50 protein-coding genes and 1 pseudogene (1 of these 51 cut by a window edge) are annotated in these 56,044 nt (G+C 70.3%); 19 read left to right on the plus strand and 32 right to left on the minus strand.

The features are described from left to right. A pseudogene (locus tag V5F61_RS15675) lies at window positions 1–1,212 on the minus strand (hypothetical protein); the annotation flags it as partial. Window positions 1,213–1,570: 358 nt separating this feature from the next. Here V5F61_RS15675 and V5F61_RS15680 point away from each other — a divergent pair. Beyond that, window positions 1,571–2,812 (plus strand): BaiN/RdsA family NAD(P)/FAD-dependent oxidoreductase, encoded by a 1,242-nt coding sequence (locus V5F61_RS15680; protein WP_393989410.1) that lies wholly within the window; start codon window positions 1,571–1,573, stop codon window positions 2,810–2,812. Between the two features lie 294 nt (window positions 2,813–3,106). Here V5F61_RS15680 and V5F61_RS15685 read toward each other — a convergent pair whose 3' ends face one another. From V5F61_RS15685 to V5F61_RS15700, 4 genes are all read right to left on the minus strand, one after another. Further along, window positions 3,107–3,658, minus strand: a complete 552-nt coding sequence (locus V5F61_RS15685) for a DUF924 family protein (protein ID WP_393989517.1) — start codon at window positions 3,656–3,658, stop codon at window positions 3,107–3,109. Window positions 3,659–3,669: 11 nt separating this feature from the next. Then, window positions 3,670–4,809 (minus strand): CobW family GTP-binding protein, encoded by a 1,140-nt coding sequence (locus V5F61_RS15690; protein WP_393989411.1) that lies wholly within the window; start codon window positions 4,807–4,809, stop codon window positions 3,670–3,672. Between the two features lie 369 nt (window positions 4,810–5,178). Continuing rightward, window positions 5,179–6,621, minus strand: coding sequence for a D-alanyl-D-alanine carboxypeptidase family protein (locus V5F61_RS15695; RefSeq protein ID WP_393989412.1), 1,443 nt, complete (start codon window positions 6,619–6,621; stop codon window positions 5,179–5,181). A gap of 195 nt (window positions 6,622–6,816) precedes the next feature. Continuing rightward, window positions 6,817–8,601, minus strand: a complete 1,785-nt coding sequence (locus V5F61_RS15700; RefSeq protein WP_393989413.1) for a glucan ABC transporter ATP-binding protein/ permease — start codon at window positions 8,599–8,601, stop codon at window positions 6,817–6,819. A 298-nt stretch (window positions 8,602–8,899) separates the two neighbouring features. Between V5F61_RS15700 and rpmH the strand changes: the two genes are divergently transcribed. Genes rpmH through yidC form a run of 3 tightly spaced genes read left to right on the plus strand, consistent with a single transcriptional unit; the run spans window position 8,900 to window position 11,525 of the window. Continuing rightward, a complete protein-coding gene (gene rpmH / locus V5F61_RS15705) occupies window positions 8,900–9,034 on the plus strand; it encodes a 50S ribosomal protein L34 (RefSeq protein ID WP_393989414.1) in 135 nt (44 codons plus the stop codon). 29 nt (window positions 9,035–9,063) lie between these two features. Next, window positions 9,064–9,687, plus strand: a complete 624-nt coding sequence (rnpA, locus tag V5F61_RS15710; protein ID WP_393989415.1) for a ribonuclease P protein component — start codon at window positions 9,064–9,066, stop codon at window positions 9,685–9,687. Then, complete coding sequence (gene yidC, locus V5F61_RS15715; RefSeq protein ID WP_393989416.1) at window positions 9,684–11,525, plus strand: membrane protein insertase YidC; 1,842 nt, start codon at window positions 9,684–9,686, stop codon at window positions 11,523–11,525. Before rnpA ends, yidC begins: the two co-directional genes overlap by 4 nt. Window positions 11,526–11,713: 188 nt before the next feature. On the opposite strand, the gene V5F61_RS15720 is transcribed toward yidC, so the two are convergent. The 3 genes from V5F61_RS15720 to V5F61_RS15730 all read right to left on the minus strand — a co-directional run bounded on the left by V5F61_RS15720 (window position 11,714) and on the right by V5F61_RS15730 (window position 14,119). Then, window positions 11,714–12,493 carry an HAD family hydrolase gene (locus tag V5F61_RS15720; RefSeq protein WP_393989417.1) on the minus strand — a complete coding sequence of 260 codons (780 nt, stop codon included), beginning with the start codon at window positions 12,491–12,493 and terminating at the stop codon, window positions 11,714–11,716. A gap of 94 nt (window positions 12,494–12,587) precedes the next feature. Next, window positions 12,588–13,871 carry a 5-aminolevulinate synthase gene (gene hemA, locus V5F61_RS15725; protein WP_393989418.1) on the minus strand — a complete coding sequence of 428 codons (1,284 nt, stop codon included), beginning with the start codon at window positions 13,869–13,871 and terminating at the stop codon, window positions 12,588–12,590. After that, the gene (locus tag V5F61_RS15730; RefSeq protein WP_393989419.1) at window positions 13,868–14,119 is read right to left on the minus strand and encodes a hypothetical protein; all 252 of its coding nucleotides are present in this window, start codon (window positions 14,117–14,119) and stop codon (window positions 13,868–13,870) included. Before V5F61_RS15730 ends, hemA begins: the two co-directional genes overlap by 4 nt. A 508-nt stretch (window positions 14,120–14,627) precedes the next feature. On the opposite strand from V5F61_RS15730, the gene V5F61_RS15735 reads away from it, so the two are divergent. Together V5F61_RS15735 and V5F61_RS15740 are read left to right on the plus strand one after the other, a co-directional pair. Further along, window positions 14,628–15,758, plus strand: coding sequence for a type III PLP-dependent enzyme (locus tag V5F61_RS15735; RefSeq protein WP_393989420.1), 1,131 nt, complete (start codon window positions 14,628–14,630; stop codon window positions 15,756–15,758). Between the two features lie 273 nt (window positions 15,759–16,031). Beyond that, window positions 16,032–16,586: a GNAT family N-acetyltransferase gene (locus V5F61_RS15740; protein WP_393989421.1), complete on the plus strand. Its 555-nt coding sequence runs from the start codon at window positions 16,032–16,034 to the stop codon at window positions 16,584–16,586. 390 nt (window positions 16,587–16,976) lie between these two features. On the opposite strand, the gene V5F61_RS15745 is transcribed toward V5F61_RS15740, so the two are convergent. The 3 genes from V5F61_RS15745 to V5F61_RS15755 all read right to left on the minus strand — a co-directional run bounded on the left by V5F61_RS15745 (window position 16,977) and on the right by V5F61_RS15755 (window position 21,370). Further along, on the minus strand, window positions 16,977–18,407 hold the full coding sequence (locus V5F61_RS15745; RefSeq protein WP_393989422.1) for a homospermidine synthase: 1,431 nt from the start codon (window positions 18,405–18,407) through the stop codon (window positions 16,977–16,979). A gap of 392 nt (window positions 18,408–18,799) precedes the next feature. Further along, a complete protein-coding gene (locus V5F61_RS15750) occupies window positions 18,800–20,047 on the minus strand; it encodes an MFS transporter (protein ID WP_393989423.1) in 1,248 nt (415 codons plus the stop codon). Between the two features lie 105 nt (window positions 20,048–20,152). After that, on the minus strand, window positions 20,153–21,370 hold the full coding sequence (locus tag V5F61_RS15755; protein WP_393989424.1) for a polyhydroxyalkanoate depolymerase: 1,218 nt from the start codon (window positions 21,368–21,370) through the stop codon (window positions 20,153–20,155). A 347-nt stretch (window positions 21,371–21,717) separates the two neighbouring features. Here V5F61_RS15755 and V5F61_RS15760 point away from each other — a divergent pair, with 347 nt between their 5' ends. The 9 genes from V5F61_RS15760 (at window position 21,718) to murI (ending at window position 29,438) form a co-directional block, all read left to right on the plus strand. Next, window positions 21,718–22,368 (plus strand): glutathione S-transferase family protein, encoded by a 651-nt coding sequence (locus V5F61_RS15760; protein WP_393989425.1) that lies wholly within the window; start codon window positions 21,718–21,720, stop codon window positions 22,366–22,368. A 296-nt stretch (window positions 22,369–22,664) separates the two neighbouring features. Next, window positions 22,665–23,300: an invasion associated locus B family protein gene (locus V5F61_RS15765; RefSeq protein ID WP_393989426.1), complete on the plus strand. Its 636-nt coding sequence runs from the start codon at window positions 22,665–22,667 to the stop codon at window positions 23,298–23,300. A 235-nt stretch (window positions 23,301–23,535) separates the two neighbouring features. After that, window positions 23,536–23,805, plus strand: coding sequence for a glycine zipper domain-containing protein (locus tag V5F61_RS15770; RefSeq protein ID WP_393989427.1), 270 nt, complete (start codon window positions 23,536–23,538; stop codon window positions 23,803–23,805). Between the two features lie 194 nt (window positions 23,806–23,999). Then, window positions 24,000–24,287 (plus strand): hypothetical protein, encoded by a 288-nt coding sequence (locus V5F61_RS15775; protein ID WP_393989428.1) that lies wholly within the window; start codon window positions 24,000–24,002, stop codon window positions 24,285–24,287. 244 nt (window positions 24,288–24,531) lie between these two features. Then, window positions 24,532–24,813 (plus strand): hypothetical protein, encoded by a 282-nt coding sequence (locus V5F61_RS15780; RefSeq protein WP_393989429.1) that lies wholly within the window; start codon window positions 24,532–24,534, stop codon window positions 24,811–24,813. Between the two features lie 85 nt (window positions 24,814–24,898). After that, window positions 24,899–25,981, plus strand: a complete 1,083-nt coding sequence (locus tag V5F61_RS15785; protein ID WP_393989430.1) for an extensin-like domain-containing protein — start codon at window positions 24,899–24,901, stop codon at window positions 25,979–25,981. A 166-nt stretch (window positions 25,982–26,147) separates the two neighbouring features. Further along, window positions 26,148–26,858, plus strand: a complete 711-nt coding sequence (locus V5F61_RS15790) for a DUF429 domain-containing protein (RefSeq protein ID WP_393989518.1) — start codon at window positions 26,148–26,150, stop codon at window positions 26,856–26,858. A 96-nt stretch (window positions 26,859–26,954) separates the two neighbouring features. Then, window positions 26,955–28,481 (plus strand): acetyl-CoA hydrolase/transferase family protein, encoded by a 1,527-nt coding sequence (locus tag V5F61_RS15795; protein WP_393989431.1) that lies wholly within the window; start codon window positions 26,955–26,957, stop codon window positions 28,479–28,481. Window positions 28,482–28,589: 108 nt separating this feature from the next. Continuing rightward, window positions 28,590–29,438, plus strand: a complete 849-nt coding sequence (gene murI / locus V5F61_RS15800) for a glutamate racemase (protein WP_393989432.1) — start codon at window positions 28,590–28,592, stop codon at window positions 29,436–29,438. A 232-nt stretch (window positions 29,439–29,670) separates the two neighbouring features. On the opposite strand, the gene rpe is transcribed toward murI, so the two are convergent. From rpe to V5F61_RS15840, 8 genes are all read right to left on the minus strand, one after another. After that, the gene (rpe, locus tag V5F61_RS15805; RefSeq protein ID WP_393989433.1) at window positions 29,671–30,363 is read right to left on the minus strand and encodes a ribulose-phosphate 3-epimerase; all 693 of its coding nucleotides are present in this window, start codon (window positions 30,361–30,363) and stop codon (window positions 29,671–29,673) included. A 258-nt stretch (window positions 30,364–30,621) separates the two neighbouring features. After that, entirely contained in the window at window positions 30,622–31,686 is a 1,065-nt protein-coding gene (fba, locus tag V5F61_RS15810; RefSeq protein ID WP_393989434.1) for a class II fructose-bisphosphate aldolase, read from the minus strand. Between the two features lie 68 nt (window positions 31,687–31,754). Next, complete coding sequence (tkt, locus tag V5F61_RS15815) at window positions 31,755–33,803, minus strand: transketolase (protein WP_393989435.1); 2,049 nt, start codon at window positions 33,801–33,803, stop codon at window positions 31,755–31,757. 357 nt (window positions 33,804–34,160) lie between these two features. Then, window positions 34,161–35,036: a phosphoribulokinase gene (locus tag V5F61_RS15820; protein ID WP_393989436.1), complete on the minus strand. Its 876-nt coding sequence runs from the start codon at window positions 35,034–35,036 to the stop codon at window positions 34,161–34,163. A gap of 19 nt (window positions 35,037–35,055) precedes the next feature. Continuing rightward, window positions 35,056–36,135: a class 1 fructose-bisphosphatase gene (locus tag V5F61_RS15825; protein WP_393989437.1), complete on the minus strand. Its 1,080-nt coding sequence runs from the start codon at window positions 36,133–36,135 to the stop codon at window positions 35,056–35,058. Between the two features lie 81 nt (window positions 36,136–36,216). Next, window positions 36,217–37,167: a CbbX protein gene (gene cbbX / locus V5F61_RS15830; RefSeq protein ID WP_393989438.1), complete on the minus strand. Its 951-nt coding sequence runs from the start codon at window positions 37,165–37,167 to the stop codon at window positions 36,217–36,219. A 194-nt stretch (window positions 37,168–37,361) separates the two neighbouring features. Further along, on the minus strand, window positions 37,362–37,766 hold the full coding sequence (locus tag V5F61_RS15835) for a ribulose bisphosphate carboxylase small subunit (protein WP_393989439.1): 405 nt from the start codon (window positions 37,764–37,766) through the stop codon (window positions 37,362–37,364). Window positions 37,767–37,777: 11 nt separating this feature from the next. Then, window positions 37,778–39,244, minus strand: a complete 1,467-nt coding sequence (locus V5F61_RS15840; protein ID WP_393989440.1) for a form I ribulose bisphosphate carboxylase large subunit — start codon at window positions 39,242–39,244, stop codon at window positions 37,778–37,780. A gap of 96 nt (window positions 39,245–39,340) precedes the next feature. Between V5F61_RS15840 and V5F61_RS15845 the strand changes: the two genes are divergently transcribed. Beyond that, window positions 39,341–40,270 (plus strand): LysR family transcriptional regulator, encoded by a 930-nt coding sequence (locus V5F61_RS15845; protein ID WP_393989441.1) that lies wholly within the window; start codon window positions 39,341–39,343, stop codon window positions 40,268–40,270. 327 nt (window positions 40,271–40,597) lie between these two features. Here V5F61_RS15845 and V5F61_RS15850 read toward each other — a convergent pair whose 3' ends face one another. Beyond that, window positions 40,598–41,272 carry a hypothetical protein gene (locus V5F61_RS15850; RefSeq protein ID WP_393989442.1) on the minus strand — a complete coding sequence of 225 codons (675 nt, stop codon included), beginning with the start codon at window positions 41,270–41,272 and terminating at the stop codon, window positions 40,598–40,600. A 254-nt stretch (window positions 41,273–41,526) separates the two neighbouring features. On the opposite strand from V5F61_RS15850, the gene V5F61_RS15855 reads away from it, so the two are divergent. Together V5F61_RS15855 and V5F61_RS15860 are read left to right on the plus strand one after the other, a co-directional pair. Continuing rightward, window positions 41,527–42,255, plus strand: coding sequence for a response regulator (locus V5F61_RS15855; RefSeq protein WP_393989443.1), 729 nt, complete (start codon window positions 41,527–41,529; stop codon window positions 42,253–42,255). Continuing rightward, window positions 42,252–43,637 carry an ATP-binding protein gene (locus V5F61_RS15860; RefSeq protein WP_393989444.1) on the plus strand — a complete coding sequence of 462 codons (1,386 nt, stop codon included), beginning with the start codon at window positions 42,252–42,254 and terminating at the stop codon, window positions 43,635–43,637. The genes V5F61_RS15855 and V5F61_RS15860 overlap by 4 nt, the downstream gene beginning before the upstream one ends. 470 nt (window positions 43,638–44,107) lie before the next feature. Here the strand turns inward: V5F61_RS15860 and V5F61_RS15865 are convergent, their stop codons facing one another. The 8 genes from V5F61_RS15865 to V5F61_RS15900 form a co-directional block, all read right to left on the minus strand. Further along, a complete protein-coding gene (locus V5F61_RS15865) occupies window positions 44,108–44,989 on the minus strand; it encodes a 3-hydroxybutyryl-CoA dehydrogenase (RefSeq protein ID WP_393989445.1) in 882 nt (293 codons plus the stop codon). 205 nt (window positions 44,990–45,194) lie between these two features. Continuing rightward, the gene (locus V5F61_RS15870; RefSeq protein WP_393989446.1) at window positions 45,195–46,139 is read right to left on the minus strand and encodes an electron transfer flavoprotein subunit alpha/FixB family protein; all 945 of its coding nucleotides are present in this window, start codon (window positions 46,137–46,139) and stop codon (window positions 45,195–45,197) included. Beyond that, on the minus strand, window positions 46,139–46,888 hold the full coding sequence (locus V5F61_RS15875) for an electron transfer flavoprotein subunit beta/FixA family protein (protein WP_393989447.1): 750 nt from the start codon (window positions 46,886–46,888) through the stop codon (window positions 46,139–46,141). Before V5F61_RS15875 ends, V5F61_RS15870 begins: the two co-directional genes overlap by 1 nt. Before the next feature lie 135 nt (window positions 46,889–47,023). Continuing rightward, a complete protein-coding gene (locus V5F61_RS15880) occupies window positions 47,024–47,770 on the minus strand; it encodes a rhomboid family intramembrane serine protease (RefSeq protein WP_393989448.1) in 747 nt (248 codons plus the stop codon). A gap of 81 nt (window positions 47,771–47,851) precedes the next feature. Further along, window positions 47,852–48,430 carry a cob(I)yrinic acid a,c-diamide adenosyltransferase gene (locus tag V5F61_RS15885; protein ID WP_393989449.1) on the minus strand — a complete coding sequence of 193 codons (579 nt, stop codon included), beginning with the start codon at window positions 48,428–48,430 and terminating at the stop codon, window positions 47,852–47,854. Window positions 48,431–48,488: 58 nt separating this feature from the next. Next, window positions 48,489–48,683 carry a twin transmembrane helix small protein gene (locus tag V5F61_RS15890; RefSeq protein WP_393989450.1) on the minus strand — a complete coding sequence of 65 codons (195 nt, stop codon included), beginning with the start codon at window positions 48,681–48,683 and terminating at the stop codon, window positions 48,489–48,491. A 32-nt stretch (window positions 48,684–48,715) separates the two neighbouring features. After that, window positions 48,716–49,288: a TspO/MBR family protein gene (locus V5F61_RS15895; protein ID WP_393989451.1), complete on the minus strand. Its 573-nt coding sequence runs from the start codon at window positions 49,286–49,288 to the stop codon at window positions 48,716–48,718. A gap of 140 nt (window positions 49,289–49,428) precedes the next feature. Beyond that, window positions 49,429–49,887 (minus strand): host attachment protein, encoded by a 459-nt coding sequence (locus tag V5F61_RS15900; RefSeq protein ID WP_393989452.1) that lies wholly within the window; start codon window positions 49,885–49,887, stop codon window positions 49,429–49,431. A 241-nt stretch (window positions 49,888–50,128) separates the two neighbouring features. Here V5F61_RS15900 and V5F61_RS15905 point away from each other — a divergent pair, with 241 nt between their 5' ends. Then, on the plus strand, window positions 50,129–50,425 hold the full coding sequence (locus V5F61_RS15905) for a hypothetical protein (RefSeq protein WP_393989453.1): 297 nt from the start codon (window positions 50,129–50,131) through the stop codon (window positions 50,423–50,425). 607 nt (window positions 50,426–51,032) lie between these two features. Here the strand turns inward: V5F61_RS15905 and V5F61_RS15910 are convergent. From V5F61_RS15910 to V5F61_RS15925, 4 genes are all read right to left on the minus strand, one after another. Beyond that, window positions 51,033–53,420 carry a Tex family protein gene (locus V5F61_RS15910; RefSeq protein ID WP_393989454.1) on the minus strand — a complete coding sequence of 796 codons (2,388 nt, stop codon included), beginning with the start codon at window positions 53,418–53,420 and terminating at the stop codon, window positions 51,033–51,035. 108 nt (window positions 53,421–53,528) lie between these two features. After that, window positions 53,529–54,866, minus strand: coding sequence for an aspartate aminotransferase family protein (locus V5F61_RS15915; RefSeq protein ID WP_393989455.1), 1,338 nt, complete (start codon window positions 54,864–54,866; stop codon window positions 53,529–53,531). Between the two features lie 119 nt (window positions 54,867–54,985). Continuing rightward, a complete protein-coding gene (locus V5F61_RS15920) occupies window positions 54,986–55,972 on the minus strand; it encodes a phosphotransferase enzyme family protein (protein ID WP_393989456.1) in 987 nt (328 codons plus the stop codon). Continuing rightward, window positions 55,948–56,044, minus strand: partial view of a cysteine hydrolase family protein gene (locus V5F61_RS15925; RefSeq protein WP_393989457.1) — the end only. It continues 656 nt past the right edge of the window; 97 of the gene's 753 nt are visible here — the last part of the coding sequence; the start codon falls outside the window, past its right edge — the gene reads right to left on this strand; the stop codon is at window positions 55,948–55,950. Before V5F61_RS15925 ends, V5F61_RS15920 begins: the two co-directional genes overlap by 25 nt.

A 56,044-nucleotide genomic window follows, 5' to 3' on the forward strand; every position in this document is an offset into this window, starting at 1 on the left:
TGCGTCAGCCGCGGGCGCGGCATCGGCGGAGAAGGTCGTGGCAACGAATTCCGGTGCGGCCGGAAGAGATTCCGCCCAGCCCTGCGCGGGGGGCGCCGCATCGGGGGTGAAGCCTGTGGCCATGACGTCTGGCGCAGCCGGAAGGGCTTCCGTCTCGTACGGCATGGCGGGACCGCCGACAAAGCCGGCGTCGGGCGCGGTTTCGGAGATGACGTACGCGGCTTCGAACGTCGGCGCCGCCTGGAAGAAGGTGTTCTCGCCTTGCGTGATGAGGTCGGACTCCAGGGGCGCGGCGAAGCCAGTGTCATCGGCCGGCGCGGCATCGGGGGGAAGGTCTGCCATGGGGGCGGGCTCTGCCGGCGCCCAGCCGGCCGCCTCCGCCCCGGTGGGCGTAGCCTCGACCGCGAGCGGATCGCCGCCGAAAGGCGCGGCCTCGGCGGGAGCCAGGGCGATCCACGGGGCCGGCGCCGCAGCGTCAGAGTCCGCGGGCGACGGGGCCGGCAGGGGCTGAGCTTCGTCCATGAAGGTAGGTGCGGACGAGGCTTCGTTGTACGCGGGCGCCATTCCGGCGGCCGGGAACGCGCCGTCCATCCATGCGCCCATGGCGCCGGCGGGCTGGACGGGCATCGGTTCGAAATGGCCGGCGCCGGCGGGCGCGGCCGGGGCCTCGATCTCCACGGGCGTGAAGGCGGACGGCGGGGAAGCCATGGGCTCGGGTTCCGCGACAGGCTCGGGCAGGGGCGCGAAAGCGGTGTCAGCGCTATCTGCCGGGAAGCCCGGCGCCTCGGCGTGCGGAGCGTCGAGGGCGGGTTCCTGGATATCGTGCCACGAGAGCACGGTTTCCACCCCGTTCTCGTCCACGCTCCAGCCTTCCGCGTGATGGGCGGTGAGCGGCATACCTGCCGCGCCGTCGCCCTGGGCGCTCTCGCGCGCGGCGCGCAGGGCCGGAAGGTCGGCGAACGCCTGCTCCAGCGCCGCGAGGTCCGCCCTCACGCTCGGCAGCGCGGGTGCGTCGTCCTGGACGTCGAGCGGCATCTCCAGGAAATGCCAGGATGCCCCCGCCGTGCCGTAGCTGGGCAGGGCCTGATCGTCGCTGGTGGCCTGGTCGCCAGCCTGGGGCTGCGGCTCTTCCCGCGGCCGCAGCAGATGGTCCGGGGTCCGGGTGAAGCGGGTGTTCTGGTCGAGCGTGAAGGGCCGCAGCCAGCTCGGCACGAAATCGGCGTTGATCCAGCTATGGACCGTGGAGGCACCGGGAGAATCGAAGGCGGCCTCCTCATCCTCCGAAACCAGGAGCGAGGGGAAATTCACCATTCTCGGGGGCTGGTTCGAAGAGGACATCGGCGCAATTCCAGGGCTACGCGGTACGCTTCAAGGCATAGGCCGGCGACCTTAAAAGGAGGTTTCGCACCCTGGCCTGGGGCCGCCCGCCGCGGGCGGATTCCTGTGCATGGTGCTGGCGGCGGGCGCTCTTTTCCGCTCTAAGGCACAGTGAAAAGGCACAAATGGCAGGCGCTCGCGGGCCCGTGGCCGGGGAGGCGCCGGCCGCACGGGGGCAAGGGTCCGCGCATCCATGGCTTCAGCATCCGTCTGCATCATCGGCGCCGGCCCGGCCGGGCTCATGGCGGCCGATCGCCTGTCCGCCGCCGGGCTCGCCGTGTCCGTGCACGAGCGCATGCCCGCGCCGGCGCGCAAGTTCCTGATGGCCGGGCGCGGCGGGCTCAACCTCACCCATTCGGAGCCGTTCGCGCGCTTCCTCTCGCGCTACGGGCCCGAAGCCGCGCGGCTGGAGCCGGCGCTGCGGGCCTTCACGCCGCAGGATCTGCGCGCCTTCGCTGAAGCCCTGGGCGAGCCCACCTTCGTGGGCACCAGCGGCCGGGTCTTTCCCAAGAGCTTCAAGGCCAGCCCGCTGCTGCGCGCGTGGCTCCGCCGGCTGGCGGCACAGGGTGTTTCACTCCATCTGCGGCACGAATGGCTGGGGTGGGATGCGGCGGGCCGCCTGCGGTTCGGCACCCCGGAAGGGGAGATCACCCGCGCGCCGGAGGCCACGCTGCTCGCCCTCGGCGGCGCCTCCTGGCCCCGGCTGGGCGCCGATGGCGGCTGGGCGCCGCTGCTGCGCGCGCGGGGCGTGGTGGTGGCGCCGTTCGCCCCTGCCAACATGGGGCTGCGCGTTTCGTGGTCGGAGCCGTTCCGCGCCCGCTTCGCCGGCACGCCGCTGAAGCGCATCGCGCTGGCCTGCGGCATGGCGCACGCCCGGGGCGAGGCGGTGGTGACCGAGGCGGGGCTGGAAGGCGGCGCCATCTATGCGGTGTCACGGGCGGTGCGGGAGGCGCTGGGCACGGGGGAGGCCACCCTATGCCTCGACCTGCGGCCGGATCTCGACACGGCGGCGCTCGCCGCCCGCCTCGCCGCCGCGCCGTCCAGGCTTTCCTTCGCCAATGTGCTGCGCAAGGCGGCCGGCCTTTCCCCGGTGGCGGCTGGCCTGCTGCGGGAAGCGCTGGGCGCCGCCCGCCCGGCCGGGCCGCGGGCGCTCGCCGAGGCCATCAAGGCGGTGCCCCTGGCAGTGGCGGGGGTGGAGGACCTCTCCCGCGCCATCTCCAGTGCCGGCGGCCTCGCCTGGGCGGAGGTGGGGCCCGATTTCCAGCTGAAGCGGCTGCCGGGGGTGTTCGCGGCGGGGGAGATGCTGGATTGGGAGGCGCCCACCGGCGGCTACCTGCTGCAGGCCTGCTTCTCCACCGGCCGCGCCGCCGCGGAGGGGATACGCGCTGCCCTCGGAGCGCATTCGGCGAATACCGGCTCGCCGGACATGATCTGACCCCATCGGAGCGGGCCTTCGGCCGGGGGCGGCGGAATTTCGCCCAAGCACCGCGCGGGCGTGACCAAAGGCCCGTGAGAAAAGCTCATGGGGGCATTGGTACCAGCCGTCATTCCGCCGCGACTTCGGCTGCGAAACAGCTGCGGACTGCTCCTGGATTTGCTCCAGAACATTTCCAAGCGCTGTGGATGCCGGAGCGATTGCCCTGAGCCAGGGTCAGCAGAAAAGGCTCTAGATCCTTGGTTCGTCGCAATTCCGCATGCAAAGCCCCTGCGCACTCTTGCTGGATTTGCCCTAGCCGCTGAAGCCGCCGGCATCGAGATAGGCCTGCTCCTGAGGTGTCATCGCCCGGCCCAGGATGGGGTTGCGGTGGGGAAAGCGGCCGAAGCGGGCGATGGCCTCCTGGTGGAGGAGGGCGTAGGCGAGGCCGTCGGTGTCGCCCGCCGCGCGGTAAAGCGCCACGCACCGGGCCTGGCAGGCCGTGTTCTCTGCATGCATGAACGGCAGGTAGAAAAAGCCGCGCAGGCGGGGCGGCGTGTTCACCTCGGGCGCGGCGTCGAAGCCCCGCGCCACCGCGTGCTCCGCGTGAGCGAGGGCCGTGCTGTCGGTGGCAAAGGCGGCCGGCGTGCCGCGAAACACGTTGCGCGGTACCTGATCGAGCAGGATCAGCAGCGCCGCGGCGCCTTCGGGCGTCGCGGCCCAGGTGTCCAGCCTCCCGGCGGCAGCGTCCCGGTGGGCCGGCAGCAGGCGCGCGCGCACCTCAGCGTCGAAGGCCGGTTCGCCGCCGAACCAGCGTTCGCGCCCTGCCGCGCGCCACCAGGAGAGGATGGCGCCGGGCGTGTCCATGGCGCGCGCGCTCACCGGGCCATCCCTGGCGGGGCGAGGGGATTGTCGGTGAGGGCGGCGCGGTCGGGCGTGTCCACCTGCGGCACGCCGAGGAAGGCATTGAATAGGCGCTCGATCACCTCGGGGGCGAGATCGCGCACGATCATCACCAGCCGGGTGCGGTGGTCGTCGTCGGGCCAGGCGGGAAGGCGCGCGGGCGGGTGCAGCACATGCTGCACGGCGTGCAGCACCACCGGCGCGCTCTCGTCCTCCTTCACCTTCACGATGCCCTTGAGCCGCAGCAGGCTGGCGCCGTGGGTGGCGCGCAGCAGCTCCAGGAACAGGTCCAGGGTCGCGGCGGGAATGGCGGCATCGGTGGCGAGGGTGAAGGCGCGGATGCGCCCGTCGTGGTGGTGGGGCGCGGGCCCGCCCGGCGCGGCCTGCGCGGCCGCCACCGCCTCGTCGGCAAGCCAGCGGGCCACATCCGGCGTCTTGGCGGAGGGGTCGTAGAGCCCGGCGCCGAGCAGCGTGTCGGCGGAAGCGTCCGATGCCTCCACCACCACCGCGCCGGGGGCGAGGCGGGCGAGGCGCGCGCGCAAGGCGTCGAGCTTCGCGCTGTCCTCGGGGGTGGCAAGAAGGTCGGTCTTTGCGAGCACGAGGCGGTCGGCCATGGCCGCCTGCTTCACCGCTTCCTCATGGGCGTCGAGCGTGGCTTCGCCGTTCACGGCATCGATGACGCAGACGAGCCCGTCCAGCCGGTAGCGCAGGGCGAGATAGGGGTGGGTCATCAGCGTGTGCAGCACGGGGGCGGGATCGGCGAGGCCGGTGGTCTCGATGACGACGCGGCTGAAGGGCGGCAGGCGGTCGTTGTCGCGGCCGCGCAGAAGATCCTCCAGCGCCGCCACGAGGTCGCCGCGCACGGTGCAGCACAGGCAACCGGAAGAGAGCATGACGATGCCCTCCTCCACCGGCCGCACGAACAGGTGGTCGAGCCCGATCTCGCCGAACTCGTTGATGAGCACCGCGGTGTCCGCCAGCGCCGGGTCGGCGAGCAGGCGGTTGAGCAGCGTGGTCTTGCCTGCGCCCAGGAAGCCGGTGAGCACGGTGACCGGAATGGGCGGCGGCGGGCCGCGGCGGCGCACGGCGGTATCTTCGGTGGCAGGATCAGGCATGGCCGCAGGCTAGAGCGTTTCCCCGTTCCATGGAATCAGGGAAACGCTCCGGATTTTCGCGACGGCCGTTTTCACCATGCGAACCGCCCTTCGCCTCGCTCGAAAACGTTGCAGCCCATGCTGCCTGCCGCGCATCCGGCTTGGTACGGGACGATGCGTCATGGCGCTGGGCATACCGCTCCGGTTGCCGGGGCGGGCGCGATGGGGCGGGGATGCGGGGTCTCCCGCATGCCGCCTCGCCTCGGCCGATATGGCGCAGTGCTGAGTTCGTGGCTGAAGGCGCCCCATGCCGGAGGCGATGGGCCGCGCTGCGCCGGATCGGCGGCGGGTGCAGCCCCGCGCGCCGAACGCTCACGACCGGCGTTCCGGCTATTCGTCCGCCTGGGCAGGGGCGGCGGAGCCGGCGTCGAGGTCGGGGCGCGGCATGGCCAGGGGCTTGGGGGAGAGCTTCGGCGCCGGCGTGGCAGAAGCCGTCTGCGGCTTGGCGCCCGTGGCCTTCTTGCCATCGGTGCCCGTGGCGGCGCTGGTGCCGTTCGGCTTCTTGGCATTCGGCTTGGCGGCGGTGGGCTTCGGGTCGGTGCTCGCGGCCTTGGCATCGGGCTTGGCGCCCGCCGGCTTCTTAGAGCCGTTGGCGACGGCCGCGGGCTTCTTGGGAGTCTCTTCGGCCGGATAGGCGGAATCAAGATCCTGCTGCAAGCCGCGGGTGCCCACGTAGACCGGCACCGGAGGCATGGAGGGCGGCAGGGACTGGAGCAGGTCTGCGCCCGAGCGCGGCATGGTGGGATTGCCCGCCGCCAGCGCGAAGGAGATGGCCCGGCTGCTGATGCCCGGTGCGTCCTCGTCCGCCTCGGAGGCGGTCACCGCGCGCTTGCCGCCGCAGACATAGGGCTTCATGTCGAACGGCTCGCCGCCGGTGTTCTGGATGGCCGAGAGCGTGGGTGCGGCGCTCCCGAAGATGCCCCAGGAGGACTGGAAGCCCTTTTCGAACAGCATGGCCGCCTCTTCCGCGCGCACGGTACCGGAGCGCGCGCCCAGCACCACGGCGATGAGGCGCTTGCCGCCGCGGGTGGCGGTGGCCACCAGATTATAGCCGGAGCCGCAGACGAAGCCGGTCTTCATGCCGTCGGCGCCGGGGTAGCGGTCGATCAGGCGGTTGTAATTGCGCAGCACGCTCTTGCCGAGCTTGATGGCCGGGATGCGGAACAGCATCTCGTGCTCGGGGAAGTGGTAGATCAGCGCCCGCGCCAGCAGGGCGAGGTCGCGGGCGGTGGAGATCTGCCCCGGGTCCGGCAGGCCGTTGGGGTTGGAATAATGGGTGCCGCTCATGCCCAGGTGGGCGGCGGTGGCGTTCATCTCGTCCACGAAGGCGGGCATGGAGCCGCCCACGCCCTCCGCCACCACCATGGCCATGTCGTTGGCCGATTTCACCAGCACCATCTTCAGGGCGTTGTCGAGCGTCACCACGGTGCCCGGCTTGAAGCCCATTTTGGAGGGTTGCTGGGAGGCCGCGAAGGCGGAGACGGTAAGCGGCGAATCCATGCGCAGGCGGCCGTTCTTGACCGCGTTCAACGCCACATAGACCGTCATCAGCTTGGTGACGGAGGCCTGGTACCAGGGCTTGCCGGCGTCCTGCTGCTCCAGCACGCGGCCGGTGTCGGCCTCCACCAGCAGGATGGGATTGGCGCGTGCCGCGCCCGCGGCGAGCGACGCTGCCACAAGGCCCGCGACCAGAAGGCGCGCGCCTGCGAGGGGCGCGCTCACGAAGGACGCGGCCTTGTGGGATGCGGCCAGAAGGGATTTCGAGCGCGCCAAGCTGTTCCGCTCCTCGTGTTGGAAGGAGGCCCCCGCCTGAATGCCCCTTTCCTAGCCGGTTTCGCAATCGCGGGAAAGTCGAAACCGAGGCTGTGCGCTGCGGCGGGTGCTGAAATCGCCGCGCGCGGGCCTTGAGCGCTGCCACATTCTTGCCGAATTCTGGCGTGTCCGCGTGAAATCTTGAGTGGCGGACCCTCAGGCTTCGGCCGCGGGGGCCTCGGGCCGGGCCGCGCCGGCCATGAACTGGGCCCGCGCCAGGGCGGCGAAGCGCCCGCCCTGGGCCACCAGCGCGTCGAAGCTGCCGTCCTCCACCACCCGCCCATGCTCGAACACCAGGATGCGGTCCGCATTGCGCACGGTGGCGAGGCGATGGGCGATGACGAAAGTGGTGCGGCCCTTCATCACCTCGTCCAGCGCGGCCTGCACCTTGGCCTCGGTGGCGGCGTCGAGGGCGCTGGTGGCCTCGTCCAGGATCAGGATGGGCGGGTTCTTCAGCAGCGCGCGGGCGATGGAGAGGCGCTGGCGCTCGCCGCCGGAAAGGGCGCGCCCGCGCTCGCCAACCACCGCCTTCAGGCCGAGCGGGTTGCGCTCCACCAGCTCCAGCGCCTGGGCGCGGGCGAGGGCCTCGCGCAGCTCTGCCTCGGTGGCGTCGGGCTTGCCCACGCGCAGATTGTCCTCGATGGAGCGGTTGAACAGCAGCGGCTCCTGGAACACCACGCCGATGTTCTTGCGCAGGGAGGAGAGGGTGGCCTCGCGGATGTCCATGCCGTCGATGCGGATGGTGCCCGACTGCGGATCGAACACCCGGTGCAGCAGCGCGAGGGCGGTGGACTTGCCGGCCCCGGTGGTGCCCACGAAGGCGAAGGTCTGCCCCGGCGCGGCATGGAAGGAGACATCCTCCACCGCCGGCCTTTTCCCGTCGTAGGAGAAGGAGACGTCGTCGAACGTCACGTCGCCCTTCACGCTGGGGAGAGGCCGCGCGCCCGGCCGGTCGCGCACGGCGCCCACGGTGTCCAGCACCTCGAAGAACTGGGCGAGGCGCGGGGCGGAGAGCATCATGCGGTTGAAGAAGCTCACCGTGTAGTCCAGCCGACCGATCAGCATGTTGGCGAAGGCCACGTAGGTGACGATCTCGCCGATGCCGGCGAGGCCGTGCAGGTAGAGCCAGGTGCCGATGAGCAGAATGGCGAGGATGGTGAGGGTGGTGGCCGCCCGCGTGGCCATGGAGACCACCGCCCACCAGGAGAGCACGGGGATCTGCACCTGCAGCACCCGGTTCACGGTGTCCTTCAGGCCGCCCACCTCCGCCTCGATGCGGGTGTAGCTCTGGATCACCGCCACGTTGCCGAGGGCGTCGGAGGTCTGCTCGGCGAGGTCGGAATTATATTCCTCCACCTGGCGCTGCATGGTCTCCGTGCGGCGGATGACATAGGCGGTGACGACGCCGAACACCGCCATCAGCACGATCAGCACCAGCCCCAGCCGCCAGTTGATCCAGATGCCCACGGGCACCAGCACCACCAGCGAGAAGATGGCTGCGCAATCGTCGCGGAAGAAGGAGAGCCACAGGCCCCACAGGGCGTCCACGCCCTCCAGCATCACCTTCAAGAGGCGGCCGGAATGGGTCTCGCCATGAAAGGCGAGGGGGAGCTGGAGCACGTGCTCGAAATATTGCGTCAGCACCCCGAGCCGGCGGCGGTGGGAAAGCCGGTCGGCATGGAGCGAGATGGTGACGCCCGCGCCGATGTTGAACAGGCCGAAGGCCACCCACGCCGCGAGCAGGGGCGTCAGCTCCGCGAAGGTGGGCATGCGGGCGGCGGCCTGGGCGCCGGCGAGCGCCTCGATGATGTGGCCGAAGAGGATGGGCTCGGCGAACTGCGCCATGGCCAGCAGCAGATTCGCGATGGCGAGCGCGGCGCCCATCCGCGCCTGCGGTCCGAGCAGAGAGATGGTGCGCAGATAGACGCGGATCATGTTCATGGCGGCCCCCGGCAGCTTGGGCGCTACATGAGCCGACGGCCGCCCCGCGCGCAAGCACTGCGGCCGCCCCTTCTTCCCCGCAGTCCACGTTCGGATCCTGAGCCGGAGATTGACGACCGGGCCCCGCGCCCCTATAAGCGGCGCCAACTCAGGCGGCTGCGGCGGCCGGAGCCCAGTGGGTTTTTGCGTGCCGTCCCCGCACTGCGAGGAGTCACCTCAGGCGCAAGCCGTCCCGAGCTGGGCGCCGACCTCTTGGCCGCAATGACCCGCTACGACCCAGAATTCGGAGAAGAGACCCGTGAAGCGCACCTATCAACCCAGCAAGCTCGTGCGCAGCCGTCGGCACGGCTTCCGTGCGCGCATGGCGACCCGCAACGGCCGCAAGATCATCGCCTCCCGCCGCGCGCACGGCCGCAAGCGCCTGTCCGCCTGACGGCGGGCCAGAGCGGAGCCCGGCCGATCGTGGATCAGCTCCGCAAGCGGCGTGATTTCCTGGCCGCAGCGAAGGCGGAACGCGCAGGCGTCTCCGCCTTTCTTCTGCAGGGTCGGGATCGCGGCGACGGCGGTACCGTCCGAATCGGCTACACGGTCACCAAGAAGACCGGCAATGCGGTGGTGCGCAATCGCATCCGCCGCCGCTTGCGCGAGGTGGCTCGGCAAGTAGTACCGCAGGCGGGGCGGATCGGCTACGATTACGTGCTGGTCGCCCGCGAGCAGGCCCTTTCCGCGCCTTTCGGCAGTCTTCTGAGCGATCTCGGCAAGGCCCTGCGCAAGCTGCACGACCCCGCCCGCGCCGGGCGCCCGGCCAGTGTGCGCCGGGGGCCGAAGCCCTCTGGTGGGCCCAAGGCGGGTCACGCCCCGAGGGCGCACGAAGGCGCCGAAGGCGGCGCGGGTTCCCGTTCGCCATCCCTGTCCGGCCCTGCCGATGCGCCGCCCGGCGGATCGCCGCAGGCGCGCGTATCCGGGCCGCAGGCGCTTGCGCCCGGCAGGGGCAGCGCCCCACATGGCGATTCGGGAAACTGTTCCGATCCCCACATCAGTTCCGACCCCCAGGCGCCATCCGCCGACGGAGGCCATTCGGCATGAGCGACAACCGCAACATGATCATCGCTATCGCATTGTCGGTGGCGATTCTCCTCGGCTGGCAGTTTTTCTTCGGCATGCCCCAGGCGGAGCGGCAGCGGCAGGCCGCCGAGCAGCAGCGCATCGCCGCCCAGCATGAAGCACAGAAGGCCGAGGGCGCGACCCCGGCTTCCGGTGCCGCGCCGGCGCCGGGAGCCCTGCCGGGCCCCGTGCCCCAGGCTAGCGGCGCGCCGGGCGTCACCAAGCCCATGAGCCGCGAGCAGGCGGTGGACGCCACGCCGCGCGCCCTCATCGAGACCCCGCGCCTGAAGGGCTCGATCTCGCTCAAGGGGGGGCGCGTCGACGACCTCTTGCTCACCGAGTACCACGAGACCGTGGACCCCAAGAGCCCGAACATCGTGCTGCTCTCGCCGTCGGGTGCGCCCAACCCGTTCTACGCGGAGTTCGGCTGGGCCTCGGCCGCCGGGGCCGGCGTGAAGGTGCCGGGACCCGACACGCTGTGGACCTCCGCCGGCGGTGCGCTGACGCCCCAGGCGCCCCTGGTGCTGACCTGGGACAATGGTGACGGTCTCACCTTCCGCCGCACCTTCACGGTGGACGACCACTATATGTTCGCGGTGAAGGACGAGGTGGACAACAAGACCACCAACGCCATCACCCTCTATCCCTATGCCCTGGTCTCGCGCCATGGCGTGCCGCACACCGCCGGCTTCTACATCCTGCACGAGGGCCTCATCGGCGTGCTCGGCGACAACGGCCTGCAGGAGGTGACCTACGCCAAGATGGACAAGGAGAAGCCGCAGACCTTCTCCGCCACCGGCGGCTGGCTCGGCATCACCGACAAATACTGGGCGGCGACCGTCATTCCCGAACAGAACGTGAAGTTCGACGCCAAGTTCTCCAGCGCCATGCTGGGCGGTGTGCAGACCTTCCAGACCGACTTCCTCGCCGCCCCCAAGACGGTGGAGCCGGGCGGCAGCATCGCCTCCCGCTCGCAGCTGTTCGCGGGCGCCAAGGTGGTGCAGGTGGTGGACGGCTACCAGAAGACCTACGGCATCGACCGCTTCGACCTGCTCATCGACTGGGGCTGGTTCTACTTCATCACCAAGCCTTTGTTCCTGGCGCTGGACTGGATCTACAAGCTGGTCGGGAACTTCGGCGTCGCCATTCTCATCGTGACGGTGATCCTGAAGGGCATCTTCTTCCCGCTGGCCAACAAGTCCTACGCGTCCATGGCCAAGATGAAGGCCGTGCAGCCCGAGCTCACCGCCATCCGCGAGCGCTACGCCGACGACAAGGCCCGGCAGCAGCAGGCGATGATGGAGCTGTACAAGAAGGAGAAGATCAACCCGGTGGCGGGCTGCCTGCCCATCCTTATCCAGATCCCGGTGTTCTTCGCCCTCTACAAGGTGCTGTTCGTGACCATCGAGATGCGGCACGCGCCCTTCTTCGGCTGGATCCGCGACCTCTCCGCGCCCGACCCCACCACCGTCTTCAATCTGTTCGGCCTCATTCCGTGGGATCCGGGCTCGGTTCCGGTGCTCGGTGCCTATCTGATGCTGGGCGCGTGGCCCATCATCATGGGCATCACCATGTGGGTGCAGATGAAGCTGAACCCGGCCCCGCCGGACCCGACCCAGCAGGTCATCTTCAACTGGATGCCCGTCATCTTCACCTTCATGCTCGCGCACTTCGCGGCTGGCCTGGTGATCTACTGGGCGTGGAACAACACCCTCTCGGTGGCGCAGCAGGCGCTCATCATGAAGCGCAACGGCGTGAAGATCGAGCTGTGGGACAACATCAAGGGCGCCTTCAAGAAGAAGGCGCCGGCCAAGGGCTGAGCCCGCCCACGGGGGCCTTGCGGGGCCCCCGGTTTTCTCCGCTCAAGACACGAACGGCGGCCGATGCGAATCGGCCGCCGTTCGTGCTTCAGAGCGGCGCGAGACATCTGGCGATGTCCGCATGGCCCCCCGCGCGCCGCGGCATGAACGCATGAGGCCTTGCGGGCGCGACGGGGGTCGGCGGGTCTTCAGGCGCCTGCGGCCAGCACGGCGTCCGCCGCCTCGACGAAGCCGGCGCCGCCGGGACCGGTGGTGATCCAGGCGGGCGGCTGCGGGATCTCATGGAGATAGCGCGTGACCGTGCTCACGCCCACCGCATGGGGGAAGGCCGCGAACATGGGCGCATCGTTGACGGAATCGCCCACGTAGAGCACCGCCGTCCGCGCGGCCGCCGCGTCGAGGCCATAAGCCGCAGCCAGGAAGCGTTCGGCTGCGGCCAGCTTGTCATAGCCGCCGAGCCAGCCGAGCACCCAGAGATTGTTGACCGTCGTGTCCGCCCCTTCCGCCCGGAGCGCTGCCACGATGGCGGCCCGGACGACGGCATCGTCCGGCTGCCGGAAGGCGATGCTGGTGAGGCGGAATGGCTGGTCTTCCGCAAACACGGCGCCGGTGGCGGCGCTCACCCGCGCGGCGATCTGCTTCAGACGCTGCTGCGTCGCCGCCTGCTGCTCCGCTCCGTGCCAGAACGTGCGCTCCAGGCCGTGCCCGGCGGGGGCGCGGCGGAAAAAGACGCCGCCGTTCTCGCCGATGACGCCATCCACCGGCCACATCCGGGCCATCTGGTCGCACCAGCCGGCCGGCGCCGCGGTGACGGGAATGACGATGACGCCGGCGGCCTGCAGGCGCTCCAGCGCGTCATAGGTGCGCGCGCCCAGGCGTCCGTTGAAGGTGAGCGTCTCGTCCATGTCGGTGAGCACGAAGCGGACCTTCTGGAAGGTGTCGTGCCGGGCCTCGCTCAGGGGGCGCATCCGCCGTGCTCCGGTAGCCCGCGAAATCCAAGCGGGAGGCAAAAGAAAAGGCCGACCGCGCGGGCGATCGGCCTTTGAACGAAGCGCGTGGGCGTCAGCCGCCGGCCACCGGCAGCGGAATCGGCTGCGGGCCCAGGGCCACGCGCCGCGAATCGGGCCGCTCCACCACCCGGTCCGCATAGGGCAGCTCCAGGCGCTCCCACACGTCCGACAGCGCCTTGGCGAGGTGCGCGATGAGCGCGTCGTCGTGGAAGGGGGTGGGCGTGATGCGCAGGCGCTCGGTGCCGCGCGGCACGGTGGGGTAGTTGATGGGCTGGATGTAGATGCCGTATTCGGCGAGAAGCAGGTCGCTCGCCATCTTGCAGGCCTTGGCGTCGCCCACCATCACCGGCACGATGTGGGTGGGGGTTTCCATCTGCGGCAGGCCGGCGGCGGCGAGCGCGGCCTTCACCTTGGCCACCTGGGCCCGCTGGCCCTCGCGCTCCGCCTGGGAGGACTTGAGGTGGCGCACCGAGGCAGTCGCGGCCGCGGCCACGGCGGGGGGCAGGGCGGTGGTGAAGATGAAGCCCGGCGCGTAGGAGCGCACCGCGTCGATGACGACGCGCTTGCCGGTGATGTAGCCGCCGACCACGCCGAACGCCTTGCCCAGCGTGCCCTCGATCACGTCGATGCGGTGCATGACACCGTCGCGCTCGGCCACGCCGCCGCCGCGCTCGCCGTACATGCCGACGGCATGGACCTCGTCGAGATAGGTCATGGCGCCGTATTTTTCCGCGAGATCGCAGATGCCGGCCATGGGGGCAATGTCGCCATCCATGGAATAGACGCTCTCGAAGGCGATGAGCTTCGGCCGGTCGCCGGCCGCCTTCAGCAGCTCTTCCAGGTGGTCGAGGTCGTTGTGGCGGAAGATGGCCTTCTGCCGCCCGCCGTGGCGCACGCCCTCGATCATGGAGTTGTGGTTGAGCTCGTCGGAGAACACCACGCACTCGGGAATGAGCTTCACGATGGTGGAGATGCCGGTGTCGTTGGAGATGTAGCCGGAGGTGAAGACCAGCCCCTGCTCCTTGCCGTGCAGGTCCGCCAGCTCGCGCTCCAGCGTCACGATCTCGTGGCTGTTGCCGGAGATGTTTCGGGTGCCGCCGGCGCCGGCGCCACGGGCCTGGGCCGCCTCGCACATGGCGTCAATCACCTTCGGGTGGCTGCCCATGCCCAGATAGTCGTTGGAGCACCACACCACGATGTCGCGCGGACCGCCCGGAGAGTGCCACACGGCGCGCGGAAAGTGACGTGCGTCACGCTCAATCTCGGCGAAGGTGCGGTAGCGGCGCTCCTTGCGCAGAGCGTCGATGGCATCAGCGAAGAAATGATCGTAATTCATTCCGGACCCTGCAGCGGCGCACGGATCGCGGGCGCACGATCCGGCGTTCTTTTCATGCTTATAGATACACCTTGCTCCTTGTATTGATACCAATCAAGGCCGGGCGGGCCATGCGCGGCGATCCGGCGCGCCTGCTGCCCGGAGAGCGGCGCCGCGCAATGGTTTGCCGGCGCCCGGAAGCCGCCTTGATTTTCATCAAAATGCCTCTTGCGCCGGCAGGCGGAATCCCCTAAATCCCGCTCGCCCAAATTCGCACGTGCCTGTGGTCGCGTGTCGGTCGGTAGGATCTCCGGACAAGAGGCCGGAAAGCTGCCAGGCGACCGATAGCCGGAGGGAACCGGCCCACCCCGCTCCTCAAATGCGGGGGACGTGACTTGAAGCAACGACGTAAGGGCTTTTTTGGTCTCAGCCGTCCCTCCAAAGGTCGGCGACACTGAAGAGGCGCTACATCTTGCCGGCCGTGCGGAGCGGGAATTCCCCTCTCCGAACGTGCGCAGTCTTTCCTCCCGCGGGGCATCTGCTCCCGCGGGGCTGAGCGACTGCCGTTCGGTCCCATGATGCGGCCGGTTGAGAGACCGGCGAAGCGGGCATGACCCGTGGTCGTTCCGGCGTGTCCACATCGCCGCCCGGCTGCAGGTGCGTGCCCCGAACGGGCCACCATTCCACCTTCGTGGCGAAGGCGGAAGCGGGTTCGTTCGTCCTGTCGGCGCGCGGCCTTGCCGCGCTTCAGAAGCTTCAGGTCACGGGGAGGACACCATGACCGACCGCATCCGCGAGTTCCTGCGTACCCGACGAGAGGATGGCCCCTGCGTGGTGGTGGACCTGGACGTGGTCCGCACCAATTACCAGGCCTTCGCCCGCGCCCTGCCCGACACCCGCGTGTTCTACGCGGTGAAGGCCAACCCCGACGCCGCCATCCTGAAGGCGCTGGAGGAGATGGGCTCCTGCTTCGATTGCGCCTCCACCGGCGAGATCGACATGGTGCTCGCCACCGGCGCCGGGCCGGAGCGCATCTCTTTCGGCAACACCATCAAGAAGGAGCGCGACATCGAGCGCGCCTACCGCCTGGGCGTGCGCCTGTTCGCGGTCGATTCCTACGAAGAGGTGGAGAAGGTCGCGCGCGTGGCGCCCCGCTCCAAGGTGTTCTGCCGCATCCTGTGCGACGGCGCGGGCGCCGAATGGCCGCTCTCGCGCAAGTTCGGCTGCGAGCCGGAGCTGGCGGTGGAGGTGCTGGAGCATGCCCACCGCCTGGGCCTTTCGGCCCATGGGGTGTCCTTCCACGTGGGCTCCCAGCAGAAGAACGTGCATGCCTGGGACAGCGCCCTCGCTTCCGCCGCGAAGATCTTCCGCGCGTGCGCCGAGCGCGGCATCTCGCTCTCCATGGTGAACCTGGGCGGCGGCTTCCCCACCCGCTACCTGCAGGACGTGCCGGCGGCGAAGTCCTACGGTGAGGCCATCTTCTCCTCGCTGCGCAAGCATTTTGGAAACCGTATTCCCGAGACCATTATGGAGCCGGGGCGCGGCATGGTGGGCAACGCCGGCCTCATCGAGGCCGAGGTGGTGCTCATCTCCAGGAAGGCCGACACCGACGCCATGCGCTGGGTCTATCTCGACATCGGCAAGTTCGGCGGTCTCGCCGAGACCATGGACGAGGCGATCCGCTACCCGCTGCGCACTCCGCGCGACGGGGACGACACGGCGCCTTGCGTGCTCGCCGGCCCCACCTGCGATTCGGCCGACGTCCTCTATGAGAAGACGCCCATCGAGCTGCCTTTGTCGCTCGCCATCGGCGACAAGGTCATTATCGAGGCCTGCGGCGCCTACACCACCACCTATTCGGCGGTGGCGTTCAACGGTTTCCCGCCCCTGCGGTCCTACGTGATCTGATCCGCCCGCGGCGGATGCCTCCGCCGCCCGGCAGCCCAGTCAAGCCGGCGGCGTCGCGGCCGGGATGCGCCCGCGCATCCTGCGGCCTGCCCTGCGCCTACCGGCGCGAGGCTCCCCCGGCAACGGCTCGTGCCGCCCGGAGGCGATGAGGAGGGGGTGTCCCCTCGTCTTCCGCACCGTCCCCTTCCAAGGCTGAAGCCTCCTTCAGCCCGGCCGCCCCGCGCGGCCGGGGACGGCATTCTTCACGTCTCGGCTTTGGCACGGGAGGTGCCGATGACTGACATTGTGCTGGAATCCGTGGAAGATGCGCCCGCGCGCGAGGCCCTGCTCGACCTATGCATGGGCGAGGACCGGCGGGCCAAGTCCTCCGAGCGCCTGCGCGAGGGCCGCTTGCCGGCGGCGGGGCTTGCGTTTTCGGCGCATGGACCGGACGGCCGGCTGGTGGGCACCGTGCGGCTGTGGAACGTCTCGGCCGGGCCGGGCATGCCGGCGCTGCTGCTGGGGCCGCTCGCGGTGCATCCTTGGTTCCGCAAGGACGGCCTCGGCGGCGCCCTCATGCACGCGGCCCTCGACGCCGCCCGCGAGGAGGGCCACGGCGCCGTGGTGCTGGTGGGTGATGCACCCTATTACGCGCGCTTCGGCTTTTCCACCGCCGGCACCGGCGACCTCTGGATGCCCGGCCCGTTCGCCCGGGACCGCCTGCTGGGCCTAGAGCTGAAGGCCGGGGCCCTCGCCGGCGCGCATGGGCTTATCAGCCCCACGGGCGTCGAGATCGCCCGTCCCTCCCTCGCCGAGCTCATCGCCAGCGCGCAGCGCCGCTCAGCCTGAGCCCACGCCCGCTGGCCCCCGGCGGCTTCAGATGCGTTCCGCGCCGCCCGCCGCGTGCGCGGCGCCCTGATCCAGGGCGGGCACGGGAGCCGGTGGCAGCGGCACGGAAGCAGAGCCCCTTTTCCCCCGCGCTTCGCGCGGACGCCGGGAAACGGGGCTTTGCCTATTGCGGCCGGTGCGGGCGTTAGTGCGGTCCTTCCGATCCATAGCGACCGCTTGCGGCATGTCATCCCGCAGGCCCGTGCGCCGGGCCCATGGGTCTTCGGCCATGCCCGCGGGGGGCTGGACGAAACCCGCTTGGCGCCGATTGAAAACCGGGCCGATGGTCCCGGACATAAAAAACCCCTCCTCCCGGTCGGGAGGAGGGGCAGCGATGGCACCGCGCGCGGTTCAGCGCACGATGATGTTCTTGAACTGCCAGGGGTCCTCGAGGTCGATGTCCTCCTGGAACAGCTTCTGGCGGTCGGTCAGGGGCGTCCAGTCGGTGTAGATGCCTTCCACCGGGCCGAGATAGGGCGTCTGCACCGCGAGGCAGCGATGGAAGTCGATCTCGTCGGCCTCGACGATGCCCGCGTTCGGGTTCTCCAGCGCCCACACCATGCCCGCGAGCACGGCGGAAGACACCTGGAGACCGGTGGCGTTCTGATAGGGCGCGAGCTCGCGGGCCTGCTCGATGGAGAGGCGGGAGCCGAACCAGTAGGCGTTCTTCGCGTGGCCGTAGATGAGCACGCCAAGCTCGTCGATGCCGTCGATGATCTCGTGCTCGCCCAGGATCTTCCACTTGCCCTGGAAGTGCCAGCCGTTGCCGAACATCTCGTGCAGCGACAGCACCGCGTCGTTGCAGGGATGATAGGCGTAGTGGCAGGTGGGGCGGTAGACGACGTTCTCCCCATCGCGGACCGTCAGGTAGTCGGCGATGGAGATGGCCTCGTTATGGGTGACGAGGAAGCCGTATTGCGGGCCCGGCGTGGGCGTCCAGGTGCGCACGCGGGTGGCGGCGCCGGGGGAGAGCAGGTAGATGGCTGCGCCGCAGCCCTCCTCGTGGGTGCGGGCCTCCGGCGGCAGCGCCTTCTCGTGGGTGCCCCAGCCGAGCTCGGCGGGCTGCAGCCCCTCGGAGACGAAGCCTTCCACCGACCACGTGTTCCAGAACTCGCCCATGGCCTTGGGATCGCGCGAGCGCTGGGTGTCGCGCTCGGCCACATGGATGCCCTTCACGCCCAGGGCGCGGGCGAACTGGGCCCATTCCTCGCGGCTGGTGGGCTCAGGCCGGTCCAGGCCGGTGTCGGCGGCGATGTTGAGCAGGGCCTGCTTCACGAACCAGGAAACCATGCCCGGATTGGCGCCGCAGGTGGAGACCGCGGTGGTGCCACCGGGGTTGCGGCGGCGGGCGTCGAGCAGGCTCTCGCGCAGCGCGTAATTGGTGCGCTCCGCATTGTCGACGGTCTCGTCGAAGTAGAAGCCCTTCCAGGGCTCGGTCACGGTGTCCACGTAGAGCGCGCCGACCTCGCGGGTGAGCTCCATGACCGCCACCGAGGACACGTCCACGGAGAGGTTGACGCAGAAACCCTGGCCGCTGCCGTTGGTGAGCAGGGGAGTGAGAAGCTCGCGGTAGTTCTCGGCCGTCACCTCGGCCTGGATGTAGCGGATGCCGCGGGCATCGAGCAAGGTGCGGTGCTCCGCCACCGGGTCGATCACCACCATGCGCTCACGGTCGAAGTCGAAGTGCCGTTCGATCAGCGGCAGCGTGCCGCGACCGATGGAACCGAAACCGATCATCACGATGGGGCCGTCGATCGTCGCGTGTACCGGCCAGTCGCTCATAATATGGAACACTCCTCCTGAATGGGCTGTCCATCTGGTGGACCGGGGCACCATGGGGGATGCAAAGCGGTGCCGTCAACAGACATTCCGCCGCGCCGCGCGCGCCGCTGCATGAAATTGCGGCAGGAGGTGCCATCGCATCTGGCCCGCTCCACTTGGAGGCAGCTTTAGATCCAGCATTTCCTGCTGCGTTGCGGCCCAGGGATGACTGCCGGAGCGCCGCAACTTGTAATCAGTGGCGGGCCTTGATGAAAGTTATCCTGCCACGGCGCTGCGCGTCATAATAACTTCATTTGTATTTTTCTGCGTTTTCCGGGCATTTTTGCTGTCCGGCGTTGACGCCTTTTCTTTCTCGGCGCGTCGGCCGGCATCGCCGCAAGAGGCGTGTGGCGTCAGGCGCCGGAAGGGCGCGGCCCGGCCGCCTGGCGGGGCATCGCGTCGACCCGCCGCAGTTCCGGGAAGAGGCGCATCCAGGCCGCAACCACCACCAGCGTGCCGATACCGCCTACCAGCCCGGCGCCCACCGGCCCGAGCAGCGCCGCCACCATGCCGGATTCGAACTCGCCGAGCTGGTTGGAGGTGCCGATGAACAGGGAGTTCACCGCGCTCACCCGCCCGCGCATCTCGTCCGGCGTGGAGAGTTGTACCAGCGAGGAGCGGATGACCACGCTCACATTGTCGGCCGCGCCGGTAACGAGCAGGGCGAGGAGCGAGAGGGTGAAGCTCTGCGAGAGGGCGAACACGATGGTGGCGACGCCGAACACCGCCACCGCCGCGAACATGGTGGGGCCCACCGCCCGGCTCAGGGGCAGGCGCATCAGCACCAGAGACATCAGCATGGCGCCTACCGCCGGTGCCGCCCGCAGCAGGCCCATGCCTTCGGCGCCCACGTGGAGCACGTCCCGCGCGAACATGGGCAGCAGGGCGGTGATGCCGCCCAGCAGCACCGCGAACAGGTCCAGCGAGATGGAGCCGAGCACCACCTTCTGCCGCCGGATGAAGGAGAGCCCCGCCAGCAGCGAGGCGAGCGTCAGTGGCCCGCGCCGTTCCCGGGGCGCGCGATGGCGGATGGCGAGGATGGCGAGGGTCGCCGCGCCGTAGAAGGTGGCGGCGCCGATGATGGGCGCGACCGGCCCCAGCACATAGGCGAGGCCGCCCAGCGCCGGGCCGATGATGGTGGCGGTCTGGATGGCGGAGGAGGAGACAGCGAGCGCTTTGGGCAGCGCCGCGCCCGGCACCAGCCGCGGCAGCAGGGCAGAGAGGGTGGGATGCTCGAACGCCCGCACTGCGCCGATGACCGCGACCGCCCCGTAGAGGCCGGCGATGCCCACCGCGCCGGTGGCGAGCCCGGCCGCGAGCCCCGCGAGGGTGGCGGTGGCGACGGCGAGGCTGGTGGCGACGATGCGTCGCCGGTCGAAGGTGTCGGCCACATGGCCCACCAGCAGCGACAGGCCGAGCATGGGCAGGAACTGGCACAGGCCCACCAGCCCGAGCGCCACGGCGCTGCCGGTGATCTCGTAGATGAGCCAGCCGATGGCGACGCCCAGCATCTGGAAGGCGAGGGAGGAGGCCACCCGGCCGATCCAGAACAGGATGAAGTCCGGATGGTCGCGCAGGCGGGCGTCGGTGGGCTGGGTCACGTGCGGGCTCCGGCGGGGGCGGCCGCTCAGGCGATCCCGTCGGAGCCTGTTGAAGCGAAGCGGATGCCGGCGCGCAAGGAAAAAGCGCGCCGGCTCCGGCGTGGGTCAGTCGCTGGCGAGGATGTGGTTGCGAACAATGGGATAGACCTGCCCCGCCCACTTGCGCCCGGAGAACACGCCGTAATGGCCGACGCCCGCCTGCATGTGGTGGCGCTTGCGGTGCGGGCGCAGGTTGCGGCAGATGTCCTGCGCGGCCACGGTCTGGCCGAGGGAGCAGATGTCGTCCCGCTCGCCTTCCACCGTGAGCAGGGCGGTGCGGCGGATGGCGCCGAAGTCCAGCGGCCGGCCGCGATAGGTCAGCTCGCCCTTGGGCAGGCGGTATTCCTGGAACACGTAGCGCACGGTCTCGAGATAGAAATCGGCGTCCAGGTCGAGCACCGCGAAGTACTCGTCATAGAAGTTCTTGGTGGTCTCGGCCTTTTCCGCCTCGCCGTCCGCGAGGTCGTTGTAGAGGTCGAAGTGCGCCTTCATGTGGCGGCTGAGGTTCATGCTGACGAAGGCGGAGAGCTGCATGAAGCCGGGGTAGACCCGCCGCCCCGAGCCGGCGAACCCGCGCGGCACCCGCGAGATGAGGTTGCGCTCGAACCACGCCATGGGCTTGGTCATGGCGAGCTTGTTCACCGCCGTGGGATTGATGCGGCAGTCGATGGGCCCGGCCATCAGCGTCATGGAGCGCGGGGTGGCGGGGTTGTTGTCCTGGGCCATGACGGCGGTGGCGACCAGCGCCTGCACGCAGGGCTGGCACACCGCCAGCAGATGCGCGCCCGGTCCCAGGATCTCCAGGAAGCGGATGACGTGCTCCACGTACTCGTCGAAGCCGAAGCGACCGGCGGAGAGGGGCACGTCGCGGGCGTTGTGCCAGTCGGTGATGTAGACGTCGTGGTCCGGCAGCAGGGTCTTGACCGTGTTGACAAGCAGGGTCGCGAAATGGCCGGAGAGGGGCGCCACCACCAGCACCCGGGGCTGGGCCACGTCGGTGTCCTTACGGAAGCGCAGGAGGGTGCCGAAGGGCAGGACGGCGGTCTTCTCCTCCCGCACGGCCACGTTCTGGTTGCCCACCTCCACGGTGCGGATGCCGAAATCGGGCCGGGCGTGGCTGAGGCCGGCGCGCTCCACCAGCTCGCAGGCGGCGGAGAAGTGGCGCAGCCCGGCGTGGGCGTAGCCGTTGACGAGGGGACCATTGATGGTCTGGCGGGCGAGCCCGGCGGCAAAGCGCATGGGCTGCATCAGGTCGGCCTGGGTCTGGTATGCCAGATACATCATGGCACCCTGCACCAACGGGCGCCGGCAGATGCCGGCCGCATCGAACACAGCAGAGACCCGGTCATATGGCTGAACCATCCTTCCGCTTCATCCCCGTCTGCCATGTCCGCACGCCGGAGATGAAACCTTAAGTTATTGTCGCAGGGGCACTTTTTCTCTTTCCTGGTGGCGAGATCAGTTGTACCTGTTGAAAGAGATATTGAAGCGGGGCGTGGTGCATTGCAACATGCTTCGTATCGGGGATCTAAGGTTCGTCGTTGCCGCCCCTGCGGCCCCGGCGCCAGGAGCCCCGCAAACATCCCTCCGTCGTCCCGAAGCCCGTGAAACAGCCGAGGCGCATGGCAAGCATGGCAACTCTCACCATCTCCAGCAAGAATTACTCATCCTGGTCGCTGCGCGGCTGGCTCTTGTGCAGGATGGCGGGCCTCGCCTTCGAGGAGGAGCGCGTGCCGGTGGACGACCCCGGCGCGCGGGCGGAGCTGCTGCTGCTGTCGCCGTCCTTCCTGGTGCCGCGCCTGGTGCTCGACGACATCACCGTCTGGGACACGCTCGCCATCGGCTCCGTCCTGGCCGAGATCTTCCCGGAGGCGGGGCTGCTGCCGGCGGACCGGGCGGTGCGCGCGCACTGCCTCTCCATCTCCGGCGAGATGCATTCGGGCTTCGCCAACCTGCGCTCGGCGCTGCCCATGAACATCAAGGCCCGCTATCCCGGCTTCAAGGTCTGGGCCGGCGCCCAGGCCGACATCGACCGCATCCTGGCCATCTGGCGCGGCTCCCTCACCGCCCACGGCGGCCCGTTCCTGATGGGCGCGACGCCGACCCTGGCCGACGCCATGTATGCTCCGGTCTGTTCGCGCTTCACCACCTACGACGTGCCGCTCGACGCCGAGACCGCCGCCTATCGCGACCGGATCATGGCGTTGCCCGCCATGCAGGAGTGGATCGCCGGCGCCTTCGAGGAGCCCGAGGAGCTGGAAGAGCTCGACGTGGAGTTCTGATCCGCCGACCGGCTACGGCGTGTCGCCGGGCCGGGTGATGGAGCGTGGGCCGTCTTCGGCGCCATGATCCGGTTGCATGCGCGGCGTGGGTGCGATTGCAACCTGTGCGTGCTGGTGGATGTGGCATGACCGACCGATACCTCCCGCCCGCGGTGCCGGAGCCGGATTCCGTCGCGCTCCCCGGGGAATGGCGTCCCGGCCGGCGGCCTTTGTGGCATCGGGCCGGGCGCGCCGCGGAGCCGCGAGGATCCGTCCAGGATCACCGCCAGACCATGTCCTGCCAGAGGTTTCCATCGATGGCGTCTTCCGCTCGTCTCCTGAAGTTCCCCCGCGTTTCCGCGTTGATGCTGGCGCTCGGCCTCGCTGCCGCGGGCGGCGCCGATGCGCTGGCGCAGGCCGCCGCCCCCGCGCAGACGACTGCTCCCGCGCAGGCCAAGAAGCCCGCGCCGGCGACAGCGCCCACGCCCGCCGCCGCCGAGGCCAACCCGCAGGCCACCACCGCCACCTATGGCGACTGGACGGTGCGCTGCGTGGCTGCCCAGCCGCAGGGCGGAAAGGTCTGCGAGGCGGCCACCGGCGTCCAGGCCCAGGGCCAGCAGGGGCTGCTGGCGCAGGTGGTGGTGGGGCGCCTCGCCAAGGACCAGCCGCCGCGCCTCGTGGTGCAGCTTCCCGCCGGCGTGTTCCTGCCGCCGGGTGCGACCCTCTATCTCGACGAGAAGACCCAGAGCGGCATCGACACCGCCTTCTCCACCTGCCCGCGCAGCTGCTTCGCCGATGTCGAGCTGAAGGCCGACCAGCTCGCCGCCCTGAAGGCGACCAAGGGGCCGGGCCGGCTGGAATTCGTGGACGGTGCCCGCAAGCGGGTGGCGGTGCCCATTTCCTTCAACGGTTTCGCCGCCGCCGCCGACGCGGCCCTCAACGCCAAGGATTGATCTGCCTGCCGGCGCCCGAAGGGACAGGCTGCCGCGGAAGTCGGCGCGTTCTTCCGTGCGGGCCGGCGGCCCTGGGCGGGGCCGGCAGCGATGTGCTATATGCCGTTGCGTCGGGCTCCGTGGGGCCCGGCGCCCTCTGTCGCGCCGCGGCTTCACGCGGCCGGCGCGCGTGGGCTCACCAGTTTCGGCTGAATGTCTCGACCCTCGGGGCGGGACCTGGGCAAGGGAGAAGACTATGAAGGCGGCTCTCATCGCGGGTGCCATGGCGCTCGCTCTCGCCGGTTGCAGCGAGTATTCCCGTCAGGACCGCGCCGTGGGCGGCGCCCTGCTCGGCGGCGGCGCGGGTGCCGCCATCGGCGCGGCGGCAACCGGCTCCGGCACCGGCGCCCTGGTGGGCGGTCTCATCGGCGCCGGCACCGGCGCCATCATCGGCGCCGAGACCACCCCCAGGGCGTGCTGGGCGCGCGACGCCTACGGCAACCGCTACCAGGTGCAGTGCCGCTGATCCTAAGCCCCGTGGCCGCGCGGCCGGGGGTGCATGGCACGGCGTGCCGCATGTAATGACGAAAGGGCGCTCGGCGGGCGCCCTTTTTTCGTTTCCGGCGAGGCCGCTGCGTCACACCTGCGCGAGGCGGGGCCGGCGGGGAACCGGCGCGATGGTCTCGCGTTATGACCGCGATGACGCGCACGGAGGATGCCATGAAGGAAACGCAACCGGCGGCTGGGCCTGCGCCCTTGCCTGCGCGGCCCGTGAGCGGGGTCCACCGGGGCTACGACACCATGGAGTTCGCCCCGCAGGAATGCGCACGTGACTTTCCGCGCCCCGCGGCGCGGCGCGTCCGGGTGCGGGTGGCGGACGAGGAGCAGGCGCTGCTGCGCCGTGTGGCGGTGGAGTTCTCCGCGAACAACGTGGTCCGCGAGGCGGCCGACGCCGATGCGTCGGAGCCGCTTCTGAGGGACGCTTCCAGCCGGATGTACCGGGATTGAGCCGGCGCCAGGGGGAACATCCGCGCATGGCAGATGCGGGGTTCCCCCATATTGTAACGCCACCGGGGGGGTGCCACACCGGGCGCGCCGGGCGTGGAGGTGGAAAGCCACCTTCGCGCGCGGTGCATGTGTCGCGAGGCTGACGTACGCCGGCGGGTGTTTCCGCTAGGCGAAGTGGGGCGGCCGCGTGACGATCCCATTGCCCTTCCCCAGGATCAGGCAGGACGAGAGAGAGGCCGGCGGCATGCGCACTCCTCATCGACGCGACATCTCCGCGCGGCAGGATCTGCTGGGCCGTGAGCTGCGGCAGCTGTTCGACGACTACAGCCAGGAAGACATGCCGGAAGAGCTGCGTCAGCTCGCGCTCAAGCTGCAGTCGGCGGTGGAGGAACGGCCCGACGCCGCGCCCGTGCAGAGTGACGTGGCCGCAGGGGCCCGGCCGCGCGCCGCCAGCGACGCCACCTCCGTTCCCGCCGGCGAGACCGAGGCGGCGGGCGTGGCGGGTAAGTCCTCCCTTACGGGCTGAATGGCGACGTCGGCGCCGCCGGATACCCGTGAAATCTCGTCCCTCTTAACCTCTCCGCAACGCCGCATCCGCCAGTGTTCCGCCCATGATGCGCGGCGGTCACTGGTATCTTTTTGCTCCGCTCGTCGGCGTGCTCCTCCTCACCGGCTGCCGCTTCGGCGAAAGCGGGCGGGAGGCTTGGCGCGTCGAGGCCGAAGAGCAGTGCCTGGCGGAGAAGGGCGTGGTGCCCTCCGCCTTCATGGAGCCTTTGTCCGCCATTGGCGGCGAGGGCGCCTGCGGCATGGAGCATCCCTTCCGCGTTCATGCCTTCGCCGAGGGCAACGTGGTGGTGGAGCCTTCCGCCCGGCTCGCCTGCCCGGTGATCCGCGAGCTCGACGCCTGGGTGCAGCAGGTGGTGGAGCCGGCCGCCGAGGCGTGGCTGGGCCAGCCGGTGGTGGCTGTTCGCCAGATGTCCTCCTACTCCTGCCGCAACATGAACGGGCAGGCCAACACCAAGATTTCCGAGCACGCCTTCGGCAATGCGCTGGATGTGGGCGCCTTCCGCACCGCCGACGGGCGCTGGATCACCGTCAAGGACGGCTGGAAGGGCAAGCCGGAGGAACGCGGCTTCCTGCTGCAGGTGCAGGCGGGCGCCTGCGACCGCTTCACCACCGTGCTCGCGCCCGGCTCCAACGTCTTCCATTACGACCACATCCATGTGGACCTGATGCGGCACGCCAAGGGCCGCACCATCTGCAAGCCCGCGCCAAAGCCCATGCCGGCTCCCGCCATGGCGGCCATGCAGCCCCTGCCGGCCGCGCTGCCCGCCCAACCGCCGATGCAGCCGGAGCCCCCGCAGGCGGCGCCGGAACCCGTGCCCGAGCCGCCGCGGCCGATGGCGCAGCCGCCGGTCTATGCGCCGCAGCCCGTCTATGCGCCGGACCCGCCCCCTGCGCCGCTGCCGCCCCAGTCGCAGCCCCGCCGCGCCCCAGCGCCCCGGCCGGGGCCGAACCAGCTGCCGCCCGGCTGGCAGGTGGGCCCCGAGGGCCAGCGCCCGCCCGGTCCCATGTCCTATGTGCCCGGCGGTGGCGATGTCACGGGTTCCGTGCCCAAGCGCAAATATTATTCGGCGCCGGCGCCCCAGCCTTCCACCATCCCCCTGCCGCAGGCGCGGGCGGGCGAGGACTGAGGACCCGCCCCCGAGCGACCGCCAACGCCGGGAGTACCGGGCGGGGCGGCACGCCCCGGAACGACGGGGGCGCTCCATGGCACCGAGGACGACACCGACGCCCCGTGGGGGAAGCCTGCGGCCGCGTCCCGGCTTCGTGGGCATCGACGGTTGACGTGGCGGCTGGATCTGCGCGCGCTGGGACGGCGGATCGCGCCTGGAGCTGAGCCGCCTCGCCCGGCTTCAGGATCTCTTCGCGGAGCAGCCCCTTCCGGTGGTCGCCATCGATATCCCCATCGGCCTGCCGGAAAGGGTGGGGCCGGGCGGGCGCGTGCCCGAGGGGCTGGTGCGACCCCTGCTCGGCGCGCGGCAATCCTCCGTCTTCTCCGTGCCCGCGCGGGCGGCGGTCACGGCGGGCCTTGCGGCGGGAGAGGACGAGGGCACGCGCTATCGCACCGCCTGCGCCGCGGCCCGCGCCACCTCCGATCCGCCGCGGGCGGTGTCCAGGCAGTGCTTCCACCTGTTCCCGAAGATCGGCGAGGTGGATGCCCTGCTGCGCGCGCGGCCGGAGCTCGCCGGCAGGGTGCATGAATGCCACCCGGAAGTGGCCTTCTGGGCCATGAACGGCGGGCGGCCCCTGGCGCTGCCGAAGAAGGTGCGGAATCGCCCCCACCCGCCGGGGCTGGAGCTGCGACGGTCTCTGCTCGCGTCCCATGGAATACCGATGGATGCGCTTGTGGCGCAATGCGCCCTTGCGCTCCAAGCAGGGCTCGATGACCTGATCGATGCGTGTGCCAGCGCGTGGAGCGCCAAAAGAGTGGCATATGGCAAGGCTTTGCGCTTTCCCGATCCGCCGGAGCGCGACATTTTCGGCCTGCCGGTTTGCATCATGGCCTGAGGGGCGTATTGCCTTTAGTCGAATTCCGAAAAAGCCGTCACGCTCGCTATGCGCCACGAGAAGACTGACTGAGGAAGCCCTCGGGGGAACGCCGCCATGCCTCAAGATCGTATTCGCCTCGCCTCCCTGCGTGACAAGATCGTGTCCGCCGAGGAAGCCGCCAGCCACATCAAGGACGGGATGATCCTCGGCATGAGCGGGTTCACCCGCGCCGGCGAGGCGAAGGCGGTGCCCATGGCGCTCGCCGCCCGTGCCAAGGAGGCCCACGCCAAGGGCGAGCCGCTCAAGATCACCCTCATCACCGGCGCCTCGCTGGGCAACGACCTCGACAAGCAGATGGCGGAAGCCCACCTGCTCTCGCGCCGCATCCCCTTCCAGTCGGACCCGGCGCTGCGCAAGGCCATCAATTCCGGCGAGGTGATGTTCGTCGATCAGCACCTCTCGGAGACGGTGGAGCACCTGCGCACCCGCCAGCTCGGCCCCATCGACGTGGCGGTGATCGAGGCGGTGGGCATCACCGCGTCGGGCGGCATCGTGCCCACCACCTCGGTGGGCAATTCGGCCACGTTCGCCATCCTGGCGGAGAAGGTGATCGTCGAGATCAACCTGACCCAGCCGGCCGAGCTGGAAGGCCTGCACGACATCTACATCCCCACCCGCCGTCCGTTCCGCGAGCCGATCCCGGTGGTGACGCCCGAGAGCCGCGTGGGCCTGCCCTTCATCCCGATCCCGCCGGAGAAGATCGCGGCCATCGTCATCACGGAGAAGCTGGATTCGGCTTCCAATGTGCTGCCGCCGGACCACGAGACCGCGGCCATCGCCTCCCACCTCATGGAATTCCTGAAGCACGAGGTGAAGATCGGCCGCCTCACCGAGCGGCTGCAGCCGCTCCAGGCGGGCATCGGCACCATCGCCAACGCGGTCATGCACGGCTTCATCGAGAGCCCCTTCCATGACCTCACCATGTATTCCGAGGTGCTCCAGGATTCGACCTTCGACCTGTTCGACGCCGGAAAGATGAATTTCGCCTCCGGCTCGTCCATCACCCTGTCGAAGGCCAAGCACGACCAGGTGATGCCTCATATCACCGATTACAAGTCGCGCCTCATCCTGCGGCCGCAGGAGATCTCCAACCATCCGGAGATCATCCGCCGCCTCGGCATCATCGGCATCAACACGGCGCTGGAGTTCGACATCTACGGCAACGTGAACTCCACCCACGTGGGCGGCACCCACATGATGAACGGCATCGGCGGCTCCGGCGATTTCGCGCGCAATGCCTATCTGTCGGTGTTCGTCACCAAGTCCATCGCCAAGGGTGGGGCGCTCTCCTCCGTGGTGCCCATGGCGAGCCACGTGGACCACACCGAGCACGACGTGGACATCCTCATCACCGAGGTGGGCCTCGCCGACCTGCGCGAGCTGGCGCCGCGCGAGCGGGCGCGCGTCATCATCGACAATTGCGTGCACCCCACCTTCCGCGAGGAGATGGAAGACTATTTCACCCGCGCCACCGCGCGCGGCGGCCACACGCCCCACCTCATCGAGGAGGCCCTCTCCTGGCACGTGCGGGCGCGCGAGACCGGCTCCATGCACGCCAAGGCGGAACGCAAGATCGCCTGAGCGCGGCCCCCGCGCACGCGTGAACGGCCCTCTCCCCCGGTGGGGGAGGGGCAAGGGACTGGCCGAAGGGACTGGCCGCGGCCGGCTTTTCCCGGCATGAACCTGCCCATGAGCATCGGTGTCTTCGATTCGGGAAGCGGCGGCCTCACGGTCATGCGCGCCCTCGATGCGGCCCTTCCGGACCGGAACCTCGTCTATCTGGGCGACCATGCCCACGCCCCCTACGGCGACAAGTCACCCCAGGAGATCTACGCCCTCACCGTGCGCGCCGTGGAGCGCCTGTTCCGCGAGGGTTGCGGGCTGGTGGTCGTCGCCTGCAACACGGCGGCGGCGCGCGGCCTGCGCCGGCTGCAGCACGAATGGCTGCCCGGCGCCTATCCCGCGCGGCGGGTGCTCGGCGTCATCGTGCCGGTGGTGGAAGAGGTGACGGGCGTGCCCTGGGTCGCCGACCAGCCGCCGCTCGCCCGCCCGGCCGGGGAGGCGGAGGTGGCGGTGGCCGTGTTCGCCACCCGCCAGACGGTGGAGAGCGGCGCGTTCGCGGGGGAGATCCACAAGCGGGCGCCCCATGTGGAGGTGTGGCAGCAGGCCTGCCCCAGCCTCGTGCCGCTGATCGAGGACGATGCGGGGGAAGCAGACCTCGCCCGCGCAGTCGAGGGCTATGCGGCCGATCTGCTGGCGGGGATGAGGGGCCGCGCGCCCGATGTCTGCATCCTCGGCTGCACCCACTATCCGCTGGTGGAGCCGCTGTTCCGCCGGGCCCTGCCGGCCACGACGCGCATCCTCTCCCAGCCGCAGGTGACCGCGCGCAGCCTTAAGGCCTATCTCAGTCGGCACCCGGAATTGGACACGGCCGGCACCGGTGCCCGCACGTTTCTCACCACGGGCGATCCGGCCCTGGCCTCGCGCATCGCCTCGCGCTTCTTCGGCCGCACGGTGGCCTTCGCGCCGGCGCCGTAATGCGTTTTCAAGCGACGTGGGTCCCGGTTCGCGTGAAGAAAGCGCGTAAACTCAATAATCCGGAGTGACTTCCGCGAGCCGGCACCAGCGGAAAATGCCTTGATGCAGAAGGCCCGCGCGTCCCCGCGGGCCGTCTTGGGCTCCTGGCCGGGCCCGAGCGGATTTCAGCGGAACCCGCCCGGCGCCGGCCGAAGGCCGGGCCGATGACGTGATGCCCCCGAAGGCTGGCTGTTCAGGCCGCCGCGGCCGCGCCGGTGGCGGCGCTGATCTCGCGCTTCATGGCCGCGATGGTGGCGGCATAATCCTTGGCGCCGAAGATGGCGCTGCCGGCCACGAAGGTGTCCGCCCCCGCTGCCGCGATGGCGCCGATGTTGTCCACCTTCACCCCGCCGTCGATCTCCAGGCGGATGTCGCGGCCGGTGGCGTCGATGCGCGCGCGGATTTCCTTCAGCTTGCCGAGGGCGCCGGGAATGAACGCCTGCCCGCCGAAGCCGGGGTTCACCGACATCACCAGCACCAGGTCGAGCGCGTCCAGCGTGTAGTCGAGCACCGAGAGGGGGGTGGCGGGGTTCAGCACCAGCCCCGCCTTCACGCCCTTGGAGCGGATGAGCTGGAGCGAGCGGTCCACATGCTCGCTCGCTTCCGGATGGAAGGAGATGAGGTCGGCGCCCGCGCCCGCGAAGGCCTCGATCATGCCGTCCACCGGCTTCACCATCAGGTGCACGTCGATGAAGGCGTCGGTGGCCTTGCGCAGGGACTGAAGCACCAGCGGACCGATGGTGAGGTTGGGCACGTAATGGTTGTCCATTACGTCGAAATGGATCCACTCGGCCCCGCCCGCGAGCACCGCATCGACCTCCGCGCCGAGGCGGGCGAAGTCGGCCGAGAGGATGGACGGGGCGATGATGGGGTGCGCGCGGGCCATGGGAGCCTCCTCGATGCTCTGGATGTGCGGTCTTCATAGCCGGCCTCGGGCCGGTTCTCCACGGCGGGGCGATGAAAGGTGCGTGTCGTCCCGCCGGCCGGGGTTTCGTGGAGGGTGCTCCCGGAGCCCCGGCTCTTGGCCCGCCCGGCGGCTTCGTGCCGGGACGCCACGGTCCCTGCCCGTGGTTCCTCCCACCGCTCCCGCACGGCACCTGGGCCTGCCCGATCGGCAACGGTCCGAAGATCGGCGCCGATGGCCTCAGTGCACCGTCTGGGCGAGGCTGCCGGCGGCGTAGCGCCGGGCCATGTCGTCGAGCTCGATGGGGCGGACCTTCTCGGCCTGGCCGGCGGAGCCGAACGCCTCGAAGCGGGAGATGCACACCTTCTTCGCCTCGTCCATGGCGGCGATGAGGAACTTGCGCGGGTCGAACTCGGAAGGGTTCTTCGCCGCCACCCGGCGGATGGCGGCGGTCATGGCGAGGCGGATGTCGGTGTCGATGTTCACCTTGCGCACGCCGTGGCGGATGCCTTCCTGGATCTCCTCCACCGGCACGCCGTAGGTCTCCTTGATGTCGCCGCCGTGGGCGCGGATCTCCTCCAGCAGATCCTGGGGCACGGAGGAGGAGCCGTGCATCACGAGGTGGGTGTCAGGAATGCGCTGGTGGATGGCCTTCACCTGCGCGATGGAGAGGATGTCGCCGGTGGGCTTGCGGGTGAACTTGTAGGCGCCGTGGGAGGTGCCGATGGCGATGGCCAGGGCGTCGCACTGGGTCGCCTTCACGAACCGGGCGGCCTCGTCCGGATCGGTGAGGAGCTTGGAATGGTCGAGCGCGCCCTCGGCGCCGTGGCCGTCCTCGGCCTCGCCCCTGCCGGTCTCCAGGGAGCCGAGGCAGCCGAGCTCGCCCTCCACCGAGACGCCCACCGCATGGGCGAGCTCCACCACCTTGGCGGTGACGGCGGCGTTGTAGTCGTAGTCGGCGGGGGTCTTGCCGTCCTCCTTCAGCGAGCCGTCCATCATCACCGAGGAGAAGCCGGAGCGGATGGCCGCGAGGCACACGGCGGGGGAGGCGCCGTGGTCCTGGTGCATCACCACGGGGATCTCGGGATAGGCCTCCACGGCGGCGGCGATGAGGTGGCGCAGGAACGGCTCGCCCGCATATTTGCGCGCCCCGGCCGAGCCCTGGAGGATCACCGGCGACGAGGTGGCGCGGGCCGCCTCCATGATGGCCTTCACCTGCTCCATGTTGTTCACGTTGAAGGCCGGAAGGCCGTAGGAATGCTCCGCCGCATGATCGAGCAGCTGGCGCATGGACACGAGGGCCATCATCCTCTCCTTGGGTTCGCGATATCGTTCGTTCGGGAGCGCGGCGCGCTCGCCCCTCTCTGCGCTATTCACGCCGTCGCGCGGCGCACGGCGTCGGCCACCTTCTCGGCGGTGAAGCCGAATAGGGGCCACAGGTCCTTCTCCGGCGCGGATTCTCCGAAGCGGTCGATGCCGATGGCGGTGACGGCGGAGGAGGAAAGCCCGCGCCAGCCCCGCGTCACTCCCGCCTCCACGGTCACGATGGGCACCATGTCCGGCACCAGGGCCGCGCGCGCCGCGGCGGGGAGCGCCTCGAACCGCTCGCGGCAGGGCATGGAGACGAGCCGGGTGGAGATGCCCTCGGCCTGCAGCAATTCGGCGGCGGCGGCGGCGAGCTTCACCTCGGAGCCGGTGGCCACCAGCACCGCCTGCGGCGTGCCGGCGCCTTCGCGCAGCACGTAGGCGCCCTCCGCCATGGCATCCGCCTGGGCGGGGGTGTGGGCCCAGGTGGGCAGGTTCTGGCGCGAGAGGATGAGGGCGGTGGGCCCGTCCCTGCGCGAGAGGGCGGAGCGCCACGCCGCCAGCGTCTCCACCGTGTCCGCCGGCCGCCACACGTCGAGATTGGGGATGAGGCGCAGGCTCTCCACATGCTCCACCGGCTGGTGGGTGGGCCCGTCCTCCCCGAGGCCGATGGAATCATGGGTGAGGATGTAGATCACCCGCTGCCCCATCAGAGCGCTCATGCGCATGGCGTTGCGGGCATAGTCCGAGAACACCAGGAAGGTGGCGACGAACGGGATGAAGCCGCCGTGCAGCGCGATGCCGTTGGCGATGGCCGACATGCCGAACTCGCGCACGCCGTAGAGCACTTGGTTGCCGGCCGGGTCGCGCGTCACCGGGGTCGCGCCGGGATAGGTGGTGAGGTTGGAGTGGGCGAGGTCCGCCGAGCCGCCCAGGAATTCCGGCACGGCGGGGGCCAGCGCCGCCAGCGCCTGCTGGCTCGCCTTGCGGGTGGCGATGCTCTCCCTTTTGGCGATGGCGGCCTCCAGGGCCGCTGCGAAGGCGGGCGCGAACGCGTCCGAAAGGTCGCCGGCAAGGCGGCGGCGGAACTCGGCCGCCTCCTGCGGATAGGCCCGCTCATAGGCGGCCATGCGCGCCTTCCAGGCCTGCTGGCGGGCGGCGCCGGCCTTGCGGGCGTCCCAGGCGGCATAGATCTCCGCCGGCACCTCGAAGGGGGCGTGCGCCCAGCCCATGGCGTCGCGGGTGCGGGCGATCTCCTCCGGACCCAGCGGCGCGCCGTGGGTATCCTGGTGGCCCTGCTTGGTGGGGGCGCCGCGGCCGATGACGGTCCGGCAGCAGATGAGGGAGGGCCTGCCCGTCTCGGCGAGGGCGGCTTCCACGGCGGCGGCGATGGCGGCGGGGTCGTGGCCGTCCACCGCCCGCAGCACCTGCCAGCCGTAGGCCTCGAAGCGGGCGGGGGAGTCGTCCGGGAACCACTCCTCCACCTTGCCGTCGATGGAGATGCCGTTGTCGTCGTAGAAGGCCACGAGCTTGCCGAGGCCGAGCCGCCCGGCCAGCGAGCACACCTCGTGGCTGATGCCCTCCATGAGGCAGCCGTCGCCCAGGAACACGAAGGTGCGGTGATCGACGATGGAAAGGCCCGGCCGGTTGAACTGGGCGGCCAGCGTCTTCTCCGCCAGCGCCATGCCCACCGCATTGGCGAGACCCTGGCCGAGCGGGCCGGTGGTGGTCTCCACGCCGGGCGTCATGCCCACTTCCGGATGGCCGGGGGTCTTTGCATGGAGCTGGCGGAAGCGCTTCAGCTCGGCGACGGGCAGGTCGTAGCCGGTCAGGTGCAGCAATGCATAGATGAGCATGGAGCCGTGCCCGTTGGAGAGCACGAAGCGGTCGCGGTCCGGCCATGCCGGATCGGAGGGGTTGTGCCGCAGGTGCTGGCGCCACAGGACGGCGGCGATCTCCGCCATGCCGAGCGGCGCGCCGGGGTGGCCGGACTTCGCCTGCTCCACCGCGTCCATGGCCAGTGCCCTGAGGGCGGCGGTCACGAGCCAGGAGAGCGAGCCCGGCGCGCCGGGGGCGGGCGCGGGGGCCGGTTGGGTCGGCATGGCGTGGGCGGTCATGGTCTTCTCTCCCTGTGGCGGCGCCCGCCGGCCTGCTCCATGGCGCGCGGCGGGCTGGATTCTCGTGGGGTGCCGTTGGCCGGTCGGCGCGCGGCCGGCATCGGGGCGGCACCGCGCCCCGCGGGAAAGCGCCCGCGCCGCGATCCGGGCACGCGGCGGGGATGTGGGGGAGGATGGCTGCCACGCGTCCCAGGGCTCTTGGAACGTGCCATCCTCCCCCGTCTCCCCCACGCGCGTGGGAGAGGGGCCGCGGCCTGCTTCCCGTCCGTCGGGAAGGGGCCGCGAGGGCTCGGGCCGGGGCACCGCGGGCGAGAGAACGCGTTCGCCCGAAGCCGGCGCCCCGGCCCGTCGCCGGGCTCATTCGGCCCGGCGTTTGCGGTCCATCAGCTTCATGATGAGCGGGGTGAGCAGGAGCTGCATGGCGAGGTCCTGCTTGTTGCCGGGGATGACGATGGAATTCGCCCGCGACATGAAGCTGTTGTGGATCATGGAGAGCAGGTACGGGAAATCGATGCCGTGGGGGTCGCGGAAGCGGATCACCACCATGGATTCGTCCGGCGTCGGGATCCACCGCGCGATGAAGGGGTTGGAGGTGTCCACCGTGGGCACGCGCTGGAAGTTGATGTCGGTCTCGGTGAACTGCGGGCAGATGTAGCGCACGTAGTCCGGCATGCGGCGCAGGATGGTGTCGGTCACGTCTTCCGTGGAATAGCCGCGGGTCGCCTTGTCGCGGTGGATCTTCTGGATCCATTCGAGGTTGATGACCGGAACCACGCCGATCTTCAGGTCCGCATGCTGGGCGATGTTGATGTCGTCGGTCACCACCGCGCCGTGCAGGCCCTCGTAGAACAGCACGTCGGTGCCTTGCTCCACGTCCTCCCAGCCGGTGAAGCGGCCGGGCTCGGCGCCGTAGAGCTTGGCCTCGCCCGCGTCGTGCACATAGTGGCGGAAACGGCCGGAGCCGGTGGCGCCGTAGTCCCGGAACAGGGTTTCCAATTCGCCGAGCAGGTTGGTCTGCGGCGAGAAGTGGCTGAAGTGCTTGTTGCCCTTGGCCGCCTCTGCGGCCATCAGCTCGCGCATCTCGAGGCGGTCGTGGCGGTGGAAGGCGTCGCCCTCCACATAGGCCGCCTTCACGCCCTCGCGGCGGAAGATCTGCTCGAAGGTGCGCTTGACCGAGGTCGTCCCCGCGCCCGACGAGCCGGTGACGACGATGATGGGATGCTTGACCGACATTTTGAGCCCCGCCGGAAAGTCAGATGAACAGCCCGCGCCGCGCGAACAGGGGAGAGCGCTCGCCGTGGCCGGCGGGCGCGAGGTGGTAGCGCGCGACGCGGGCCACCTCGTCCCTGGCGCCGAACACGAACGGCACCCGCTGGTGCAGGGCGTTCGCGGTGCGCTCCAGGATGGCCGTGCGCCCGTCGGTGGCGGCGCCGCCCGCCTGCTCCATCAGGAAGGCGACGGGGAAGGCCTCGTAGAGCAGGCGCAGGCGGCCGTGGGCGTAGCCCTTCCGGCTGTCGCCGGGATAGAGATAGACGCCGCCGCGGCGGAAGATGCGGTGTGCGTCCGCCACCATGGAGGCCACCCAGCGCATGTTGAAGTCGCGCTCGCGCGGGCCGGACTTGCCGGCGAGGCAGTCGTCCACATAGGCCCGCACCTGCTCGTCCCAGTGGTGGTAGTTCGACATGTTGATGGCGAACTCGGCGAGCCCCTCCTTCACGCTCACGCGCGCATCGGCGAGGCGGAAGTCGCCGGCGCGGTCGAGCGCGAAATGCCAGGTGCCGGCGCCCACCGTCAGCATCAGCGCCACGTGCGGCCCATAGACCACATAGCCCGCGGCGAGCTGGTCGCGCCCGCCCTGGAAGAAGGCGGCGGCATCGCCGGCGGCGGTGCCCTCGGGCCGGCGGAACACGGCGAAGATGGTGCCCACGGACATGTCGGTGTCGATGTTGGACGAGCCGTCGAGCGGGTCGATGGCCACCAGCAGCGGCGCATCCGCGTCGAGCACCACGCTCGCCTCGTTCTCCTCCGAGGCCACGGCCGCCACGGGCGCCTCGGCGAGGGCGGCGATGACGATGTCGTTGGCGATCACGTCGAGCGCCTTCTGCCCCTCGCCCGCCTCGCCGCTGGAAAGGGTGGCGGCGAGATCGCCGCCGAGCGGGCCCTCGCCGATCTTGGCGGCGAGCGCCACGGCGCCCTTCGCCAGCGCTTCGACCGCGCGGGCCACCTGCCGGCGGGCGCCGTCACCGCCCGCCCATTCATCGAGCGCGGCGGCAAGGGTGATGCCGGGCGCGGCACGGCTTTCGGCGGCCGGCGCCGCCTGAGGCTCCAACATGGCGTTCTTCTCCCTGGGTCTTCGGCCCTGCGGCCCGTTCGGCGGGCCGTCATGTGGTCTGATGTGTATCGAACTTTAGTCTTAAATGCGTGCGGCGGCGTGCGGCGTATCGATGCCGCCGGAGAACACGCGGCTTGCCCGCACGTCGCCCTCGGTAAGGGTCTCCAGCGCCGCGCGGTCGGTGAGGCCGCCGGAGTCGAACAGGCGCAGCGACTGGCGCAGGCGCATGCGGTCGAAGGCGTTGCGGATGGAGCGGGCGTTGGCGAAATTGGGCTGCGCGCGGCGCGTCGTCACATATTCCGCGAGCGCCTGCTCGGCCTCGGGGCTGAAGCGGTAGTCGGCCGCCTCGGCCATGGTCCTGGCGATGGCCACCAGCTCGTCGTCCTCATAGTCCGGGAAGTCGATGTGGTGGGCGATGCGGGAGCGGAAGCCGGGATTGCTTTCGAAGAAGCGGTCCATGCGCTCCTTGTAGCCGGCGAGGATCACCACGAGGTCGTCGCGCTGGTTCTCCATCACCTGCAGCAGGATCTCGATGGCCTCCTGGCCGTAGTCGCGCTCGTTCTCGGGCCGGTAGAGGTAATAGGCCTCGTCGATGAACAGCACGCCGCCCATGGCCTTCTTCAGTATTTCCTTGGTCTTCGGCGCGGTGTGGCCGATGTACTGGCCGACCAGGTCGTCGCGCGTCACCGAGACCAGATGCCCGCGCCGCACATAGCCGAGGCGGTGGAGGATCTGCGCCATCTTGAGGGCGACCGTGGTCTTGCCGGTGCCGGGGTTGCCCGTGAACGTCATGTGGAGCGTGGGCGCGCCGGCGGTGAGGCCCAGCGCCGCGCGGGCGCGGCCGATGACGAGATGGGCCGCGATCTCGCGGATGCGCCGCTTCACCGGCTTCAGGCCGATCAGCTCGGCTTCGAGGTCGGCCAGGAACTCCGGCACCTCGCTCTCCTGGAAGAGAGCACCGAGGTCGAGCCTGCCGTCGGCGTCCCCCGCCGGCAACGCGGCGGTCGGGGCGGAGAGGGTTGCGTCAAGCATCGCTCGATCCTCGGCTAAGTTGCGCGGTGGGAACAGCCGCGCTGGTGAAGCGGGTGGTGAAGCGAACGGACCGCGAGGGGTCTCACGGGTCCTGTCCGACCCCACGGCGCCGGCCGAAGGCCGGGCCGTGGAGCATTGGGGCGGCCGCCCGCGGAGGCAGACGGGTCGCGGGCGGCCGGCGCGTCAGTTCGAGGTCAGCGCGCCTCGAACTGGGCGCGATGGCGCATGGCGTAGCGCTGGATGCGGCCTTCCCCCTCGGTGCGGTCGAGGCGGAAGCCGTCCTCCTTCTCCGGCCGCTGCACGAGGAAGGAGAGGCGCACCGTCTCCCAGCCGCGGGTGGAGTCGAAGGCGTTCACCCGCACATAGAGGTTCGGGAAGGTGGCGCGGCAGGCGGCGATCTCGCCGAACACGCCGGCCGCGTCCTTCAGGTCGAACATGGGCAGGCCCCACATCTCCCAGTAATTGTTCCGGGGGTGCGGATCATCAGTGTATTCGACCGAGACCGCCCAGCCCTGTTCCAGGCAATACTGCACCTGGGCCTTGATCTGGGTGTCGGTCAGGTCCGGCAGGAAGGAGAAGGTTCCTTGGGTGATGCGCATCTTCTCTCTCCTCAGGCGACGGACGCGGTGGGCACGTAGTCGGACGTGTCGGTAGAGGCGTAGTTGAATGTCACCTCGCCCCAGGTATCGAGCGCGGCCTTGAGCGGGGCGCACGATCTGGCGGCCTGGATGAGGATCTCCAGGCCCTCGTTCTTGATGTCCCGGCCCTCGTTGCGGGCGAGGATCATGGCTTCGAGGGCCACGCGGTTGGCGGTGGCGCCGGCCTGGATGCCGTCCGGGTGGCCGATGGTGCCGCCGCCGAACTGCAGCACCACATCGTCGCCGAACAGGTCGATGAGCTGGTGCATCTGGCCGGCGTGGATGCCGCCGGAGGCCACCGGCATCACCTTGCGCAGGCCTGCCCATTCCTGGTCGAAGAACAGGCCGCGGGCGAGGTCGGTCTTCGTCGTCATTTCGCGGCAGACGTTGTAGTAGCCCTGCACGGTCATGGGGTCGCCTTCCAGCTTGCCCACCGCGGTGCCCGCATGCAGGTGGTCGACGCCGGCGAGGCGCAGCCACTTGGCGATGACGCGGAAGGAGACGCCGTGGTTCTTCTGCCGCGTGTAGGTGCCGTGTCCCGCGCGGTGCATGTGCAGGATCATGTCGTTCTCCCGGCACCAGTGGGAGATGGACTGGATCGCGGTCCATCCCACGATGAGGTCCACCATCACGATGGCGGAGCCCAGCTCCTTCGCGAACTGGGCGCGGCGGTACATCTCCTCCATGGTGCCGGCGGTGATGTTGAGGTAATGCCCCTTCACCTCCCCGGTCTCGGCCTGGGCCTTGTTGACGGCTTCCATGCAGTAGAGGAAGCGGTCGCGCCAGTGCATGAAGGGCTGGGAATTGATGTTCTCGTCGTCCTTCACGAAGTCGAGGCCGCCCTTCAGCGCCTCGTAGACCACGCGGCCGTAGTTCTTGCCGGAAAGGCCGAGTTTCGGCTTGGTGGTGGCGCCCAGGAGCGGGCGGCCGAACTTGTCGAGGCGCTCGCGCTCCACCACGATGCCCGTGGGCGGGCCGCGGAATGTCTTCACATAGGCCACCGGCAGGCGCATGTCCTCCAGGCGGGCGGCCTTCAGCGGCTTGAACGAGAACACGTTGCCGATGATGGAGGCGGTGAGGTTCGCGATCGAGCCTTCCTCGAACAGGTCGAGGTCGTAGGCCACGTAGCAGAAATACTGCCCCGGCTGGCCGGGCACCGGCTCCACTTTGTAGGCCTTGGCGCGGTAGACGTCGGCGGCGGTGAGGCGGTCGGTCCACACCACGGTCCAGGTGGCGGTGGAGCTTTCGCCCGCCACTGCGGCGGCGGCCTCGACGGGGTCCACGCCGTCCTGGGGGGTGATGCGGAACAGGGCGAGGACATCGGTGTCCTTCGGCTGGTAATCGCCGTCCCAGTAGCCCATCTGGGCGTATTTCAGCACGCCGGCGGCGTACCTCTTCTTCGCGTCCTTGATCTGCCCGATGGCGGCGTCGGCACCCATGTTGGCGGCCCTCCTGTCTTGTTGGACAAAAGTTGCATCGGGTCGCGGATTAGGTAAATTTGAATGATCTGAATTTCGCATTCACGATATCTGAATATGGCAGTGCACTGGACCCTGAAGCAGCTCCGCATCGTGGCCCTCGCCGCGGCCTCCGGCTCCTATGCCAAGGCCGCGCAGGAGCTGAATTTGAGCCCGCCCGCCGTCACCGCGCAGATGAAGGCGCTGGAGGAGGCGCTGGGGGTGCCGGTGTTCGAGCGGATCGCCGGCAGGCTGCGACCGACCGCCGCGGGAAAGGAGCTGGTTGCTGCATCGCAGCGCGTGTTCCAGGCCCTCGGCGAGGCGGAACGGGCCATTTCCGCCCTCAAGAGCCCCGACGCCGGCGCGGTGGTGGTGGGCGTGGTCTCCACCGCCAAATACTTCGCGCCCATGGCGCTGGCCGCCTTCCGCAGGCGCCATCCGGGCATCGAGCTGAAGCTCGTCATCGGCAACCGGGCGGAGATCATCTCCGGGCTCGCCTGCCTTGATCTCGACCTCGCCGTGATGGGGCGCCCGCCCGCCGATCTCGATGCGGAGATGGAGGTGATCGGCGACCACCCGCACGTCATCATCGCGCCCACCGACCACCGGCTGGTGGGCCGCCGCCTTTCCCCCACCGATCTTGCGCGCGAGCCGTTCCTGATGCGGGAGGAGGGCTCGGGCACGCGCATCCTGATGGCGCGGGTGTTCGAGGAGGCGGGCGCGCCGGCGCCGCCCATCGCCATGGAGATCGGCTCCAACGAGACCATCAAGCAGGCGGTGATGGCGGGGCTGGGAGTCAGCTTCATCTCCGCCCACACGGTGGCGGCGGAAGTGGCGGACGGGCGCCTCGCGGTGCTGGAGGTGGCCGGGCTGCCGGTGATTCGCCAATGGCTGGTGGTGCGCGCGCGGGAAAAACGCCTGCTGCCGGCGGGCCGCGCGCTCCAGGCCTTCCTGGCCGAGGAGGGGCAGGCCTTCTTGCCGCGCATGCGGCCGGGTCCGAAAACATGAACGGCGGGCGTGCCGAGGCACGCCCGCCGCAGGAAGGGACGATCAGGGCGGCGAGAATCCCTTCCTTTCCGAACGCCCCCAGCGAGGGGGGCGAGGTTCAACCCTCGGGTCGTGGTCCGGGCCACCGGGGGGCGGCGGCGCGGCAGCGGCGGGAGAGAGGTGGCAGATCCCTGCCATGGATGTCCCCGGTTCGGGGGGCATTTCGAAAGCGTGACATACGCGGCGAAAGTGGGCAGCGAGCGTGCCGGAGCACGCCCGCTGCCGGGAAGGGACGATCAGGGCGGCGAGAATCCCTTCCCTTTCAAGAACCCCGGTCCGGGGCTGTCCTCAATCCTCGGTGCCGGGCCCGGGGCCGCCGGGTGGCGGCGGGAAGCGTCCGCCCGGCGGCGGCAGCAGGGCGGGGCCCAGCCGTGCCACGCGCTCAAGCTGTTCCGGCGTGAGGCGGGCTTTCAGCGCAGCGACGGCGCGGGCGAGCCGCTCGCCGGTCCGGCCCTGCTCCTGGAGGCGGCCGGCCAGTGTGTCGACGGCCGTGAAGGGCGGGGTCTCGCCTGTCGGTGCTGCGGCGGGCCGCGGCGACGGCAGGCTGGCCTGGAGCGCGTCGGTCAGGTCGCGCCAGGCATCGAGCTGGTCGGCTCGGATGCCGATGGCGGTCTCCGCGCCGGCGAGGGCGCGGGCATAGCCGAGGGGATCGGGGCGCGGACTGGGCGGGCCCGGTCGGCGCGGGCCAGGGGCACCTTGGGGCCGCGCTCCGGGGGCCGGGGGCGGCGGCGCGGCCAGGGCGTCGGCGGAAGCGAACAGCGGGCCGCCCGCCTCGGGCGGCGGCAGCACGCCGGGGGGCGTGTCGAGTTCCGCCACCTGGAGCAATGGCCGCGCGACAAGGGTGGAGGCAGCCACCGGCAGCCGGTCCTGCGTCTTGCCCGCGCTGCCCTGCGCCGCGGCCCCGCCCACCAGGCAGGCGGCGACGCCCGACAGCAGCAAAACCCGGATGGCTCGAAACGTCATCTCCATCGCTCCAGCGATGATTGCGATGGGGAGACATTGGACCGGCTCTGTTGCGCGGGGAGGTCCGGCCATATCCCAACGTGTCCGGCGCGCGCGGATTTGTAATTCAATGTTGCCAATCGCGTTCCGGCAAAGAAACGTTGCACGCGCGGGCGCCGCAGGGCCGGCGGGGGCGTCTAATACCGGAGACCCGCGGGACGCCGCGCCCGCCGCCGGTCGCGGGCTCTGGTGTAAGCTGCGCGGGGGACAGGAGCATGAAGCCGGTGGAGAGCGGAGCGCACATTCTCGTCGTGGATGACGACCTGGAGATCCGCAAGCTGCTGGGCCGCTACCTGGTGGGCCAGGGCTTCCGTGTCACCATGGCCGGCGACGGCCGCGAGATGGGCGAGAAGCTCGCCACTCAGCGCATCGACCTCGTGGTGCTGGACCTGATGCTGCCCGACGCCTCGGGCCTCGACCTGTGCCGTGAGCTGCGCGCCTCCTCCAATGTGCCGGTGATCCTGCTCACCGCCCTCAAGGAGGATGTGGATCGCATCATCGGCCTCGAGATCGGCGCCGACGACTATCTGGGCAAGCCCTTCAACCCGCGCGAGCTGGTGGCGCGTATCCGCGCCGTGCTGCGGCGCACGGCGCCGAGCGAGCCGGAGCAGCCGCCGCCCCGCGCGTTCCGCTTCGCCGGCTTCCGGGCCGAGCCGGACCTGCGCCGCGTCACTGCCGACGACGGCAGCGAGATCACCCTGACCGGCGCCGAGTTCGACCTGCTGATGGCGTTCCTGGAGCGGCCCGGCCGCATCCTCTCCCGCGACCAGCTTCTCGACATCACCAAGGGGCGGGAGGCCGGCCCGTTCGACCGTTCCGTGGACGTGCTGGTGAGCCGCCTGCGCCGCAAGCTCGGCGACCAGGGCGCCTACCAGATCCTCAAGACCCTGCGGAACGGCGGCTATCAGCTCGCCGTGCGGGTCGAGCTGGAGGATGCCCCGTGAGGAGCCTGCGCGCCCAGGTCACGGCTGTGCTGGTGGTGGCCATGGTGCTGGTGGTGGCGTTCGCCAACGTGGCCTCCTTCTTCCTCACGGCGCCCTCCGGCCCCCCGCCCTTCATCGCCGAGGACGCGGCGAGCCAGTTCGCGCTGGTCGCCGCGCTCGCGGCGCGGACCCCCCGTGACGGGAATCCAGGCGACCCGCCCCATGATTTGCCCGATGACCTGCCGGGTGTCGCCGTGCATGCCCGCCCGCCGGAGGGTGCGCGCAATCCCTTCGCCACCGAGCAGATGCGGGAAGCCCTGCGCAGGCTCGGCAAGCCGCTTCCGGTGGAGGTGCTGGACGCGCCCGAGGGCGGCCCGCCGATGGCCACCCTGCGACTGCCGGACGGCCGCTGGCTGGTCAGCCGGGCCCACATCTTCGGCCTGCGCCCGCCCCCGCCTCCCGGCATCCTCGGCCGCCCCGGCTGGACGCTGAACCTCGCCACCTGGCTCATCCTGATGGTGGCCGGCATCACCGTGGTGGTGCTGCTGGTGATGCGGCGGATCATGAAGCCGCTCTCCCTCATCGAGGACGCCGCGGCGCGGATCGGGCCCGACGGCGAGCCGCCGGTGCTGCCGGAGGAGGGACCGGAGGAGGTGCGCGCCGCCGCCGCCGCCATCAACCGCCTTTCCGCCCGCTTGAAGGGTGCCATGGAAAGCCGCATGCGCATCGTCGCCGGCGCTGCCCACGACCTGCGCACCCCGCTGACCCGGATGCGGCTGCGCGCCGAGTTCATCCCCGACGAGGAGGAACGGGCCCAGTGGCTCTCCGACCTCGCGGAGCTGGACCGCATTGCCGACAGTGCCATCCGCCTCGTGCGCGAGGAGGTGGAGGCCGGCACCGGCGCGCCGGTGCGGCTCGACCTCATGGCGGCGGAGGTGGTGAACGAGGTGGTGGAGACGGGCCGACCCGCCGTGCTGCTCAATGCCGAGCCGGTGACGGTGCTGGGGCGCCCGCTGTCTTTGAAACGGGCGGTGCGCAATCTCGTGGTCAATGCCGCCACCCACGGCGGCGGGGCCCGCGTGACGGTACGCCTGAACAGCGTGGAGGCGGACGGCCCGCTGCGCGCGGTGCTGGCCATCGAGGACGACGGGCCCGGCATTCCGGAGGCGCTGATGGGGCAGGTGTTCGAACCCTTCTTCCGGGTGGATCCGGCGCGCCAGACGAAGATTCCCGGCGCCGGGCTCGGCCTCGCCATCGCCAACGAGATCCTCATCCGGCACGGCGGGCGCCTCACCTTGGTGAACCGTCCTGGCGGCGGCCTGCTGCAGCGGGCGGACCTGCCGGCCGCGCCACCGCAGGCCGCGCCTTCCGTCGGCTCCGTGGCGGGCGTTTCCGGCGCCTGATCCGGGGCATGCCGGTGGTGGCGCGCCGGCCTGACGTCGCGATGTTCGGGCCCGGGGCGCTATCGCGGGCTTGGGCCCGCATCAGCGATGCCATCGCCCGCGCTCTTCGGCCGGTGCCAAAGCATTTTCAAGCGAAGTGGATGCCGGCTTGCGCAAATAAGTTCGTAATAACAATCTATTGTATCGATTCTTGCGAGCCGCCGCGCGCGGAAAACGCTCCAGGCAGGTATCGCTCAGCCCGCGCGTGCTCGGTCGGAGGACGGAAAAGCAGGCTCACGGGCTTTGGCTGAGCGGACCGCGACCACTGGCTTCAGCGACCGGCCTTCCCCTACCCGGCGTGTCCATCCTTCCCGACACGCGTGTGGGGAATGGGCGTGCGCGGGCCGGGACGTCTCCACTCCGTTCCGAGCCCGGATGCGAAAAGGCCCGGCGCTGGGCCGGGCCTTCGGAACGCTGGCGTGCGGGGCCCCTCAGCGGGTGGGCACCGGCTTCTCGCCGCGATAGTCGTAGAAGCCGCGCTTGGTCTTGCGGCCGAGCCAGCCGGCCTCGACATACTTCACCAGCAGCGGGCAGGGGCGATACTTGGAATCGGCCAGTCCCTCGTGCAGCACCTGCATGATGGCGAGGCAGGTGTCGAGGCCGATGAAGTCCGCGAGCTGCAGCGGGCCCATGGGATGGTTGGCGCCGAGCCGCATGGCCTTGTCGATGGCGTCCACCGAGCCCACGCCCTCGTAGAGGGTGTAGATGGCCTCGTTGATCATGGGCAGCAGGATGCGGTTGACGATGAAGGCCGGGAAGTCCTCCGCCACCGCATAGGTCTTGTGCAGGTTCGAGACGAAGGTCTTGGTGGCCTCGAAGGTCTCGTCATCGGTGGCGATGCCGCGCACCAGCTCCACCAGCTCCATGATCGGCACCGGATTCATGAAGTGAATGCCGATGAAGCGCTCCGGCCGGTCGGTGGCCGCGGCGAGACGGGTGATGGAGATGGACGAGGTGTTGGAGGCCAGCACCGCTTCCGGGCGCAGCACGGCGCACAGGCCGGTGAAGATCTTGCGCTTCACTTCCTCGCGCTCGGTGGCCGATTCGATCACCATGTCGCAGGGAACGAGGTCTTCGGTGGCGGCGGCGCCGATGATGCGGCCGAGCGCGGCCTGGCGGGCGTCCTCGGTGATGGTGCCCTTGGAGACCTGGCGCGCCATGTTGCCGTTGATGGTGGCGATGCCGGCGCGGATGCGCTCGGGATCGGCATCGTTCAGGTAAACATCGTAGCCGGCGAGGGCGCAGACGTGGGCGATGCCGTTGCCCATCTGGCCGGCGCCGATGACCCCGACCTTCTTGATCTCGATCGGCATGATTCTCTCATTTCGCCTGAGGGGCCGCTTGGGCTCCCGGATGAGGATGGCCTGGGCGGCGGGCACCGCGGGGCCGTGATGTTTCATCCGAGCACGAGGACGCCGCGCCCCCGTGCTCCTTTTCGTTTTCCGGCCGCCGCTGCGCTGTCGGATTGCACCCTGCGGAGGCCGGTCGGTCCCGCCGGCAGGCCGGCGGGACGGGCGGTCAGCCCTTCACCTTGGCGAGTTCCGCCTTCAGCTCTGGTACCACGGTGAAGATGTCACCCACGAGACCATAGTCGGCGACCTGGAAGATGGGCGCCTCCTCGTCCTTGTTGACGGCGACGATGACCTTGGAGTCCTTCATGCCGGCCAGGTGCTGGATGGCGCCGGAGATGCCGAGCGCGATGTAGAGCTCGGGGGCCACCACCTTGCCGGTCTGGCCCACCTGCCAGTCGTTGGGGGCGTAGCCGGCGTCCACCGCGGCGCGGGAGGCGCCCACGGCCGCACCCAGCTCGTCCGCCAGCGGCTCGATGACCTCGGCGAACTTCTCGCGCGAGCCCACCGCGCGGCCGCCCGACACGATGATCTTCGCGGCGGTCAGCTCGGGACGGTCGGAAGCGGCGATGCTCTCTTCCACGAAGGTGGAGAGGGCCGGGTCGGCCGCCACGGCCACGCTTTCCACCGGCGCCGCGCCGCCCTCGGCGGTGGCGGCGAAGGAGGCGGTGCGCACCGTGATGACCTTCTTGGCGTCCTTGGACTTCACGGTCTGGATGGCGTTGCCGGCATAGATGGGCCGCTCGAACGTGTCGGCGCTCTCCACCTTGATGATGTCGGAGATCTGCATCACGTCGAGCAGGGCCGCGACGCGGGGCAGCACGTTCTTCACCATGGCGGTGGAGGGGCCGACGATGGCGTCGTAGCCGGGCGCGAGCGACACGATGAGCGCCGCCAGCGGCTCGGCCAGGCGGTGCGCGTAGAGCGCGTCGTCGGCGAGGAGCACCTTGTTGACGCCGGCGAGCTTGGCGGCGGCCTCGGCCACGGCCTTCGCATCCTTGCCGGCCACCAGCACGTCCACCGGCGCGCCGAGGGCGGCGGCGGCGGTCAGGGCCTTGGCGGTGACGCCGTTGAGGGCGGAGTTGTCGTGTTCCGCCAGAAGCAAAGTCGCCATCAGATCACCCCCGCCTCGTCCTTGAGCTTCGCCACCAGTTCGGCCACCGAGGCCACCTTCACGCCTGCCTTGCGGCCGGCCGGCTCGGCGGTCTTCAGCACCTCGAGGCGCGGCGCCACGTCGACGCCGTAGTCGGCCGGGGTCTTCTCGCCGATGGGCTTCTTCTTGGCCTTCATGATGTTGGGCAGGGAGGCGTAGCGCGGCTCGTTGAGGCGCAGGTCCGTGGTGACGATGGCCGGGCCCTTGAGCTTCACGGTCTGCAGGCCGCCGTCAATCTCGCGGGTGATGGCGAAGCCGCCGTCCTCCACGATCACCTTGGACGCGAACGTGCCCTGGGGCCAGCCCAGCAGGGCTGCGAGCATCTGGCCGGTCTGGTTGGCGTCGTCGTCAATGGCCTGCTTGCCGAGGATCACGAGGCCGGGGGCCTCTTCGCCCACCACGCCCTTCAGGATCTTGGCAACGGCGAGCGGCTCCACCAGGGAGTCGGTCTTCACCAGGATGCCGCGGTCGGCGCCCATGGCGAGGGCGGTGCGCAGGGTCTCGGAGGCCTGGGCCGGGCCGATGGACACAGCCACCACCTCGGTCGCCTTGCCGGCTTCCTTGAGGCGCAGGGCCTCTTCCACGGCGATCTCGTCGAACGGGTTCATCGACATCTTGATGTTGGCCAGCTCGACGCCCGAGCCGTCCGACTTCACCCGCACCTTGACGTTGTAATCCACCACCCGCTTCACGGGTACCAAGATCTTCATAAAGGCGTGCTCCCCGTCTGACACCACGGAGGTCCGGACGCGCGCGAGCCGCGCCGGAGACTCCCCCCTTCCTTCAGGTTCCCTGCATTGCAGCAAACCTTGGGGCCGGCAACGTAGGAGGGGCCCGAAACCGTGTCAACGCTGGCGAAAATCGCCTTCGTGCTCACCCTGCCCCTGCGTCTGGGGAACCCCCGAGCGGCCGGCGTCCAGCAGGGCCACGCCGCGCCGGCGCAGCACCGGCACCAGCGCCGCTCCGGCTGCGAAGCCGCCGAGATGGGCCCACCACGCGGTCTCTCCCTCGCCGGCCTGGAGCACCTGCCACACCTGGACCGCGAGCCACAACCCGATGACGAGATAGGCCGGCACCTTCAGCGGCACCTTCATGAACACCAGCGCCCACAGGCGGACGTTGGGGTGCAGCAGCAGGTATGCGGCGATGACCCCGGCGACCGCCCCCGAGGCGCCCACCAGCGGCGCCTCCGCCTCCGGCTGGGCGAGCACGTGGGCAAGCCCAGCCGCCACCCCGCACAGGAGGTAGAACAGGAGGAAGCGGGCATGGCCCATGGCGTCCTCCACATTGTCGGCGAACACCCACAGGAAGGCCATGTTGCCGATGAGGTGCAGCCAGCCCCCGTGCAGGAACATGTAGGTGACGAGGGTGAGGTCCGGCGGCATGGCGAGATAGCCTTCCGGCAGCACCGCCGCGCCCGTGACCACCGCCGGAATGGCGCCGAACGACACCATGCCCGCCTCCGCCGGCGCGCCCGAGATGCCGCCCTGCAGCACCGCGAACACCAGCACGTTCACGAGGATGAGGCCGTAGGTCACATACGGCCGGCGGACGTGCTCCAGCGGGTTGATGTCGGCGATGGGCACGAACATGGGCGGCCTCGGGGCGGCGGCAGCGGGGTCGCGGCACTCTACCGCGCCCGCGCCGGCGGTGGAACCGCGCCGCCCGGTGGCTCAGCGGCTGCCGCCGGGCACCCAGAGCACGTCGTGGGCGCCGCGTGCGTTGGCGAAGCGGCTCGCCACGAACAGCAGGTCCGACAGCCGGTTCACGTACTGGATGGCGCTCGCGCCCACTGCGTCCTCGGCGCTGTGGCAGAGGGCGACCATCTCCCGCTCCGCCCGCCGGCAGATGGTGCGGGCGAGGTGCAGGTGGGCCGCCGCCGGCGTGCCGCCCGGCAGCACGAAGGAGGTGAGGGGGGCGAGCTCGGCGTTGAGGGCGTCGATGTCGCGCTCCAGCCGCTCCACCTGGGCCGGCACGATGCGCAGCGCGTCGCCGGGCGCCTCGTTGGCGGCGGCGGGGGTGCACAGGTCGGCGCCGAGGTCGAACAGGTCGTTCTGGACGTTCTTCAGCATGGCATCGAGCACCGGCTCATCGGCGAGATGCAGGCGGGCGATGCCCACGGCGGCGTTGGCCTCGTCCACCGAGCCGTAGGCCATGACGCGGATGTCGTACTTCACTACCCGCGCGCCGGTGCCGAGGCCGGTGGTGCCGTCATCGCCGGTGCGCGTGTAGATCTTGTTGAGCTTCACCATGGGGGTTGCCTCCAAAAACGGGATGGGCGCGGGCGAGGGGCCTCCGCGATGCCAAGCCTCAGTGACGCATGGCGAACACCGTGGCCGCCACCAGCGCCACCGCGATGAGCTGGGCCAGCACGCGCAGCCGCATCAGCTTCTGCGCGCGGCGCGGCGAGCCGCCGGACGCGAGGTTCGCAAGGCCGAGCAGCAGAACCCCCGCCACCGCCGCCAGGGCGAGCGGGATGAAGACATAGATGGACCAGTGCAGCATGGCCTCCTCCCTGTCCCCGCCCCTGCGCGCCGTCAGTTGAGCGCGACGATCGCCCCGTTGAGGGCCGTGGCGTAGCACACCCAGAGAAGATAGGGCACCAGCAGCGCGCCGGCGAGCCGGTCCACCGCGAGGGCCGCCCGCAGCGCCGCGGCGAGCGCCGCCACCAGGGCGAGGATGACCAGCAGCCCCGCGAACGGGGCCCTGAGGCCGAAGAACACCGGCGACCATGCCGCGTTGAGCGCGAGCTGGACGAGGAAGAGGAGGATCGCCCGCCTCTGCGCCGGGCCGGGGGGCGCGCGGTCCCACAGGCGCCAGAGGGCGAGCGCCATCAGGGCATAGAGCAGGCTCCAGGCGATGGGAAAGGCCGCGTCGGGCGGGGTCCAGGCGGGCTTGGCGAGGCCCGCGTACCAGCCGGGGATGGCCGGTGCGGTCACCGCGCCGCCGATGGCCGCGACGGCGGTGACGAGGGCGGCGCAGGCGCAGAGCCGCAGGAAGGCGCGCACCGGCCCGAGGCGGGCGGAGGCCGTGGCGTTCACGGCCTGTCGGGGCTTCTCGGGCGGGGGCGCATGGGGCAACGGCGTATCAGGCTTGGGCGCATCAGGCATCTGCAGGCTCCGCGTTCGGCCCGGGCGGGGAGCCTAATCAAATCCGGCGGGCGTGGGCAGCCGCTGGCGTGCGCGATCATCTCAGCGCGCGGGCCCGAGCGCCATCGCGGAAGCATCCCTCCCGCGATGGCGCCTGCCCGTCAGGTGGCGATGCGCCGGGTGATCTCGTCCACCGGCAGCTTCACCAGGTCCTTGGCCACCTCGCCTTCCACCACGGCGCGGGCCTGCGGGCCCAATGCATCGCGCAGGACCCCGAGGGCCTTGGGCGGGGCCACCAGCAGCAGGCGGCGCACCTCGCCGGCGGCTGCCAGCGCCTCCAGCCGCTCGGCAAGGCGCCGCAGGAAGGCGGCTTCCTCGGCGGTGTGGATATCCGTGATCTCCACCGCGCTGCGCGACACGCCCGCCGATTCGTGGACCCGGCCCGGCCGGTCCGTGCCCTGGGCGGCGGTGGTCTCGTGCGGTTCGCTCACGGTGTCCACCACGGCGAGCTTGGGCGCCGGGGGAATGCCGGTGTCGGCCAGCAGCAGGGCCTTGGCGCCATCAGCGACCACCACCACGCGATTGCACTTGGCCAGCAGTTCCTTGGCGAGCGTTCCCATGACGTTTCTCCTCCATGCCTCTGCCATGGCGCGCGTGCGGCCGCGCCGTTCCGCGCCGGACCCCGCAGCTTCGGCGCCGGGGGCCGGCCGCGCCTTGCGCCGGATCAAGCCGCCTTCCGCCGCGACGTCATGACGGAAGGTCTTGCTTGCGCGCCGGGCTCGGCGCGTGAGATCATCATATTTCCAGTTGCGCCCGCAGCAATCGGGATGGTCCGCCGGGCGCGCAAGAGGGGAAGGGACAATGCCTTTTCTCGTCAGGTTTCTCGTGACCCACGCGGCGATCGGCGTGTCGCTGGCGGCGGTTCTCGTGGGCGCCATGGTGGCGTTCGATGTCGCCGGCCTCGGCGGGCTGCTGACCGGCTCCGAAGACGGCGTGCTCGCCCTGGTGCTGCTCACCTTCGGCCTTGGCGTGACCTTCGGCAGCGTGCAGATGGGCTTCGCCGTGATGCTGATGAGCGAGAACGATGAGCCGCCCCGCGGCCGCCGGGTGCTCTCGCGCCTCGTGCCGCGTCCGGTGAAGGTCACCGCCGGCCGCTGATCGCCGGCCGGGCACGCCGGCGGGCTGCGGCCCGTTCGGGGATTGGAAGAGGGGAACCGCGTGCATATGGCGGCGGTGGCCCTTGAGGGATGCCTCGTGCCGTCTTCCCACTGAAGGTTCCGTTCGATTACGCACGCCCGCCGCCCGCATATGGACGGTGGGCGTTTTGCTGTCCGGTGCCGCCTCCGGCCGCCTGCGCGGTGGATCATTCCCGCGTGATCGCGCGGAGCTTTCAAGCGCTTCCATCGGGGCGTGCCTCATCCCCATTGGCTCCGGCCTTCGACCGGTGCCGGGTGGGTTTGCTCAAGCGTCGCGCAGGTTTGAGCACAGCGCCATGAGCCAAGCTCAAAGAGAGCCCTGGCCAAGGCCGCGATGCCGTGGAGCGCCCGCGCCCGCCGCCGGAAGGCCGGCGCCTTGGTCGCGTGCTCGGGAGGCCCGTTGCGCTGCCTCGCGGTTGCCATGGCGGCGCCCCTTTCCATATGGCCGAAGGCTGGCAAGCCTTCCCACCAGAGGGTGTTTTCTGGCTGCTCTCTCGGGCCCCGGCCACCGCCGCGCGGCATCTGAGCAAGGCCCGCCGGGCGCCGGCCGGAGACCGGCGCCCGTGGCGTCACTTGTCCTTGCGGCGCATGGCCTCCGCCATCGCGGCGGCGAACGCGCCACCGCCGCTTTGGTCGCGGCCTGCCGGGCCGCGCCGGCCGTCGCGTCCGGCGGGAGCGGGCGTGGCCGGGCGCGGCGCGCCCTGGTCCGGCCGCCGGCCTTCGCCGCCCGCCGGCCGGGCGCCGGCGTCGTCCTTGCGCATGGAGAGGGCGATGCGCTTGCGCTTCACGTCCACGTCCACCACGCGCACCTTCACCACATCGCCGGCCTTGACCACCTCGTGGGGGTCCTTCACGAACCGGTCGGCCAGCGCGGAGACATGGACGAGCCCATCCTGGTGCACCCCGATGTCCACGAACGCGCCGAAGGCGGCGACATTGGTCACCGTGCCTTCCAGCACCATGCCGGGCTTCAGGTCGCTCATCTCGTGAACGCCCTCGGCGAAGGTGGCGGTCTTGAAGGCCGGGCGCGGATCGCGGCCGGGCTTCTCCAGCTCGCTCAGGATGTCGCGCACCGTGGGCAGGCCGAAGCGCTCATCCACGAAGGCGCGCGGGTCCAGCGCCTTCAGCGCCGCCGTGTCGCCCATGAGCGCGCGCACGTCGCGCCCGCAGGCGGAAACGATCTTCTTGGCGAGGTCGTAGGCCTCCGGATGCACGGCGGAGGCGTCGAGCGGCTCCTTGCCGTCGGGGATGCGCAGGAAGCCGGCGGCCAGCTCGAACGTGCGAGGGCCGAGGCGGGAAACCTTGAGCAGCTCCTTGCGGGTTTTGAACGCGCCCACGGTGTTGCGGTGGGCGACGATGGCTTCAGCGAGCGAGGTGCCGAGGCCCGACACGCGGGCGAGCAGGGAGGCGGAGGCGGTGTTGAGGTCCACGCCCACCGCGTTCACCGCATCCTCCACCACCGCGTCGAGGGCCTTGGCGAGGCGGGCCTGGTCCACGTCGTGCTGGTACTGGCCGACGCCGATGGATTTCGGCTCGATCTTCACCAGCTCCGCCAGCGGGTCCTGCAGGCGCCGGGCGATGGAGACGGCGCCGCGCAGGGAGACGTCGATGTCCGGCATCTCGGCGGCGGCCACCGCCGAGGCGGAATAGACGGAGGCCCCGGCCTCGCTCACCACCACCTTGATGGGCTTCCTGCCGTTCGCGTCCGGCGGCAGGGCCGCAAGGATATCCGCGGCGAGCTTGTCGGTCTCGCGACTGGCGGTGCCGTTGCCGATGGCGATCAGCTCCACATGATGCCGGCGGATGAGGCTCGCCAGCTCCGCCATGGCGCCCTGCACGTCGTTGCGCGGCTGGAAGGGATAGACGGTGGAGGTGGCGATGAGCTTGCCGGTGCCGTCCACCACCGCCACCTTCACGCCGGTGCGGATGCCGGGATCGAGGCCCATGGTGGCGCGCGAGCCGGCCGGGGCGGCCAGAAGCAGGTCCTTGAGGTTTCGGGCGAAGACGTGGATCGCCTCCTCTTCCGCGCGCTCGCGCAGCTCGCCCATGAGGTCGATGGTGAGATGGAGCGAGAGCTTCACCCGCCACGCCCAGCGCGCCACGTCCAGCAGGTAGGCGTTCGCCGGACTGCCATTCGCCAGCGGGATCTCGTAGGCCTCGGCAACGATGTGCTCCACCGGCTTGATGGGGCTGGTCGCTTCCTCGTCCACCACCAGGTCGAGGGTCAGCATCTCCTCGTTGCGCCCGCGCAGCATGGCGAGCACGCGGTGGCTGGGCGCGCCGGCCCATTTCTCGGTGTGGTCGAAATAATCGCGGAACTTGGCGCCGGCCTCCTCCTTGCCCTCGGCCATCCTGGCCTTGAGCATGGCATTGCCCTTCATGTAGGTGCGCAGGCGACCCACCAGGGTGGCGTTTTCGGCGAAGGTCTCCACCAATATGTCGCGGGCGCCGTCCAGGGCGGCCTTCACGTCCGCCACCTGATCGTTGAGGAAGCGGGCGGCCAGCTCGGCAGGGATCGCCTTGCGGTCGGAGAGGATGGTTTCCGCCAGCGGGCCGAGGCCCTTCTCGCGGGCGATCTCCGCCTTGGTGCGGCGCTTGGGCTTGTAGGGGAGGTAGAGGTCCTCCAGCTCGGCCTTGGTGGGCACGGCGAGGATCCTGGCGCGCAAATCGTCGGTGAGCTTGCCCTGGCCCTCGATGGAGGCGAGCACGGTGGCGCGGCGCGCCTCCAGCTCGCGCAGGTAGGAGAGGCGCTCCTCCAGGGTGCGAAGCTGGGTGTCGTCGAGGCCGCCGGTCACTTCCTTGCGGTAGCGGGCGATGAAGGGCACGGTCGCGCCCTCGTCCATGAGGCCCACCGCCGCGCTCACCTGGGCCGGGCGTGCGCCGATCTCGCCGGCGATGATGCGGGCGATCGCTTCGGCATCACCCGCCTTGGGGTTGCCTGTGGGCTGCGCGGCCATGGTGGTTCCTCGAATGTTCGTTTCGGGGGCACGGCCATAGCCCAGGGTTGCGGCGCTGTCACGGCAGCGGCGGGAAAGGCCACAGGAAAGGGCCCCTCCCGCCACGCATCAGGCGGAAAGGAGCTCCTCCATCGCATCCGCGAACCGGTCGGCCTGCGCGAGGGTGAGGCAGAGCGGCGGGCGCACCTTCAGCACATGGCCGAGAGGCCCGGCCGCGCCGATGAGGATGCCCTTCTCCCGCAGCGCGTTGATGAGGGCGGAGGCTCCCGCCGGGTCGGCCGCCCCGTCTTCCCGGGCCACGATCTCGACACCGAGATAGAGCCCGGCGCCACGCACCTCGCCGATGGCGGGGCAGAGCGCGCGCATGGCGTTGAGCCGCTCCGCGATGTGGGCGCCCACGGTGCGGGCGTTCTCCATCAGCCCGTCCTCGGCGATGGCATCGAGCACGGCGAGGCCGGCGGCGCTCGCCACCGGGTTGCCGCCGAAGGTGTTGAAATAGCCGAACTCGTCGGCGAAGCGGGCGAGCAGGTCAGGCCGCGTCACCACCCCGCCCATGGGGAAGCCGTTGCCCATGGGCTTGCCCATGGTCACCACGTCCGGCACCACGCCGTGGCGGGCGAAGCCCCACATGGCGGTGCCGGTGCGGGCGAAGCCCGGCTGCACTTCATCCGCGATGACGAGGCCGCCCAGCGCCCGCGTCGCCGCATAGGCCGGGGCGAGGAAGCCCACCGGGTCCGCATAGACGCCGTCCGAGGAGAAGATGCTGTCCACCAGCAGGCCGGCGAAGGGGATGCCCTGCGCGGCCATGTCCCCGGCGGCGGCGGTGATGGCGGCGGCGAAGCCCTTGCCCACGTCCGCCCCGTAGTGGCGCGGGTGGGGCGGCGGCACGGCGCGCACATGGGCCGGCAGCGCGCCGGTCCTGTAGGAGGAGGGGGAGACCTCAGTCACCGCCGCGGTATTGCCGTGGTAGGCGGTCTCGGTGACGACCATGCCCGTGCCGCCGGTTGCCCCGCGCACCAGCCGCAGGGCGAGGTCGTTGCTCTCCGAACCGGTGCAGGTGAACGCGACATTGGTGAGCGGCGCCGGGAAGTGCGCGAGCAGCCGCTCGGCATAATCGTGCACCTCGTCAAACAGGTAGCGGGTGTGGGTGTTGTAGCGCCCCATCTGGCGGGAGACCGCCTCCACCACGCGCGGGTTGCAGTGCCCCACCGAGGGGACGTTGTTGTAGAGATCGAGATAGGCGCGCCCGTCGGCGGTGAAGATCTCCGCGCCCTGCGCGCGCACGATGTGCAGCGGCTCCTCGTAGAACAGCACGGAGGTGGCGCCGAAGCTCCGGCGCCGGCGGGCGACGAGCTGCGCCACGTCTTCGGAGAGCTTGGCCCCGCCGTCGGCGGCGAAGGCATTGAGGGCGAGGATCTGCTTCTTCGCGCGAGCCGTCTGGCCCATGGGTGCACCTTTTCTTTTGCGTTCGTCCCCTGCCCGGAGGGGCGGGAGACGCTCCAAATCTCCGCGTCGCCGCGTTGTCCTCAGGCGAGCCGGCTCCGCCCCGCCTGAAGACGCTTTGGTCATCTGCCGTGGCGGGCGAGGAAGGCTTCCGCCAGCGCCAGCGTGCCCTGGGTGTAGGGGATGCCCATGGCCTGGCCCGTGGGCGTCTCGGCATGGGAGGCGACCCAGGCCGTGAGCTGGATGCGCCGCAGCATCACGAACAGGTCGAGCTGGTCGGAGGCGTCGGCCGGCAGCGGCGCCTCGGCGCGGTAACCCTCCATCCAGGCCGCCTTGAGCGCGGGCACGTAGGGCTCATGCTCCAGGAAGGAGATGGACGCGGCGAAATCGAACAGGAACCAGGAGAAGCCGCAGTCGTCGAAATCGATGAGGGCGAGCCTGTCCCCGTCCACCAGCAGGTTGGCGAGCCTGAGGTCCGCGTGCACGAGGCCGAAGCTGTCGGGCTGCGACAGGGGCCGCAGCTTCTCCTTCAGCAGCGCCGCCGTGCGCTCCAGGAGAAGGCGGCCCTTCTCGTCCAGGCCGAGGCTGGCGCGGAAGTCGCCCCAGTGGGGCGCATCGCCCAATGTGGTGTCGAAGTTCCACACCTTGCGGGTGAAGCCTTCCGGCCGGGTCCAGCCGCGCGCATGGGCGTGGAGGCGGGCGTGGATGGCGCCGAGCTGGCGGAACCAACCCACCAGATCCTCGCCCTCCGCCGGCTCGCCGCCGCCGAGGAACTCGAAGCCCACCACGTGGCGGGTGGTGCCGGCGTCGTCGATATCGGCGATGAGGCCGCCGTCCGCCAGCTCCAGCGGGCGCGGCGTGGTGATGACGTCGTCCGCGCGCAGGGCCGCGATCCAGGCGAGCTCGGAGGCGATCTCCGCCCGGCTGTGGTAGCCCGGCCGGTGGACGCGGAACACGAGCCTGCCGGCCTTCGCGTCGGTGACGCGGAAGGTGGCGTTCTCGGAGATGGTGAGCAGCTTCACCTCGGCGTCGGTGCCGAGCCCCCAGCGGGGCAGGGCGCCGCGCACGCCGTCCTCGAGCCGCTTCAGGAAATCGTCGTCGTAGAGCACTCGTCCCTCCCGCAAGGCTGCCGGTCCAGCAACGCCTTGAACTCGTTCAGCTCCATCACGTTGCAATAGATC

The sequence above is a fragment of the Xanthobacter sediminis genome (assembly GCF_043195015.1).
Taxonomy (GTDB): Bacteria; Pseudomonadota; Alphaproteobacteria; order Rhizobiales; family Xanthobacteraceae; genus Xanthobacter.

Excerpts from the sequence above, each read along its gene's own strand:
- V5F61_RS15680 (WP_393989410.1), top strand. The coding sequence starts at position 1,571 with ATGGCTTCAGCATCCGTCTGCATCATCGGCGCCGGCCCGGCCGGGCTC.
- V5F61_RS15685 (WP_393989517.1), bottom strand. The coding sequence starts at position 3,658 with ATGGACACGCCCGGCGCCATCCTCTCCTGGTGGCGCGCGGCAGGGCGC.
- V5F61_RS15690 (WP_393989411.1), bottom strand. The coding sequence starts at position 4,809 with ATGCCTGATCCTGCCACCGAAGATACCGCCGTGCGCCGCCGCGGCCCG.
- V5F61_RS15700 (WP_393989413.1), bottom strand. The coding sequence starts at position 8,601 with ATGAACATGATCCGCGTCTATCTGCGCACCATCTCTCTGCTCGGACCG.
- yidC (WP_393989416.1), top strand. The coding sequence starts at position 9,684 with ATGAGCGACAACCGCAACATGATCATCGCTATCGCATTGTCGGTGGCG.
- V5F61_RS15720 (WP_393989417.1), bottom strand. The coding sequence starts at position 12,493 with ATGCGCCCCCTGAGCGAGGCCCGGCACGACACCTTCCAGAAGGTCCGC.
- hemA (WP_393989418.1), bottom strand. The coding sequence starts at position 13,871 with ATGAATTACGATCATTTCTTCGCTGATGCCATCGACGCTCTGCGCAAG.
- V5F61_RS15735 (WP_393989420.1), top strand. The coding sequence starts at position 14,628 with ATGACCGACCGCATCCGCGAGTTCCTGCGTACCCGACGAGAGGATGGC.
- V5F61_RS15740 (WP_393989421.1), top strand. The coding sequence starts at position 16,032 with ATGACTGACATTGTGCTGGAATCCGTGGAAGATGCGCCCGCGCGCGAG.
- V5F61_RS15745 (WP_393989422.1), bottom strand. The coding sequence starts at position 18,407 with ATGAGCGACTGGCCGGTACACGCGACGATCGACGGCCCCATCGTGATG.
- V5F61_RS15755 (WP_393989424.1), bottom strand. The coding sequence starts at position 21,370 with ATGATGTATCTGGCATACCAGACCCAGGCCGACCTGATGCAGCCCATG.
- V5F61_RS15760 (WP_393989425.1), top strand. The coding sequence starts at position 21,718 with ATGGCAACTCTCACCATCTCCAGCAAGAATTACTCATCCTGGTCGCTG.
- V5F61_RS15765 (WP_393989426.1), top strand. The coding sequence starts at position 22,665 with ATGGCGTCTTCCGCTCGTCTCCTGAAGTTCCCCCGCGTTTCCGCGTTG.
- V5F61_RS15770 (WP_393989427.1), top strand. The coding sequence starts at position 23,536 with ATGAAGGCGGCTCTCATCGCGGGTGCCATGGCGCTCGCTCTCGCCGGT.
- V5F61_RS15775 (WP_393989428.1), top strand. The coding sequence starts at position 24,000 with ATGAAGGAAACGCAACCGGCGGCTGGGCCTGCGCCCTTGCCTGCGCGG.
- V5F61_RS15780 (WP_393989429.1), top strand. The coding sequence starts at position 24,532 with ATGCGCACTCCTCATCGACGCGACATCTCCGCGCGGCAGGATCTGCTG.
- V5F61_RS15785 (WP_393989430.1), top strand. The coding sequence starts at position 24,899 with ATGATGCGCGGCGGTCACTGGTATCTTTTTGCTCCGCTCGTCGGCGTG.
- V5F61_RS15795 (WP_393989431.1), top strand. The coding sequence starts at position 26,955 with ATGCCTCAAGATCGTATTCGCCTCGCCTCCCTGCGTGACAAGATCGTG.
- murI (WP_393989432.1), top strand. The coding sequence starts at position 28,590 with ATGAGCATCGGTGTCTTCGATTCGGGAAGCGGCGGCCTCACGGTCATG.
- rpe (WP_393989433.1), bottom strand. The coding sequence starts at position 30,363 with ATGGCCCGCGCGCACCCCATCATCGCCCCGTCCATCCTCTCGGCCGAC.
- fba (WP_393989434.1), bottom strand. The coding sequence starts at position 31,686 with ATGGCCCTCGTGTCCATGCGCCAGCTGCTCGATCATGCGGCGGAGCAT.
- tkt (WP_393989435.1), bottom strand. The coding sequence starts at position 33,803 with ATGACCGCCCACGCCATGCCGACCCAACCGGCCCCCGCGCCCGCCCCC.
- V5F61_RS15820 (WP_393989436.1), bottom strand. The coding sequence starts at position 35,036 with ATGTCGGTCAAGCATCCCATCATCGTCGTCACCGGCTCGTCGGGCGCG.
- V5F61_RS15825 (WP_393989437.1), bottom strand. The coding sequence starts at position 36,135 with ATGTTGGAGCCTCAGGCGGCGCCGGCCGCCGAAAGCCGTGCCGCGCCC.
- cbbX (WP_393989438.1), bottom strand. The coding sequence starts at position 37,167 with ATGCTTGACGCAACCCTCTCCGCCCCGACCGCCGCGTTGCCGGCGGGG.
- V5F61_RS15835 (WP_393989439.1), bottom strand. The coding sequence starts at position 37,766 with ATGCGCATCACCCAAGGAACCTTCTCCTTCCTGCCGGACCTGACCGAC.
- V5F61_RS15840 (WP_393989440.1), bottom strand. The coding sequence starts at position 39,244 with ATGGGTGCCGACGCCGCCATCGGGCAGATCAAGGACGCGAAGAAGAGG.
- V5F61_RS15845 (WP_393989441.1), top strand. The coding sequence starts at position 39,341 with ATGGCAGTGCACTGGACCCTGAAGCAGCTCCGCATCGTGGCCCTCGCC.
- V5F61_RS15850 (WP_393989442.1), bottom strand. The coding sequence starts at position 41,272 with ATGACGTTTCGAGCCATCCGGGTTTTGCTGCTGTCGGGCGTCGCCGCC.
- V5F61_RS15855 (WP_393989443.1), top strand. The coding sequence starts at position 41,527 with ATGAAGCCGGTGGAGAGCGGAGCGCACATTCTCGTCGTGGATGACGAC.
- V5F61_RS15865 (WP_393989445.1), bottom strand. The coding sequence starts at position 44,989 with ATGCCGATCGAGATCAAGAAGGTCGGGGTCATCGGCGCCGGCCAGATG.
- V5F61_RS15870 (WP_393989446.1), bottom strand. The coding sequence starts at position 46,139 with ATGGCGACTTTGCTTCTGGCGGAACACGACAACTCCGCCCTCAACGGC.
- V5F61_RS15875 (WP_393989447.1), bottom strand. The coding sequence starts at position 46,888 with ATGAAGATCTTGGTACCCGTGAAGCGGGTGGTGGATTACAACGTCAAG.
- V5F61_RS15880 (WP_393989448.1), bottom strand. The coding sequence starts at position 47,770 with ATGTTCGTGCCCATCGCCGACATCAACCCGCTGGAGCACGTCCGCCGG.
- V5F61_RS15885 (WP_393989449.1), bottom strand. The coding sequence starts at position 48,430 with ATGGTGAAGCTCAACAAGATCTACACGCGCACCGGCGATGACGGCACC.
- V5F61_RS15890 (WP_393989450.1), bottom strand. The coding sequence starts at position 48,683 with ATGCTGCACTGGTCCATCTATGTCTTCATCCCGCTCGCCCTGGCGGCG.
- V5F61_RS15895 (WP_393989451.1), bottom strand. The coding sequence starts at position 49,288 with ATGCCTGATGCGCCCAAGCCTGATACGCCGTTGCCCCATGCGCCCCCG.
- V5F61_RS15900 (WP_393989452.1), bottom strand. The coding sequence starts at position 49,887 with ATGGGAACGCTCGCCAAGGAACTGCTGGCCAAGTGCAATCGCGTGGTG.
- V5F61_RS15905 (WP_393989453.1), top strand. The coding sequence starts at position 50,129 with ATGCCTTTTCTCGTCAGGTTTCTCGTGACCCACGCGGCGATCGGCGTG.
- V5F61_RS15910 (WP_393989454.1), bottom strand. The coding sequence starts at position 53,420 with ATGGCCGCGCAGCCCACAGGCAACCCCAAGGCGGGTGATGCCGAAGCG.
- V5F61_RS15915 (WP_393989455.1), bottom strand. The coding sequence starts at position 54,866 with ATGGGCCAGACGGCTCGCGCGAAGAAGCAGATCCTCGCCCTCAATGCC.